This is a genomic window from Streptomyces sp. NPDC002232 (genome assembly GCF_042890295.1).
GTDB lineage: Bacteria > Actinomycetota > Actinomycetes > Streptomycetales > Streptomycetaceae > Streptomyces.
Genome location: NZ_JBIARV010000004.1, coordinates 224,918 through 282,588, shown reverse-complemented (window position 1 = coordinate 282,588; position 57,671 = coordinate 224,918). Strand labels below are relative to the sequence as shown.

45 protein-coding genes, 1 pseudogene and 1 riboswitch (1 of these 47 cut by a window edge) are annotated in these 57,671 nt (G+C 74.6%); of the genes and pseudogenes, 21 read left to right on the top strand and 25 right to left on the bottom strand.

Features of this window, described 5'->3' with window-relative positions; genetic code table 11:
• The first annotated feature begins 102 nt into the window (after positions 1–102).
• Positions 103–329, top strand: a riboswitch (cobalamin riboswitch).
• A gap of 163 nt (positions 330–492) precedes the next feature.
• The 3 genes from metE (at position 493) to ACFYXU_RS19265 (ending at position 3,526) form a co-directional block, all read left to right on the top strand.
• Positions 493–2,826, top strand: a complete 2,334-nt coding sequence (metE, locus tag ACFYXU_RS19275) for a 5-methyltetrahydropteroyltriglutamate--homocysteine S-methyltransferase (protein ID WP_389458783.1) — start codon at positions 493–495, stop codon at positions 2,824–2,826.
• Positions 2,827–3,054: 228 nt separating this feature from the next.
• A complete protein-coding gene (locus ACFYXU_RS19270) occupies positions 3,055–3,312 on the top strand; it encodes a DUF6400 family protein (protein WP_389458781.1) in 258 nt (85 codons plus the stop codon).
• Positions 3,296–3,526 (top strand): hypothetical protein, encoded by a 231-nt coding sequence (locus tag ACFYXU_RS19265; protein WP_361391320.1) that lies wholly within the window; start codon positions 3,296–3,298, stop codon positions 3,524–3,526. The genes ACFYXU_RS19270 and ACFYXU_RS19265 overlap by 17 nt, the downstream gene beginning before the upstream one ends.
• 2 nt (positions 3,527–3,528) lie before the next feature.
• On the opposite strand, the gene hypE is transcribed toward ACFYXU_RS19265, so the two are convergent.
• The 15 genes from hypE to ACFYXU_RS19190 form a co-directional block, all read right to left on the bottom strand.
• Entirely contained in the window at positions 3,529–4,569 is a 1,041-nt protein-coding gene (hypE, locus tag ACFYXU_RS19260) for a hydrogenase expression/formation protein HypE (RefSeq protein WP_361392498.1), read from the bottom strand.
• A gap of 43 nt (positions 4,570–4,612) precedes the next feature.
• Positions 4,613–5,797, bottom strand: coding sequence for a hydrogenase formation protein HypD (hypD, locus tag ACFYXU_RS19255; RefSeq protein ID WP_389458779.1), 1,185 nt, complete (start codon positions 5,795–5,797; stop codon positions 4,613–4,615).
• Entirely contained in the window at positions 5,794–6,111 is a 318-nt protein-coding gene (locus tag ACFYXU_RS19250; protein ID WP_361391314.1) for a HypC/HybG/HupF family hydrogenase formation chaperone, read from the bottom strand. The genes hypD and ACFYXU_RS19250 overlap by 4 nt, the downstream gene beginning before the upstream one ends.
• Positions 6,112–6,121: 10 nt before the next feature.
• Positions 6,122–8,545, bottom strand: coding sequence for a carbamoyltransferase HypF (gene hypF / locus ACFYXU_RS19245; protein ID WP_389458777.1), 2,424 nt, complete (start codon positions 8,543–8,545; stop codon positions 6,122–6,124).
• Positions 8,542–9,237 carry a hydrogenase nickel incorporation protein HypB gene (hypB, locus tag ACFYXU_RS19240; protein ID WP_389405997.1) on the bottom strand — a complete coding sequence of 232 codons (696 nt, stop codon included), beginning with the start codon at positions 9,235–9,237 and terminating at the stop codon, positions 8,542–8,544. The genes hypF and hypB overlap by 4 nt, the downstream gene beginning before the upstream one ends.
• Before the next feature lie 2 nt (positions 9,238–9,239).
• Positions 9,240–9,635 (bottom strand): hydrogenase maturation nickel metallochaperone HypA, encoded by a 396-nt coding sequence (locus ACFYXU_RS19235; RefSeq protein ID WP_376512513.1) that lies wholly within the window; start codon positions 9,633–9,635, stop codon positions 9,240–9,242.
• Positions 9,636–9,766: 131 nt separating this feature from the next.
• On the bottom strand, positions 9,767–9,907 hold the full coding sequence (locus ACFYXU_RS19230; RefSeq protein WP_376512511.1) for a DUF6893 family small protein: 141 nt from the start codon (positions 9,905–9,907) through the stop codon (positions 9,767–9,769).
• A complete protein-coding gene (locus tag ACFYXU_RS19225; protein ID WP_376512509.1) occupies positions 9,904–10,428 on the bottom strand; it encodes a hydrogenase maturation protease in 525 nt (174 codons plus the stop codon). The genes ACFYXU_RS19230 and ACFYXU_RS19225 overlap by 4 nt, the downstream gene beginning before the upstream one ends.
• Complete coding sequence (locus ACFYXU_RS19220; protein WP_389458775.1) at positions 10,425–11,822, bottom strand: hypothetical protein; 1,398 nt, start codon at positions 11,820–11,822, stop codon at positions 10,425–10,427. Before ACFYXU_RS19220 ends, ACFYXU_RS19225 begins: the two co-directional genes overlap by 4 nt.
• Entirely contained in the window at positions 11,819–12,457 is a 639-nt protein-coding gene (locus tag ACFYXU_RS19215; protein ID WP_376512506.1) for a DUF6084 family protein, read from the bottom strand. Before ACFYXU_RS19215 ends, ACFYXU_RS19220 begins: the two co-directional genes overlap by 4 nt.
• The gene (locus ACFYXU_RS19210; RefSeq protein WP_376512504.1) at positions 12,454–13,113 is read right to left on the bottom strand and encodes a DUF5947 family protein; all 660 of its coding nucleotides are present in this window, start codon (positions 13,111–13,113) and stop codon (positions 12,454–12,456) included. The genes ACFYXU_RS19215 and ACFYXU_RS19210 overlap by 4 nt, the downstream gene beginning before the upstream one ends.
• A complete protein-coding gene (locus ACFYXU_RS19205) occupies positions 13,110–13,640 on the bottom strand; it encodes a hypothetical protein (RefSeq protein ID WP_384567908.1) in 531 nt (176 codons plus the stop codon). Before ACFYXU_RS19205 ends, ACFYXU_RS19210 begins: the two co-directional genes overlap by 4 nt.
• Positions 13,637–15,421 (bottom strand): nickel-dependent hydrogenase large subunit, encoded by a 1,785-nt coding sequence (locus ACFYXU_RS19200; RefSeq protein WP_376512500.1) that lies wholly within the window; start codon positions 15,419–15,421, stop codon positions 13,637–13,639. Before ACFYXU_RS19200 ends, ACFYXU_RS19205 begins: the two co-directional genes overlap by 4 nt.
• A 91-nt stretch (positions 15,422–15,512) precedes the next feature.
• Positions 15,513–16,595: a hydrogenase expression protein HypE gene (locus ACFYXU_RS19195; RefSeq protein WP_376512498.1), complete on the bottom strand. Its 1,083-nt coding sequence runs from the start codon at positions 16,593–16,595 to the stop codon at positions 15,513–15,515.
• Between the two features lie 287 nt (positions 16,596–16,882).
• The gene (locus tag ACFYXU_RS19190) at positions 16,883–17,173 is read right to left on the bottom strand and encodes a hypothetical protein (RefSeq protein ID WP_389458771.1); all 291 of its coding nucleotides are present in this window, start codon (positions 17,171–17,173) and stop codon (positions 16,883–16,885) included.
• Between the two features lie 221 nt (positions 17,174–17,394).
• On the opposite strand from ACFYXU_RS19190, the gene ACFYXU_RS19185 reads away from it, so the two are divergent.
• The 9 genes from ACFYXU_RS19185 to ACFYXU_RS19145 all read left to right on the top strand — a co-directional run bounded on the left by ACFYXU_RS19185 (position 17,395) and on the right by ACFYXU_RS19145 (position 37,554).
• Entirely contained in the window at positions 17,395–18,903 is a 1,509-nt protein-coding gene (locus tag ACFYXU_RS19185; protein ID WP_361391281.1) for an APC family permease, read from the top strand.
• A 1-nt stretch (position 18,904) separates the two neighbouring features.
• Positions 18,905–19,327, top strand: coding sequence for a universal stress protein (locus ACFYXU_RS19180; protein ID WP_329852518.1), 423 nt, complete (start codon positions 18,905–18,907; stop codon positions 19,325–19,327).
• Between the two features lie 521 nt (positions 19,328–19,848).
• Positions 19,849–22,965 (top strand): amino acid adenylation domain-containing protein, encoded by a 3,117-nt coding sequence (locus ACFYXU_RS19175; protein WP_389458769.1) that lies wholly within the window; start codon positions 19,849–19,851, stop codon positions 22,963–22,965.
• Between the two features lie 170 nt (positions 22,966–23,135).
• Entirely contained in the window at positions 23,136–28,691 is a 5,556-nt protein-coding gene (locus tag ACFYXU_RS19170; RefSeq protein ID WP_389458767.1) for an amino acid adenylation domain-containing protein, read from the top strand.
• Positions 28,688–31,927 carry an amino acid adenylation domain-containing protein gene (locus ACFYXU_RS19165; protein ID WP_389458764.1) on the top strand — a complete coding sequence of 1,080 codons (3,240 nt, stop codon included), beginning with the start codon at positions 28,688–28,690 and terminating at the stop codon, positions 31,925–31,927. The genes ACFYXU_RS19170 and ACFYXU_RS19165 overlap by 4 nt, the downstream gene beginning before the upstream one ends.
• 165 nt (positions 31,928–32,092) lie before the next feature.
• Positions 32,093–35,164 carry an AMP-binding protein gene (locus ACFYXU_RS19160; RefSeq protein ID WP_389458762.1) on the top strand — a complete coding sequence of 1,024 codons (3,072 nt, stop codon included), beginning with the start codon at positions 32,093–32,095 and terminating at the stop codon, positions 35,162–35,164.
• An 87-nt stretch (positions 35,165–35,251) separates the two neighbouring features.
• Complete coding sequence (locus tag ACFYXU_RS19155) at positions 35,252–35,677, top strand: pentapeptide repeat-containing protein (RefSeq protein ID WP_376512484.1); 426 nt, start codon at positions 35,252–35,254, stop codon at positions 35,675–35,677.
• Between the two features lie 279 nt (positions 35,678–35,956).
• Complete coding sequence (htpX, locus tag ACFYXU_RS19150) at positions 35,957–36,874, top strand: zinc metalloprotease HtpX (RefSeq protein ID WP_376512483.1); 918 nt, start codon at positions 35,957–35,959, stop codon at positions 36,872–36,874.
• A 5-nt stretch (positions 36,875–36,879) separates the two neighbouring features.
• On the top strand, positions 36,880–37,554 hold the full coding sequence (locus ACFYXU_RS19145; RefSeq protein ID WP_389459644.1) for a hypothetical protein: 675 nt from the start codon (positions 36,880–36,882) through the stop codon (positions 37,552–37,554).
• A gap of 47 nt (positions 37,555–37,601) precedes the next feature.
• Here the strand turns inward: ACFYXU_RS19145 and ACFYXU_RS19140 are convergent, their stop codons facing one another.
• Together ACFYXU_RS19140 and ACFYXU_RS19135 are read right to left on the bottom strand one after the other, a co-directional pair.
• Positions 37,602–38,105: a GyrI-like domain-containing protein gene (locus ACFYXU_RS19140; RefSeq protein ID WP_389458760.1), complete on the bottom strand. Its 504-nt coding sequence runs from the start codon at positions 38,103–38,105 to the stop codon at positions 37,602–37,604.
• A gap of 190 nt (positions 38,106–38,295) precedes the next feature.
• A complete protein-coding gene (locus tag ACFYXU_RS19135; RefSeq protein ID WP_376512479.1) occupies positions 38,296–39,141 on the bottom strand; it encodes an SDR family NAD(P)-dependent oxidoreductase in 846 nt (281 codons plus the stop codon).
• A gap of 168 nt (positions 39,142–39,309) precedes the next feature.
• Here ACFYXU_RS19135 and ACFYXU_RS19130 point away from each other — a divergent pair, with 168 nt between their 5' ends.
• Both ACFYXU_RS19130 and ACFYXU_RS19125 read left to right on the top strand, forming a co-directional pair.
• Positions 39,310–39,909: a TetR/AcrR family transcriptional regulator gene (locus tag ACFYXU_RS19130; protein WP_376512478.1), complete on the top strand. Its 600-nt coding sequence runs from the start codon at positions 39,310–39,312 to the stop codon at positions 39,907–39,909.
• 303 nt (positions 39,910–40,212) lie between these two features.
• Positions 40,213–40,980 carry a dienelactone hydrolase family protein gene (locus ACFYXU_RS19125; RefSeq protein WP_389459642.1) on the top strand — a complete coding sequence of 256 codons (768 nt, stop codon included), beginning with the start codon at positions 40,213–40,215 and terminating at the stop codon, positions 40,978–40,980.
• Between the two features lie 101 nt (positions 40,981–41,081).
• Here ACFYXU_RS19125 and ACFYXU_RS19120 read toward each other — a convergent pair whose 3' ends face one another.
• Positions 41,082–41,684, bottom strand: coding sequence for a TIGR03086 family metal-binding protein (locus ACFYXU_RS19120; RefSeq protein ID WP_376512476.1), 603 nt, complete (start codon positions 41,682–41,684; stop codon positions 41,082–41,084).
• A 272-nt stretch (positions 41,685–41,956) separates the two neighbouring features.
• Between ACFYXU_RS19120 and ACFYXU_RS19115 the strand changes: the two genes are divergently transcribed.
• On the top strand, positions 41,957–43,843 hold the full coding sequence (locus tag ACFYXU_RS19115) for a transketolase (RefSeq protein WP_389406007.1): 1,887 nt from the start codon (positions 41,957–41,959) through the stop codon (positions 43,841–43,843).
• A 127-nt stretch (positions 43,844–43,970) separates the two neighbouring features.
• On the opposite strand, the gene ACFYXU_RS19110 is transcribed toward ACFYXU_RS19115, so the two are convergent.
• A complete protein-coding gene (locus tag ACFYXU_RS19110) occupies positions 43,971–45,074 on the bottom strand; it encodes a glutamate--cysteine ligase (protein WP_376512472.1) in 1,104 nt (367 codons plus the stop codon).
• 159 nt (positions 45,075–45,233) lie between these two features.
• Between ACFYXU_RS19110 and ACFYXU_RS19105 the strand changes: the two genes are divergently transcribed.
• The 3 genes and pseudogenes from ACFYXU_RS19105 to ACFYXU_RS19095 all read left to right on the top strand — a co-directional run bounded on the left by ACFYXU_RS19105 (position 45,234) and on the right by ACFYXU_RS19095 (position 47,641).
• Positions 45,234–46,742, top strand: a complete 1,509-nt coding sequence (locus ACFYXU_RS19105) for a DUF4246 domain-containing protein (protein WP_389458757.1) — start codon at positions 45,234–45,236, stop codon at positions 46,740–46,742.
• 110 nt (positions 46,743–46,852) lie between these two features.
• Positions 46,853–47,188: pseudogene (locus ACFYXU_RS19100) on the top strand (thioredoxin family protein); the annotation flags it as partial.
• Positions 47,189–47,341: 153 nt separating this feature from the next.
• Positions 47,342–47,641 (top strand): YkvA family protein, encoded by a 300-nt coding sequence (locus ACFYXU_RS19095; protein ID WP_389406010.1) that lies wholly within the window; start codon positions 47,342–47,344, stop codon positions 47,639–47,641.
• 14 nt (positions 47,642–47,655) lie between these two features.
• On the opposite strand, the gene ACFYXU_RS19090 is transcribed toward ACFYXU_RS19095, so the two are convergent.
• The 5 genes from ACFYXU_RS19090 to ACFYXU_RS19070 form a co-directional block, all read right to left on the bottom strand.
• Positions 47,656–49,458, bottom strand: a complete 1,803-nt coding sequence (locus ACFYXU_RS19090; protein ID WP_389458755.1) for a SpoIIE family protein phosphatase — start codon at positions 49,456–49,458, stop codon at positions 47,656–47,658.
• A 197-nt stretch (positions 49,459–49,655) separates the two neighbouring features.
• Positions 49,656–51,080 (bottom strand): tetratricopeptide repeat protein, encoded by a 1,425-nt coding sequence (locus ACFYXU_RS19085; RefSeq protein WP_389458753.1) that lies wholly within the window; start codon positions 51,078–51,080, stop codon positions 49,656–49,658.
• Positions 51,081–51,271: 191 nt separating this feature from the next.
• Positions 51,272–52,081 carry a thioesterase II family protein gene (locus ACFYXU_RS19080; protein ID WP_389458751.1) on the bottom strand — a complete coding sequence of 270 codons (810 nt, stop codon included), beginning with the start codon at positions 52,079–52,081 and terminating at the stop codon, positions 51,272–51,274.
• Between the two features lie 290 nt (positions 52,082–52,371).
• Entirely contained in the window at positions 52,372–53,463 is a 1,092-nt protein-coding gene (locus ACFYXU_RS19075; RefSeq protein ID WP_389458749.1) for a tyrosine-protein phosphatase, read from the bottom strand.
• A gap of 172 nt (positions 53,464–53,635) precedes the next feature.
• The gene (locus tag ACFYXU_RS19070; protein ID WP_376516287.1) at positions 53,636–54,784 is read right to left on the bottom strand and encodes a PP2C family protein-serine/threonine phosphatase; all 1,149 of its coding nucleotides are present in this window, start codon (positions 54,782–54,784) and stop codon (positions 53,636–53,638) included.
• A 178-nt stretch (positions 54,785–54,962) separates the two neighbouring features.
• Here ACFYXU_RS19070 and ACFYXU_RS19065 point away from each other — a divergent pair, with 178 nt between their 5' ends.
• The 3 genes from ACFYXU_RS19065 to ACFYXU_RS19055 all read left to right on the top strand — a co-directional run bounded on the left by ACFYXU_RS19065 (position 54,963) and on the right by ACFYXU_RS19055 (position 57,186).
• Positions 54,963–55,520: a SigE family RNA polymerase sigma factor gene (locus tag ACFYXU_RS19065; protein WP_376516285.1), complete on the top strand. Its 558-nt coding sequence runs from the start codon at positions 54,963–54,965 to the stop codon at positions 55,518–55,520.
• The gene (locus ACFYXU_RS19060) at positions 55,513–55,893 is read left to right on the top strand and encodes a hypothetical protein (RefSeq protein WP_376516282.1); all 381 of its coding nucleotides are present in this window, start codon (positions 55,513–55,515) and stop codon (positions 55,891–55,893) included. The genes ACFYXU_RS19065 and ACFYXU_RS19060 overlap by 8 nt, the downstream gene beginning before the upstream one ends.
• A gap of 90 nt (positions 55,894–55,983) precedes the next feature.
• Positions 55,984–57,186, top strand: coding sequence for a mannosyltransferase family protein (locus tag ACFYXU_RS19055; protein WP_389458746.1), 1,203 nt, complete (start codon positions 55,984–55,986; stop codon positions 57,184–57,186).
• A 14-nt stretch (positions 57,187–57,200) separates the two neighbouring features.
• On the opposite strand, the gene ACFYXU_RS19050 is transcribed toward ACFYXU_RS19055, so the two are convergent.
• Positions 57,201–57,671, bottom strand: the end of a protein-coding gene (locus ACFYXU_RS19050) for a GlxA family transcriptional regulator (protein ID WP_389458744.1). Its footprint extends 546 nt past the window's final position; the window shows 471 of its 1,017 coding nt (coding positions 547–1,017); its start codon lies beyond the right edge, outside the window; its stop codon occupies positions 57,201–57,203.

Here is a 57,671-nt window from a genome sequence, read left to right as displayed (position 1 = left end):
CGACGTGGAAAGAGCGCTGCGGCGTGGCCGGTCCACGCAGGCGCACGTCGCTTTCACGTCCGGATGCTGGAAGTCGCTCGCCGCTGGGCGATCACACCCCTTAGGGTGGCTTCCGCAGCTGGTTCGCCCCGTCCGCCAGGCGGGATGCGTCGCAAGAGGGAACCCGGTGGGAATCCGGGACTGCCCCGCAGCGGTGAGCGGGAACGACCGCCGTCATACGCACTGGGACCGACTCGGTCCTGGGAAGCGACGGCCATTAGGTGTCCTCCGGTCCTGTCCGGAGAGCGTGCCCGCGAGTCCGAAGACCTGCCCGCTGCCCGTGCGCGGACGTATTCCGCGTACGGACATCCCGGTGACCTCGTGGGCGGGTCGGCGTACACAGCGAGCGGCACGCACGGAGTTCTCCCGTGACGTGGTCCGTACGTTCTGGCGTTCCTTCGCGTCCATCCCCGTCTCCGGGTGCTCTGGACACGTCTCGCGAAGGAGAGTTCCGTGACAGCGAAGCCCGCGGCCGCACGAGCCACCGTGTACGGCTACCCCCGCCAGGGTCGGAACCGCGAACTGAAGAAGGCCGTCGAGGGCTACTGGAAGGGCCGGGTCACCGCCGAAGCCCTCCGCGCCACCGCCGCCGAACTGCGCCGTGCGAACTGGCGGCAGCTGGCCGACGCCGGCATCCACGAAGTGCCCACCGGCGACTTCTCGTTCTACGACCACGTCCTGGACACCAGCGTCATGGTCGGCGCCGTCCCCGCCCGCCACCGCGCCGCCGTCGACGCGGACGCCCTCGACGGGTACTTCGCGATGGCCCGCGGCACCCAGGACGTGGCGCCGCTGGAGATGACCAAGTGGTTCGACACCAACTACCACTACCTGGTCCCCGAGCTCGGCCCGGACACCGTCTTCAGCACCGACTCCACCCGACAGGTCGCCGAGCTGAAGGAAGCCCTCGCGCTCGGTCTGACCGCCCGCCCGGTCCTCGTCGGCCCCGTCACCTACCTGCTCCTCGCCAAGCCCGCGCCCGGCGTGGCCGCCGACTTCGACCCGATCACCCTCCTCGACCGGCTGCTCCCCGTCTACGCCGAGGTCCTCGCCGACCTGCGCGCGGCGGGAGCCGAGTGGGTCCAGCTGGACGAGCCCGCTCTCGTCCAGGACCGCACTCCGGCCGAGCTGAACGCCGCCGCCCGCGCGTACCGCGACCTCGGCGCGCTCGGGGACCGGCCGAAGCTGCTCGTCGCCTCCTACTTCGACCGCCTCGGCGACGCCCTCCAGGTGCTCGCCGCCGCCCCCGTGGACGGTCTCGCCCTCGACTTCACCGGCCCCGCCGCCGCCAACCTCGACGACCTCGCCGCCGTCGGCGGACTGCCCGGCAAGCGCCTGGTCGCGGGCGTCGTCAACGGCCGCAACATCTGGATCGACGACCACCAGAAGTCCCTGGCCACCCTCGCCACCCTGCTCGGTCTCGCCGACCGGGTCGACGTGGCCGCCTCCTGCTCCCTGCTGCACGTCCCGCTGGACGCGAGCGCCGAGGGCGACATCGACCCCGAGGTCCGGCGCTGGCTCGCCTTCGCCCGCCAGAAGACCACCGAGGTCGCCACCCTCGCCAAGGGCCTCGCCCACGGCACCGACGCGATCAGCGCCGAACTGGCCGCCAACCGGGCCGACCTGGCCTCCCGCGCCGGCTCCGCCCTCACCCGCGACCCCGCCGTCCGCGCCCGCACCGCCGCGATCACCGACGCGGACGTCCGCCGCTCCCAGCCGTACGCCGAGCGGACCGCGGCCCAGCGCGCCCACCTGGGCCTGCCGCTGCTGCCGACCACCACCATCGGCTCCTTCCCGCAGACCGACGAGCTCCGCGTGGCCCGCGCCGACCTGCGCGCCGGCCGCATCGACACGGCCGGATACGAGGAGCGGATCAAGGACGAGATCCGCGAGGTCCTCGCCTTCCAGGAGAAGACGGGCGTCGACGTGCTCGTGCACGGCGAGCCCGAGCGCAACGACATGGTGCAGTACTTCGCCGAGCAGCTGACCGGCTACGTCGCCACCCAGCACGGCTGGGTGCAGTCGTACGGCACCCGCTACGTCCGGCCCCCGGTCCTGGCCGGGGACATCTCGCGCCCCGAACCGATGACGGTGCGCTGGACCGCGTACGCCCAGGCGCAGACCTCGAAGCCGGTCAAGGGCATGCTGACCGGTCCGGTGACCATGCTCGCGTGGTCGTTCGTCCGCGACGACCAGCCGCTGGGCGACACCGCCCGGCAGGTGGCGCTCGCCCTGCGCGACGAGGTGGTCGACCTGGAGGCGGCCGGGACGTCGGTCATCCAGGTCGACGAACCGGCCCTCCGGGAGACCCTGCCGCTGCGCTCCGCCGACCACGCCGCCTACCTCGCCTGGGCGACGGAGTCCTTCCGGCTGACCACCGGCGGGGTGCGGCCGGACACCCAGATCCACACCCACATGTGCTACGCCGAGTTCGGCGACATCGTCCGGGCCATCGACGACCTCGACGCCGACGTCATCAGCCTGGAGGCGGCCCGCTCCCACATGCAGGTCGCCGGTGAACTCGCCGCGCACGGATACCCGCGCGAGGCCGGTCCGGGCGTCTGGGACATCCACTCCCCCCGCGTCCCGAGCACGGAGGAAGCCGCCGCGCTGCTGCGCAAGGGCCTGGAGGCCATCCCGGCCGACCGTCTGTGGGTCAACCCCGACTGCGGCCTGAAGACCCGGGGCTGGCCCGAGACCCGCACCTCCCTGGAGCACCTCGTCGCCGCCGCCCGCGAGGTCAGGACGGAACTGCGGGCCGACCGGGAGCCGCGCACCGACCGGTGACCACGGCCCGACGAGGGGTGACGCCCTGACGCCTTGCCGTCCGGGCCGGACGCGTCGTCGTCCGGCCCGGACGGCCACGGCGAACGGGTCACCGTCCGGCCCGGACGGCCACGGCGGCATGAGGTGTGCCACAGGGGCCGTCGTAGGCGGACCGAACCCTTCCGCGCGCGCTGTCCGCTCTGGTAGACGTGGTGGCGTACGTGTTCGAATCACCCCGAAAGTCCCCCCATGAGCGACGCCCCCGCCCCCCGGTCCGACCTGGTCGACTTCAGCATCGACCTCACCCTCGAGGAGACACGTCGGCGTGCCGAGGTCGTGGCGGCGCTGGGGCCCGACTGGGACCCCGTCGCCGTCCTGCGCGAGGAGCAGGCGGCGCACGCCCTGCTGTACGCGAACCTGGACGAAGAGCAGCTGCGGCTGCACGCCCAGCTGGTCGCGGCCGGTGTCCTGCCCGGGGAGGTGCGGGGCGATGCGTCTTCCGATTGATCCCCACGCCGACCCGGCCCGGCGGGCCTGGGTCGCGTGCCCCGGCTGCGACGACGCCCGGGACTGCGGGCCCTGCCGGGACCGCCGGAACTGCCGGAGCCACTGGCGCTACCTGATCGCGAACAAGGGGCCCCGGGTCCACCTTCAGTGCCCGAACTGCACCCACACGTGGACCCTCGACACCTCCCGCGGGCGGCCCGGCGCGCGCCGCTGAGCTCAGCAGATGCGCGGCAGCTGCTCGCCGAGCGGCAGGTCGACGACGCGGGTGCCGCCGAGTCCGGTGCGCGCCACCACCATGCCCGGGTGGGCCTCGACCGCCTCCCCGATCACCGCCGCTCCGGCGCCCAGGGGGTGCGCGCGCATCGCGGCCAGTACGGCGTCCGCGTGCTCGCGGGGGACGAAGGCCACGAGCTTGCCCTCGTTCGCCACGTACATCGGGTCGAGTCCGAGCACCGCGCAGGCGTTGCCGACCGCCTCGGGGACGGGGACGGCGCGTTCCTGGAGGACGACGCCCGTGCCCGACGCCGCCGCGATCTCGTTCAGTGCGGCGGCCAGGCCCCCGCGCGTGGGGTCGCGGAGCACGTGCAGGTCCCGGGTGACGGCGAGCATCGCGTCGACGAGGCCGCCGAGCGGTGCGCAGTCGCTGGTGATCTCCACACCGAACTCGAGGCCCTCCCGCACGCTCATGATCGCCACGCCGTGCAGACCGATGGGTCCGCTCACGATGACCACGTCGCCGGGCACGACCCGCTGCGGGCGCAGGTCGACTCCGTCGGGGATCAGCCCGACGCCCGAGGTGTTGATGTAGACGCCGTCGCCGTGACCGGCCTCCACGACCTTGGTGTCCCCGGTGACGACCTGGACGCCGGCCTCGCGCGCGGCCGCGCCGAGGGCCTGGGCGACGCGGGCGACGACGTCGGTCTCGACGCCCTCCTCCAGGATGAAGCCGCAGGAGAGGTGGCTCGCGCGGGCGCCGCTCATGGCGAGGTCGTTCACGGTGCCGTTGACGGCGAGGTCGCCGATGCTCCCGCCGGGGAAGAACAGCGGGCGCACGACGAAGGAGTCCGTCGAGAACGCCAGGCGGGCGCCGCCGATCCGGATCTCGGCCGCGTCGGCGGTGTGCGCGAGGGCCGGTCCGCCGTAGGCGGGGGCGAAGACGTGCTCGATCAGCTCGGCGGAGAGCGCTCCGCCGCCGCCGTGGCCCATGACGATGCGGGGCTGGTCGCGCAGGGGCGCCGGGCAGGTCCAGGCGAGCATGTCGGGCGCCGGGGCGGTGCCGACGGGGGTGTCGGGCACGGTGTCAGGCACGGGGGCTGCCCTCCAGGGAGGCGGTGACCGGGGACGGGGTGCCGGTGGCCGCGCGGGCCGGGGCGGGCTGCGGCCGTCCCGCGGTCCCGGCGTCGAGCCGGCGGTAGAGGTAGTAGGCGGCGCACGCGCCCTCGCTGGACACCATGGTGGCGCCGAGCGGGGTGCGGGGCGTGCAGGTGGTGCCGAAGGCCTCGCACTCGTTGGGCTTCAGCAGGCCCTGGAGGACCTCGCCGCTGCGGCACTCGGCGGGCTCGCGGGTGTCGATCCCGGCGACGGAGAAGCGGTGCTCGGCGTCGTGGTCCCGGTAGCGTGCGGACAGGCGCCAGCCGCTGTCCGGGATGACGCCGATGCCGCGCCAGGCGCGGTCGGTGATCTCGAAGACGTCGGCGAGCATCGCCTGTGCCGCCGGATTGCCCTCGGCGGTCACGGCGCGCTGGTAGGCGTTCTCGACGGTGTGCTCGCCACGCTCCAGCTGGAGCACGGTCCTGCGGACGCCCTCCAGGATGTCCAGGGGCTCGAAACCGGTGACCACGATCGGCACCCGGTGGCGCCGCGCGAGCTCCGGGTACTCGGCCGTGCCCATCACGCTGCAGACGTGTCCGGCGGCGAGGAAGCCCTGGACGCGGCAGTCGGGGGACTTCATGATCGCGTCGATCGCCGGGGGGACGCGCACGTGGGAGACGAGCAGGCTGAAGTTGCGGATGTCCCGCTTGCGCGCCTGGTGGACCGTCATGGCGTTGGGCGGCGCCGTGGTCTCGAATCCGATGCCGAAGAAGACCACTTCCCGGTCCGGGTTCTGCTCGGCGATGCGCAGCGCGTCGAGCGGCGAGTAGACGACCCGGACGTCGCCGCCCTGCCCGCGGACCTGGAACAGGTCGCGGCCGGTGCCGGGGACGCGGAGCATGTCGCCGAAGGAGCAGAAGATCACGCCCGGCCGGGAGGCGATCTCCAGGGCCTTGTCGATCATCTCCAGGGGGGTGACGCAGACCGGGCAGCCCGGGCCGTGGATCAGCTCGATCTCGGGGGGCAGGAGCTGGTCGATGCCGTGCCGGATGATGCTGTGGGTCTGGCCGCCGCAGACCTCCATGAGGGCCCAGGGCCGGGTCACCGTCGAGCGGATCTCGTCGAGCAGCCGGGCCGCCAGGTCCGGGTTCTGGAACTCGTCGATGTACTTCACGGCCGCGCCTCTCCGAGCTCGTCGTCCTGCGTCTTCCACTCGATCGCGGCGGCCTCGGCGGCCTCCCAGGGGTCCGCGAACTCCTCCTGGAGCAGGCCGAGGGTCTCGAAGAGCTCCAGCGTCCGCCGCGCCGACTCCTCGTCGAGCCGCTGGAGGGCGAAGCCCACGTGCACGATGGCGTACTCACCGGGCTTCAGGTCCGGCAGGTACTCCAGGCACACCTCCTTGACCACGCCTCCGAAGTCGACCGTGGCCATCCGGGTGCCGTCCCGGTCCTCGACGTCCAGCACTTTTCCGGGTACCGCCAGGCACATGCGTGTCTCCTCACTGTCGCTCTCGTCGCGGCGTGCCGGGGGCCGCCCCGTCGGTGGTCCGGGCGGCGACGACGAGCTGGCCGAGGGCCAGGCCGCCGTCGTTCGGCGGGACGAGACGGTGGCGCAGCACGGTGAAACCGTCCTCGCGCAGGCCGGCGGCGCAGGCCGAGGAGAGCACCGTGTTGGCGAACACTCCTCCGGTAAGAGCGACGGTCTCCAGGCCGCTCGCGCCGCGGGCGGCGGCGCAGACCGTGCGCACCAGCCGGGCCACGGCGTGGTGGAACCGGGCCGCGACGACGGCCGCGGGCGTGCCGTCCAGGACGTCGGCGACCACCGCCGCCAGCAGGGGCGCGGGGTCCGCGCCGAGCGGTGCGCCACCGGTCGGCGCGTCGAGGCGGAAGGCGTACCGCCCGTCCTCGGGCGTCCCGGGCGCGCGCAGCGCCGCGGCCTCCAGTTCGATCGCGGCCTGCGCCTCGTAGCCCGCGTGGTGGCGGATGCCGGCGAGGGAGGAGACGGCGTCGAAGAGGCGCCCCATGCTGGACGTGGGCACGCAGTTCAGTTCGCGCTCCAACTGTCGCTGCAAAAGGGTGAGTTCATCGGACGGGCAGGCGCGTGTGCAGGGCAGGGCGGGATCGGCGGCGAGTCCCGCGGCCCGCAGATGGGCCAGGGCCATGCGGTAGGGCCGTCGTACGGCGGCGTCGCCGCCCGGCAGGGGTACGTAGGCCAGGTGCGCGAACCGCGCGAAGCCGGCGTAGTCCGCGAGCAGGAACTCGCCGCCCCACACGGCGCCGTCGAGACCGTGGCCGGTGCCGTCGAAGGCGACGCCGATCACCCGGTCCGTGCCGTCGAGGCCGTTCTCGGCCATCGCCGCCGCGACGTGCGCGTGGTGGTGCTGCACGGGGACGACGGGCCGGCCCGCCGCGTGGTCGCGGGCCCAGCGGGTGGACCGGTAGCCGGGGTGGCGGTCGGCGGCGAGGAGTCCGGGCCGGACGCCCGTGACGGCTTCCAGCTGTCGCTCGGCGGCGGTGAGGGCGAGCTGGGTGGCGAGGTCGTCCATGTCGCCGATGTGGGCGGAGAGCCAGGCCTGCCGTCCCTCGCCGAGGCAGAAGGTGTTCTTGAGGTCTCCCCCGACGGCGAGGGCCGGGGCCACCTCGACGGGCAGGGTGACGGGGAGCGGCGCCCAGCCCCGGGACCGGCGCAGGGTCAGCTGGTCGCCGTCGCAGACGCGGACGACGGAGTCGTCGCAGGGCACGTGGATGGGCCGGTCGTGCAGCAGCCAGGCGTCCGCCAGGGGGGCGAGGCGGGTCAGTGCCTCCTCGTCGTCGGTGACGATGGGCTCGCCCGAGAGGTTGCCGCTGGTCATCACCAGGAGCCGGGGCCCGTCCCGGTCCTCGGCGCCGAGGCCGAGGAGGAGGTGGTGCACGGGGGTGTACGGGAGCATGAATCCGAGGTCGGGGCTGCCGGGTGCCACCTGCGGCGCCGGGGCCGCCCCGGGGCGGGGCCGGGCGTCGTCGCGGCGGCGCAGCAGGACGACGGGCCGGACGCCGCCGGTGAGGAGCTCGCGTTCGAGCGGACCGAGGTGCGCGAGCGGCTCGATGTCGGCGGGGTCGGCGGCCATCATCGCGAACGGTTTGTCACCGCGCGCCTTGCGGCGGCGCAGTTCCGTCACGGCACCGGGGTTCGTGGCGTCGCAGGCCAGGTGGTAGCCGCCGAGGCCCTTGACGGCGAGGATCGCGCCGGAGGCGAGGGTCCGGCGGGCGGCTGCGATCGGGTCCGCGCCGGGACCGGAGTCGGGCGTCCGGACGTCGCCCGGGGCCTCGGGGGCCGTGACCAGGCGCAGTCGGGGGCCGCAGGCGGGGCAGGCGACGGGCTGCGCGTGGAAGCGCCGGTCGGTGGGGTCCGCGTACTCCCGGGCGCAGTCCGGGCACATCGGGAAGCCGGCCATGGTGGTGTGGACCCGGTCGTACGGCAGGCCCGTGACGATCGTGAACCGGGGGCCGCAGTGGGTGCAGGTGAGGAACGGGTGCAGATACCGCCGGTCGGCCGGGTCCGCGAGCTCCGCGAGGCAGGCGTCGCAGGTGGCGGTGTCGGGCGGGACGAGGGTGCGGACGGCGCCGCCGGGGCGGGACGGGACGATCGTGAATCCGCAGCCGCCGCTCGCGGGGACTTCGGCCGTCTCGACCGACTCGACCCGGGCCAGGGGCGGGGCGTCGGGGGTGAGGCGGGCGCAGAAGGAGGCGACGTCCTCGGGGTCTCCCTCGACCTCGGCGACGACCCCGTCGGAGGTGTTGGTGACGTGGCCGGACAGCCGGAGCCCGGTGGCGAGGGCGTGGACGAACGGCCGGAAGCCCACGCCCTGCACGACGCCGCGCACGACCACGCGGCTGCGCCGCGGGGCCGTGGCGGGCGCCGGTCGCGGCCGCGCGGTGGTCACGCGCCGGCCCGCGCCATCACCGGGGTGTGGACGCGGTCGCCGTCGGCCGTCGCGAGGGCGCGGTCGAGGAGCGCGCCGGCGCCCCGGTCGTCGCGCACCGAGCTGAGGACGATCTCGACGCCGGGGTTGACCTGCTGGACGTTGGCGCGGAAGGCGGCCTCGTCGAACTCGGCGGCCGCCGCCATGTCGGTCTTGGTGACGACGACCAGCTGGGCGAGGCCGAAGGCGGTGGGGTACTTGAGCGGCTTGTCCTCGCCCTCGGTGACGGAGGCCAGGACGACGCGGAGCGACTCGCCGAGGTCGTAGCCGGCGGGGCAGACGAGGTTGCCGACGTTCTCGACGAAGAGCAGGCGGGTGGACTCGGGCAGCCAGTCGTGGAGGTGCCGGGCGACCATGTCGGCCTCCAGGTGGCACAGGCCGTCGGTGAGCACCTGCTTGACGGGGGCGCCCGAGCGGGCGAGGCGGCGGGCGTCGTTCTCGGTGGCGAGGTCCGCGGTGAGCGCGGCGGCGCTGACGCCCCGTGCGGCGGCGAGCCGCAGTTCACGCTCCAGCAGGGCGGTCTTCCCGCTGCCGGGGCTGGAGAGGAGGTTGACCACCGTGGTGCCGCGGGCGGTCAGTTCGGTGCGCAGGATCTGGGCCGCGGCCTCGTTCTTCGCGAGTACGGCGCGCTGGAGATCGACGGCTCGGCACATGCTCAGCTCTCCTCGGTGATCGGTGTGCGGGGGTCGTGGCGCGGTGTCCCCGGGTCGGTCCAGCGGACCTGCCGGATCTGGAGTTCGCGGCCGGAGACGAGTTCGCCGGCCGCGGCGCCGCAGGCGGGGCAGAGCAGGTTCGGCGGCATGCCGACCGCCCAGACCTCGGCGCACGGTGCGCAGCGCGCGGTGCCCGGGACGGTACGGGTGACCAGCTCGGCGCCCGCGACGAGGGTGCCGGCGCAGGCGAGTTCGAAGCAGAAGGCGAGGGCGTCGGCGACGACGCCGGCCAGTTCGCCCACGTCCAGTTCGACGGTGTCGACGCCGGTGTGCCCGCGCGCCCGTCCGGCGGTCTCGACCTGATCGACGACGGCGACCGCGAGGGACATCTCGTGCATCGGTCTCCGTCCTGGGCGCGGGAGGTCTCGGGCGCCATTAGAGAACGGGGGGTGGCGGGGGCCCGCCCGGCGCGCCGGGACCGGACGGGGGTGTCGTCCGTTCGGTGCAGCCGCCGCCACCGGCCCCCGAGTCACATCCGGCGCATGCGCAGATAGCGCCGGACGTCGGGGAGGACCGCGACGGCGACGGCCAGGGCGGCCAGGGCTGCGGTGGCGGCGAGTGCGGCGCCGAGGACGTTCCTGTGCATGCTGCTCTCCGTTTCGGTGTTCATACGGCGGCTTCCTGGCGGACCAGTTCGGTCACCATGCGCACCGCCTCGGGGACGGCGGCCGCGACCGGCGGGCTGAGCCCGATGCCCTCGTCCAGGCAGGCCGGTTCGCAGCCGACGAGGAGGATCCGCCGGGGCGGGGTGGCTCCGGTCCCGGCGCAGAGGGTGTCGAGCAGGGCGAGGACGGCGTCGGGGGTCATGCGGTGGCCGTCGAGCGGTGCGGGCCCGGTGCCGCGGTCCTCGGCGGCGGAGGCGTCGATCAGATAGAGCGTCCCGGGGTCGCCGCCGCGTGCGGTGACGTCGACGAGGACCAGGGTGTCCCAGCCGTCGAGGAGCTCGTAGGCGAGGTGGACGCCCCGGACCCCGACGTCGGACAGCTCGACGGAGGCGGGGAGCCGCTCGCGGGCGAGGAGCCGCAGGGTCTCGACGCCGAAGCCGTCGTCGCCGAGGAAGACGTTGCCCACCCCGGCCACGAGGGTGCGGGCCGTGCCCGGTGCCGGGGAGTCGGGCGCGGGGGTGTTCACTCGTCCTCCGCGGCTTCGACCTCGTCGGGCTGGAAGTAGAGGAAGCGGCCCTGCTCCCGGCGGATGTCGGCGCCCGGGTCGTCCTCGACCGTCACGGCGATGTGGACGCCGCCGTCGACGTCGTGGAGCACCGCCTCGACCAGCGCGCGGCGCCCGTCGAGGAAGAGGTCCTGGGCGTCCGTGCGGCGCAGCCTCGGGCGCAGGACGACCCTGCTGCCGGCGCGGACGGCGCGTCCGTCGACGAGGACGTGGTCGGTGTCCGGATCGACACCGGTGTCGCCGCCCGGGTCCCACCAGGGGGTCTCGGGTGCGAGGACGTTCCCGGTGGGCTTCGGCGGCCCGGTGACGCTCTGGAGGCTCCGCACGGCTCCGTGCAGGCGTTCGAGGACCTCGGGCGGCATGGTGTCCGCGAGCTCGATCACGGCCGCCGCGCGGGCGTCGGTCCCCCGGGCCTCGCGCTTCTCCTCGTCGGTGAGGGCCGCCGTGCGCAGGGCGAGGATCTCGTCGATCTCGGTCGCGTCGTAGAGGGCGCCGGGGCTCTCGGGCGCGATCGCCGGGTGGTCGTCCAGGATGATCGGCGAGGAGAGCACGAGGTCGCCGCGGCCGGGTTCGCCGGCCAGGACGGGCCAGGTGTGCAGGTTGCGGCAGGCGGCGACCGCGCCCTTCGCCCACTCCGGCGGGTCGGTCATCGACAGGAACGAGCCGCCGTCGAGGCGGAGCAGGGTGTGGGTGGCGACGAGCGAGTGGGGCAGGGCCGCGTGGCGGTCGGTGTCGCCGTCGGCGGTCCAGGTGCTGGTGTTCTCGACGGTGACGGAGAGCCGCTCGACGCGGTAGGGGCCGTCGAGTTCGGCCGCCGAGATCCGCAGGGCCCCGTTGATCTCCTCGCAGCGGCGCACGAGCCGGCCGAGGACGCGTCCGCCGGTGTCGGTGACCTCCTCGGTCTCCTCGGCGGCGGGCCGGGTGAAGGGCAGGACGGTGCCGTCGCCCCGCAGGTCGGCGACGGGCACGGTGAGGGTGACGCGTTCCTCGACGCCCTCGTCCCAGGGCACCAGGACCCGGTCGGGCAGGCGGAGTTCGCCGGCCGGGGCGAAGGTGCCGTCCTCGCGCCGTTCCTCGACGGTGCGCCGCTGGGCGCGCAGGAAGCGGACCTCCACGGCGAGTTCGGCGCCGGTCCTGGGCTCCATCAGGCATTCGGTGAGCTGGAAGTCGTGCTCCTCGGCGGCGGCGCTCCAGGCGGGCGGCACGAGGACCCCGAACTGCCAGCGGAGCCGGTTCTTCGCGGCGGACGCGCGGTACGGGTAGAGCACGTACCCCTCGAAGAGGACGGCGTCGGCGACGTGCCGGGCGACGGCGAACCGCGCCTCGGTGGCGGGGGTGAAGGCGACCGTGGTCATCGTGTCCTCTCCCCCGCCGCTTCGAGCAGGGACTCGACGGTGGCCTCCCACGAGGGGAGGGCCCGGCGGGAGCGGTAGGCGAGCAGGGCGTCCATCGTGTCGCCGGGGAGCCGGATCCATCCGCAGCCGGGGAAGTGCTGGTCGATCATCTCGCGCCAGGTCTTCACGGGCATGCGGTGGGAGACCTCCTTGTCCCAGGGCACCGGCTCGACGTGGAAGCCGCCGGCGCCGGTGAAGGCGGTGCCGGAGAAGAGCAGGAGCAGCGGGACGTCGCCGTCGGAGAGCGCGCGGAGGTAGCGCGACGCGGCGATGTCGGTGTCGTAGGTGCACGGCACGACGAGGTCGGTCTCGATCGCGTCGGTGAAGCCGGGCACCATGACGGAGGCGTGGGCGAACTGGACGGGGTTGAGGGTGCTGCCCCATCGGGAGCGTTCGCCGAAGAGGTCGCCCAGGGCGGCGGCCTCCTGGTCGTCGTAGCCGCGCCGGGCGGGTTCGACGCGGATCTGGCAGCGCAGGGCCATGGCGTGGACCCGGGTGCCGCCGGAGGCGGTGATCCGCAGCCGGAACACGAGGGTGGGGCCCGCGGCGTAGGCGTCGGCGCGGACGCCGGTGCAGCTGAAGGAGAACTCGGTCACGGCCGGCTCCCCCGCGGTGTGCGGGCGAGGCCGCGGACGTGGGCGAAGAGCGCGTCGAGGTCGGCCCGCGCCTCCGCGCCTCCGTCGAAGCCCTGCCAGTGCAGTCGCATGCGGCCCACCAGTTCGTAGCAGAGGTCGACCGGGACGAGGAAGCACTCGGTGCGGCCCTCATGGCGGCGCAGCAGGAGGGCCTCGACGTCGGGTTCGAGGAGGGCGGCGAGCGGGGTGGCGTCGAGGACGGACCGCCAGGCCTCCTCGTCCGGCTCGCTCTCGGTGGCCCCGGCGGGGCTCGGGTAGAGCGCCACCGGCCGGCCGAGGGAGGAGTTCTGGAAGAAGAACGCGACCGAGACGGGGATCCGCAGGGACTCCCAGGTGCGGTCGTCGATCCGGTGTTCCGGGTCGTCCAGGAAGCGGCCGGGGACCGCGCGGAAGCGGCCGGGGGAGGCCGCGGAGCGGTCCATGAGCTGGGCGCACGGGCCGCAGGCGCAGACCAGGGCCCGCCGGTCGGTGTCGACGAGGTGCGGGTGCCGGGCCTCGGCCGCCAGCGGGGCGCCGCACAGTTCGCAGCGCTCCTCGCGGGGCGGGCGGGGGGCGGTGAACCGGCGCAGGCCGCGCGGCCCGGGGGGCCGCACGGCGCTGTTCGGCGGCCCGCTCACCGGGCGGCCGCGGGACGGGTGCCGATCTGGAGGAGTGCCGGTTCGCGCGGGGCGCCGCTCTCCAGTTCCACGGCGGTCACCTCGGGGGCGAAGCAGGCGAGGGCGTCGACCGCCGCCTGCCGGACGGACTCCTGGGTGCCGGAGCAGCCGCAGCCGGACGAGGCGGTCGCGCGCAGCCGCAGCACGCCGGTCGCCGGGTCGAAGCCGGCGTTCTCCAGGGGCTGCGCGAGACCCGACAGGGCGCGTTCGATGCGGGTCGGCGCGTCCTCGGGGTGCAGCCCGTGCAGGTTGAGGAGGCTCGCGACGAGGTCGTCCGCGAGCAGCGGGCCCAGCGGGTCGGCGGGCGGACGGGCGGCGGGACGGCCCAGGAGCTCGACGACGCGGGCGATGCCGCTGCCGTAGAACTCCATGAGGACGCGTACGACCTCCTCTGCGGCCGCGCAGGCCTCGGCGTCGCCCGTCTCGGCCAGCCGGTCCAGGACCTCCTCGACCCGTCGGCCCGCCTGTTCGGCGGTGGTCGTGCTCATCCGGCCAGGCCGCTCAGGCCGGTGGGCACGTGCATCTGCTTCACGGTCCTGCCGCTGCCGGTGTACATGTGGACGCCGCACGGCAGGCAGGGGTCGAAGCTGCGCACGGCGCGCATGATGTCGATGCCCTTGAAGTTCTCGGGCGTGTTCTCCTCGAAGATCGGGGTGTTCTGCACCGCGTCCTCGTAGGGGCCGGGGGTCCCGAACGTGTCGCGCGTGGAGGCGTTCCACGGCGTCGGCGGGTAGGGGTGGTAGTTGGCGATCTTGCCGTCCCTGATGACCATGTGGTGCGACAGGACGCCGCGTACGGCCTCGGTGAAGCCGACGCCGATGGCCTGGTCCGGGACCTCGAACTTCTCCCAGGTCTGGGTGCGTCCGGCGCGGACCTCCTCCAGGCCCTTCTCGGCGCAGTGCAGGGCGACGGCGGCCGCGTACGCCTGGAAGTAGGTGCGCGCGCGGTTGCGCTCCAGGGCGTTGCTCCACTTCGGGATCCGCCACTCGAAGGTGGTCTCGGGCTTGGTCATCGTCCGGGGGAGGTTGATGACGACGCTGTGCCCGGTGGCCTTGATGTAGCCGATGTCGACGAGGCCGGAGAGCGCGGTGGACCACAGGCGCGCGAGGGGGCCGCCGCCGGTGTCCAGGGCGAGGTGGTCCTTGCCGTCGAACCAGCGCGGGGACATGACCCAGCTGTACTTGTCGTCGAAGTTCCGCTTCTGCGGGGCCGGGATGGTGTGCTGGTTCCACGGGTGGCGGGGGTCGACCGGGTTGCCCAGCGGGTCGTGGGTGACGAACTGCTCCTGGCCCTGCCAGTCCTCGTAGTACGAGCTGCCGAGCAGGATGCGCAGGCCGAGGTTGATCTCGGTGAGGTCGTTGGTGACCAGCTTGCCGTCGACGACGACTCCGGGCGTGACGAACATCCGCCGGCCCCAGTCGGTCATGTTCGCGTAGGTGAAGTCGCAGTGCTCGGGGTCGTTGAGGGCGCCCCAGCAGCCGAGGAGCACGCGGCGGCGGCCGACCTCCTCGTAGCCGGGCAGCGCCTCGTAGAAGAAGTCGAAGAGGTCGTCGTGGAGCGGGACGACGCGCTTCATGAACTCCACGTACCGCATCAGGCGGCTCATGTAGTCGGTGAACAGCTGCACGGACGCGACCGTGCCGACGCCGCCGGGGTAGAGCGTGGAGGGGTGGACGTGCCGCCCCTCCATGAGACAGAACATCTCCCGGGTGTAGCGGCTGACCTGGAGCGCCTCGCGGTAGAACTCGCCCTCGAGGGGGTTGAGGGAGCGCATGATGTCCGCGATCGTGCGGTAGCCGTGCTCGCCGGCGTGCGGGGCCTCGGTGCGCTCGGCGAGCTCCAGGACGCCGGGGTTGGTCTCGCGGACCATCTTCTCGCAGTAGTCGACCCCGACCAGGTTCTCCTGGAAGATGTTGTGGTCGAACATGTACTCCGCGGACTCGCCGAGGTTGATGATCCACTCGCCGAGGTGCGGCGGCTTCACGCCGTACGCCATGTTCTGCGCGTACACGGAGCAGGTGGCGTGGTTGTCACCGCAGATGCCGCAGATGCGGCTGGTGATGAAGTGCGCGTCGCGGGGGTCCTTGCCCCGCATGAAGACGCTGTAGCCGCGGAAGACGGAGGACGTGCTGTAGCACTCCGCGACGCGCTTCTGCTTGAAATCGATCTTCGTGTGGATGCCGAGGCTGCCCACGATCCGGGTGATGGGGTCCCACGCCATCTCCACAAGGCCGGAGCCGTCACCCGTCGTCTTCGCCGGAGATGCCATGGTCGCTGCGATGCCCTTCGTCATCTGTTCGCCGGTGCGAACAGTGGGATGGATGGGGGGTCCTGCGGGGGTGGTGCGGGGTGGCCGCCGGTCACCAGGGCGGGCGGTAGCCGGTGGTGATCCGCTCGCCGGTGTGCCGCCACTTCGGCTCCTTGTCCACGGTCTTGGCCGTGAGGGTCCGCAGGCGGCGGATGACGGAGCCGTACACGCCGCTGGCGGTGCTGGAGACCTTGCCGCCGGGGGGTTCGTCCATGAACGGCATGAACTTGTCCGGGAATCCGGGCATGGTGCACGCGATGCAGATGCCGCCGACGTTCGGACAGCCGCCGACGCCGTTGATCCAGCCGCGCTTGGGGACGTTGCACTTGACGACCGGCCCCCAGCAGCCGAGCTTGACGAGGCACTGGGGCGAGTCGTACGTCGACGCGAACTGGCCCTGCTCGTAGTAGCCGGCCCGGTCGCAGCCCTCGTGCACGGTCGCCCCGAAGAGCCAGGTGGGGCGGAGCTTGTCGTCGAGCGGGATCATGGGCGCGGAGCCGACCGCCTGGTAGAGCAGATAGGTCAGGGTCTCCGCGAAGTTGTCGGGCTGGATGGGGCAGCCGGGCACGCACACGATCGGGATGCCGGCGTGGGACTTCCAGTCCCAGCCGAGGTAGTCCGGGAGGCCCATCGCGCCGGTCGGGTTGCCCGCCATGGCGTGGATGCCGCCGTACGTGGCGCAGGTGCCGATCGCGACCACGGCGAGGGCCTTGGGCGCGAGCCGGTCGATCCACTCGCTGGTGGTGATGGGCTGACCGGTCTCCGGGTCGTCGCCGAAGCCGCTCCAGTAGCCCTCCTGCTTGATGGCCTCGTTGGGGATGGATCCCTCCACGACGAGCACGAAGGGGTCGATCTCGCCGCGCTCTCCCTTGAAGAACCATTCGATGAACGTGTCGGCGCCGCCCACCGGACCGCACTCGAAGTCGATCAGCGGCCAGTGGACCGCGATCCGGGGCAGCCCCGGCAGCCCGGCGAGGGCGATCTCCTCGATGCTGGGCTGCATGGCGGCCGTCAGGGCCACCGAGTCGCCGTCACAGCTGAGGCCCGCGTTGATCCAGAGGATGTGGATCGGCTTCTCTTCGCTGCCGGGTGCGGCACCCTGGTCCTCGACCGGGGCCGGTGTTGTTGCGCTCATGGGTCGCCTCCTGCGGAGGGGTGGGGCGAAGGCCTCATCTCGGGCCTCGGTCTTGCTTAACAGTCGGCCGATCCGCCCGCGCCCGCACCTGGGCCGTCCGGGTGCGGGGCGCGGGGCCCGCCTCCTTCCGTACGTGGGCCCGGCGCAGCGCGTGGGGGCGCGCGGCGGGATCGGCGAAGATCGCCCGCATCCGGGAGAGCTCGTGCTCCCGGTGGGCCGCAAGGGGTGCGAGGGCCCCCTTGCGCTCGTGCTCCGCCCTCTTGGCGGCGATCCGGGGCCGGAGCCGGTCACGGGATGCCGGCCGCAGGGCCGATCGGGTGATCTCGGCGTCGAACTCCCCGGGTCCGCGGTCGACGACCCGGTCGGCCGGCCCCAGGCCGAGCGCGGCCGCAGCCGAGACCGGTCGGGCCTCCTCGACGGGCCACGACCAGATCGGGCGCGTGGCGCGTCACCGCCTCGCGGACGGCGGAGCCGTCGGGGGCGACCTCGACCGCGACGGCGTGTCCCCGGTCGGACAGCTCGGCCAGGACGCGCTGGGTGAGGCCGTCGAAGCTGCCGGCGACGAGCAGGATGCGCATGGGCCGCCCTTCCGGGTCGCGGTGGCCGGTCGGCCGCCTGCGATCCTCGGGCAGCGGCGACCGGCCGGCGGGGCGGCGGAGCCCGTACCTCACCCGTTCGGGTCGGGCGTCCGACCGATTGGCGGGCGCGCCGCCCGCTGCGCATGCACGCCTGATCCGGCCTCCCTACGATGAAGGCGTAGGTCTCGCCGTTCTGTCCGGCTCGACGGGTGCGAGGGAACATGACCACAGAGGACGCCGCGCCCCCCGGGCGGTCCGTGGGTTTGAGGGCGAACGCCATCGGGTTCGTCGACGCCCTCGTCATCGGGCTGAACGCCACGTCTCCCGCCTACTCGCTGGCGGCCGTGATCGGCCCCGTGGTGGCCCTGGTGGGCATCTACGCGCCCGGCGTCATGGTCGCGTCCTTCGTCCCGATGCTGTTCATCGCGTCCGCGTTCTACTACCTGAACAAGGTCGACCAGGACTGCGGGACCACGTTCTCCTGGGTCACCCGGGCGATGGGGCCGTGGGCCGGCTGGCTCGGCGGATGGGCCATCACGATGACCGGCGTGCTGGTCGTCGGCTCGCTCGCCGACGTGGCCGTCAGCTTCGCGCTGCTCGCCTTCGGCCTGGACGGCTGGGTGGACAACACCTTCGTGCGCCAGCTGCTCACCGTCCTGCTCATCCTCGTCATGACGGCCGTGTGCGTCATCGGCACCGAGCTGTCGGCCCACGTGCAGAACGTCCTCATCCTCGCCCAGGTCGCCTGCCTGCTGATCTTCGTGGGTGTGGCGCTCTACAGCGTCTACGACGGCACCAGCAAGTACGACTCGGTGGAGCCGGCGCTGAGCTGGCTGAATCCGTTCGGTGCCGGTGGGGCCGCGCTCACGGGCGGGCTGCTGCTCGGCGTCTTCATCTACTGGGGCTGGGAGTCGGCGGTCAACCTCACCGAGGAGGTCGAGGACTCGGCTACCGCGCCTGGCAAGGCGGGACTCTGGTCGACCGTCATCCTCCTGGTGACCTACGTGTCCGTGGGCTTCGCCGTCGTGGCGTACGCCGGGCCGACGTTCCTGGCGGAGAACGCGGACGAGGCGGAGTTCGTCTTCGCGAAGCTGGCCACGGACGTGCTGGGCGGCTGGGACTGGGTCCTCCTCCTCGCCGTCTCCACCTCCGCGATCGCCTCCACCCAGACGACGATCATCCCGGCCTCGCGCACCGCGCTGTCCATGGCCCGGCGCCGGGCGCTGCCGTCCACGTACGGTCACATCAGCCCGCGCTTCCGCACGCCCGACGTGAGCACGTGGTGGGTCGCCGGGATCGCCATCGTCTGGTACCTCGTGGTGAGCCAGATCAGTTCGAACGCCCTCTTCGACTCGCTCACCGCGCTCTCCCTGCTCATCGCCTTCTACTACGCGCTGACGGGCGTCGCCTGCGCGGTGTACTACCGCCGCCACCTGTTCGCGAGCGTCCACAACTTCCTGTTCATCGGGCTCGGTCCGCTGGTCGGTGCGGGGCTGCTCGCGTGGCTGCTGGTGCGGTCGGTCGCCGACATGTCCGATCCCGCGAACTCGTACAGCGGCACCTCGTGGTTCGGGCTCGGCCCCCCGCTCGTGATCGGCATCGGCATCGCCCTCGTCGGGGTCGTCATCATGGTCGTCTGGAGGCTGCGGGCCCCCGCCTTCTGGCGGGAGCGGCCGGGCGTGGCCGATCCCGAGCTGGTCCGCTCCCACGGCCTGCACAAGGAGTCCTGAGATGTCGGTCGTCCTGGGCTACGACGAGTCCCCCGGCGCCGCCCGGGCGCTGCGCATCGCGGTGGAGGTGGCGGCGGCCTTCGGCGAGCGGCTCGTGCTCGTCTACGGGGCGGCGGCCCCGGGCCCGGTCGGCGAGGAGTACACCTCCCACCACGAGGCCATCCGCCAGGCCGGCCGGACCGGTCTGGAGCACGCGGTGGCCGAGGCCGACCGGGCGGGTGTGCCGACCGTGGTCGAGGTCATCGACGACAAGCCCGACCAGGCGCTCATCGAGGCGGCGGCCCGGCACGCGGCGCGCGTCATCGTGGTGGGCACCTGGGGCGAGAGCCCGATGCGCGGAGCGCTCCTCGGATCGACCCCGCACAAGCTCCTGCACCTGTCCACCGTCCCCGTGCTGTGCGTCCCTCCGGAGGAACGCCCCTGAGGCGCGGTCCCGCGCGCGCGTGACGCCCCGGGACCGGTCCCGGCGGCCCGCGCGGTGGCACGGCATCCGGAACGAATGCGTCCGATCCCCCTTTGTATGGCGGTGTGTTGACGCGTCGTCAGAGCGGATCATACACACGGATGTTCGGGCGCAAGTCAGGAAATCCCGTCGCGGACATGGAGGCTGATTCCGGGCGATGGACGGCTCTTGACGCCCCCTGGACGTTGTGCGAATCTCTCGACAGGTCTGGACCAATGGTCTTCATCGGGCGGGGCCGGAGATACCAGACGCCTCGGGGCATCCTGGAATGTCCGGCGGTCCTGACCGCTCACGGCCGTCGGCCGGCCCACGGGGGGGTGGGCCCGCGCCGCACGGCGGCCGATGGCGTCGCCGAACCCGGGCCCCCGCAACGCCGCAGGCGCCGGGGGACCCCGGCGTGCGGCAAGCCCGAGCCCCCGCTCCTCCGTGTCCTCACCCGCACAGCTCCTCGACCACGCTCCCACGTCCTAAGCGAGCCGCCGATGTCCGAAGTCCTCTCCCTGACCGACCGCATACCGGCCTCCCCGGCACAGCAGGGCATCTGGCTGACCGATCGGCTGGGACTGGCCCGTGAGGCGTTCCACATGCCGCTGCGGATCTCCTTCGACCGGGTCGACACCGCGGCACTGGCCCGCGCGGTGGACGCCGTGACCGGGCGTCATCCGGCCCTCGCCGCCCGCCTGGTGGAACGTGACGGCCAGGTCTGGCAGGAGGCCGCGGCACAGCGGCCCGAACTGGTGGTGCTCGAAGCGCCGCGGGACGAGGCGGCGTTGGAGCGAAGGCTCGCGGACGAGGCCGCCCGGCCTTTCGCGCTGGAGACCGGCCCGCTCAGCCGCTTCACCCTCCACCGGCGCGCCGACCGCAGCGCGGTCCTGCTGGTCACGGCCCACCACGCGGTCTTCGACGGCAACTCCAAGGACGTCCTGACCCGGGACCTCGCGGCCGCGTACGGCGCCGCGCCCCTGTCCGCGCCCGCGCCGCAGGCCGCGCCGGTGCCCGATCCGGACACCGTACGGCGGGCCGCCGCGTGGTACGGGCCGCGCTGGGCCGCCGCCACCGACCCGGTCCTCCCCGGCGCGCCGCGCGCCTCGACCGCCGCCGGGCCCGGCGGTGCGGTCGAGTGGCGCCTCGACCGCGCGGAGGCCACCGCGCTGGCCGCCTCCGCCGCCCTCGCCGGCACCACGGTCTTCGAGTTCCTGCTCGCCGCACTGCACGCGCTGCTGCGCCGCTACGGCGGGGAAGCGGTTCCGGTGTCCGTCCCGCTCTCCACCCGGACCCCCGAACTGGCCGACGAGATAGGCATGTTCGTCAACGAGATGCCCGTCCACGCACCCGCGCCCGACGCGACCGAGACCTTCGCCGCGTTCGCGTCCGGCGTGCGGGCCGAGCTGCGGGCCGGATATCCCTTCCGCGCGGTGCCCTTCGGCGCCGCCGTCCCCGGGCTTGAGCCCCGCGTCGGCCTGGCCCCGGTCTCGCTCGGCTACCGCCGTCGCGGCCCCGACCCGGACTTCCCCGGCACCGGCGCCCGCGTCGCCTGGGCCGTGCCCCACCGCACCGCCCGCAACACCCTGCACCTCCAGGCCGTCGAGGCCCCCGGGACGCCCGGCGCGTCCGGCGGCGGCATCGACTTCAGCCTCCAGTACGACGCGGCCGTCATCCCCCCGGACACGGCCCGCCGGATCGCCCGCCACTACCGCACCCTGCTCGCCGGCGCGGTCGCCGCGCCCGACGCCCGGCCGGCGGACCTGCCGCTCCTGGACGCCGACGAGCTCCGGGCCGTCACCACCGGGCCCAACGCGACGGACCGGCCCTACCCGGCCGACCGGACCGTGCTCGACCTGGTCCGCGCCCAAGCCGCCGCGACCCCCGAGGCGATCGCGGTCACCGCCTCGGGAACGCACCTGAGCTACCGCGAACTGCTGCTCCGCGCCGATCGGTTGGCCGCTGTGCTGCGCGCCCGGGGCGTCCGCCCCGGCGATCTGGTCGCCCTGCACCTCGACCGCACCGCCGACCTCCCCGCCGCGCTGCTCGCCACCCTCGCCACCGGCGCGGCGTACCTCCCGCTCGACCCCGGATATCCCGCCGAGCGCCTCGCCCTCGTCCTGCGCGACTCGGGGGCGGTCCTGGTGGTCGCCGACCGCGAGCCCGCCCCCGCCGTCGCGGACGCCGCTCCCGCCGTCCTGCGCCTCCCGGCGTCCGCGCCGGACCCGGCCGAGGCGGCCCCCGGCCCCGGCCGGGACACCTCCCCCGGTCCCGAGGACGTGGCGTACGTCCTCTACACCTCCGGTTCGACCGGCCGCCCCAAGGGCGTCGCGGTCGGGCACCAGGCCCTCGTCAACCTGCTCGCCTCCTTCGCCGACCGGCTCGGCTCGGGCCCGGAGCACGCCTGGCTCGGACTGACCTCGCTCTCCTTCGACATCTCCGCCCTGGAGCTGTACCTGCCGCTGATCACCGGCGGCCGGCTGGTGCTCGCCCCGGACGGACTCGCCGTCGACGGCCCCGGACTGCTCGCCCTGATCGGCGGCGAGGGGGTCACCCACGTCCAGGCCACGCCCTCCGGATGGCGGGTCATGCTCACCGGCGGGAACGGCGTCGACGCCCTGACCGGCGTCACGGGCCTGACCGGCGGCGAGGCGCTCCCGCTGCCGCTCGCCCGCGCCCTGCGCGCCCGCACCGCCCGGCTGTTCAACGTCTACGGCCCCACGGAGACCACCGTCTGGTCCACCTGCGCCGAGATCCCCGCCGACCCCGTACGGGTCCCCATCGGCGGGCCGATCGCGAACACCCAGGTCTACGTGGTCGACGAGCGGCTGCGTCCCACCCCGCTGGGCATCCCGGGCGAGCTGCTGATCGGCGGGGACGGCGTCGCCCACGGCTACCTCGGGCGGCCCGGACTCACCGAGGAGCGCTTCGTACCGAACCCCTTCGGCCCGCCCGACTCCCGGCTCTACCGCACCGGGGACCAGGCCGTGCGCACGGCCGACGGCGCGCTCGACTTCCTCGGCCGGATCGACGACCAGGTCAAGGTCCGGGGCCACCGGATCGAACTCGGCGAGATCGAGTCCGCGCTGCTGGAGCACCCGGCCCTCGCCCAGGCCGCCGTCGCCGTCCGCGCCGAGGACGACGGCGAGCCGTTCCTCGCGGGCTACCTGGTCCCGACGGCGGGCGCCCGTCCGCCCGCCCCCGCAGACCTGCGCGACCACCTGCTGCGCACCCTGCCGGCCGCGATGGTCCCGCAGCGCTGGCTCGCGATGGAGCGCCTGCCGCTGACCCCGAACGGCAAGCTGGACCGGCGGGCCCTGCCGGTGCCGCCCCGCGAGGCACCGGCGCCGCGCGGCGAGACGTCCGGGGTGTCCGGCGCCGACGGTTCGCCCGCCGACGGGATCACCGAGACGGTCCGCCAGATCTGGGCCGAGGTCCTCGACCTGCCCGACGTCGGACCCGAGGACGACCTCTTCGACCTCGGCGGGCACTCCCTGACGGTGGTGCAGATCGCCGCCCGGATCCGCGACGCCCTGGGCGTGGAGGTCGACTTCGACGTCTTCTTCGACGTCCCGACCCCCGCCGGCATCGCCGCCGCCGTCCGCGCCGGACAGTAGGCCCCCTCCCCTCCCCCGGCCCCCCGGGCACGGCCGCCCCCCGCCGTGCCCGGACCCCGGTGTGCGCGCCGCCCGACGGCGGTGAGCGCCCTCCGCCGCGCCCGTGCGCCCGGCTCCCCCGCACCGACGAGTCCGATGAGTCCCTCACCGCACGCCCGAACAGGAACCCGATGACGGATACCCAGGACCTGCCCGCCGGCTGGTCCACAGCCAAGCGCGACCTGCTCAGCCGGCGGCTGCGCGGCGCCACCGCCCCCGCCCGGGTGGTGGAGCCCCGCCCGGCGGGGACGGCACCACCCCTCTCCAGCGGTCAGGAACGGCTCTGGTTCATGGACCAGTTCGCTCCCGGCTCCACGGCCTACACCCTGGCACCGGCCCGCCGCCTCCGGGGCCCCCTGGACCGCGCCGCCCTCGACGCGGCGCTGACCGACCTGGTCGCCCGGCACGAGAGCCTGCGGATGACCTTCCGCACCACCGAGGCGGGCACCGCCGAGGTGACGATCGCGGAACCCGCGCCGTTCACCGCGCAGCACCTGGACGCCACCGCCGACCCCGACCCCCGGGCGCGGGCCACCGCCGAACTCGGCGCGCTGATCGCGCGGCCCTTCGACCTCCAGGCCGGGCCGCTGCTGCGCGCCCTGGTCGTCCGCATCGCCGAGGACGACCACGTCCTCGCGCTGGTGATGCACCACATCATCTGCGACGGGTGGTCCATCGACCTCCTGCACCGCGAGATCGACACCCGGTACGCCCACCACGCCCATGGCACCCCCGGCGAACTCCCGCCCGTCGAAGTACAGTTCGGCGACTACGCGGCCTGGCAGCGGGACCGCCTGGAGAGCGGGCGGCTCGCCGCCTCACGGGCCTACTGGCGCGGCGAACTCGACGGGGTCCCGGCCCTGGAGCTGCCCTCCGACCGTCCCCGGCCGGCGCTGCTGACCTTCGACGGCGCCGCCACCGAGTTCCGCTGGAGCCCCGCGCTCTTCCGGCGGATCGGCGAGGTGGCGCGGGCCCACGGCGCCTCCCCGTACATGGTGCTGATGGCCGCCTACCAGGCCCTGCTCGGCCGGCACGCCGGGCAGCGCGACTTCGCCGTCGGCACGGCCGTCGCCGGCCGTCTCCACCGTGAACTGGAAAACGTGGTCGGGGCGTTCGTCACCATGCTGCCGATCCGCGCCCGGCTCGCCCCCGACCTCGGCTTCGGACAGCTCGTCGACCGGGTCCGGGAGACCACGCTCGACGCGTACGCGCACCAGGAGGTCCCGTTCGAGCAGATGGTCGGCGATCTCGCGGTGGAACGCGACGTCAGTCGCGCCGCCGTCTTCCAGACCACCTTCGCCTTCCAGAACTACGGCGACCCCGCGGCCGGCCCCACGCCGGGCCGCGCGGACTCCGAGGGCTTCGGCTACGAGGCCACCACCACCCACGCCGACCTCGCGCTCTATATGCGCGAGGAGGCGGACGGCGGCCTCTACGGGCTGTTCACCTACCGCACCGACCTCTTCGACGCCGACACCGTCGAGCGCCTCGCCGAGCGGTTCGAGCTGCTGACCGAGGCCGGCGTCGCCGACCCGGACCTGCCGGTCGACCGGCTCCCGCTGCTCGGCGCGGCCGAGCGGACGGCCGTCCTCGACACGTGGGCCGCCGGTCCCGCGCTCCCGGACGGCGGCCCCGCCACGCTCACCGAGGCGCTGACCCGGACGGCCGCCCGGACGCCCGGGGCGACGGCGCTCGTCCACGGGGACCGGACCCTCAGCTACGGCGAGCTGGACCGCCGCGCGAACGCCATGGCCCGGCGCCTGCGGGCCCTGGGCGTGGGTGCGGACGACCGCGTCGCCGTCTGCCTGGAGCAGTCCGCCGAGCTGGCGGTCGCCCTGGTCGCCGTCCTCAAGGCCGGCGGCGGCTACCTGCCGCTCGACCCCGAGCAGCCGCCCGCCCGGCTGGCCCGCCTGGTCGCCGACGCGGGCGCCAAGGTCCTCGTCACCGACACCGTGCTGAGACCGCGCTTCGGCGACCACGCGGCGGCCGACCTGCTGACCGACGACGGCGCGGACGCGACGCCGGGCGACGGGTCGCCCCTGGAGGAGGTCTCCGGCCCGGACCACCTCGCGTACGTGATCTACACCTCGGGTTCCACCGGCGCCCCCAAGGGCGTCGCGGTCCAGCACCGCCAGATCCTCCACTACCTGGCCGGCGCGGGCGAGCGGCTGCGGATCGAGCCCGGGTCCTCCTTCGGGCTGCTTCAGTCGCTCTCCTTTGACTTCAGCATCACCATGCTCTATCTGGCCCTGACGACCGGCGGGCGGGTGCACCTGCTGCCGCGCCGGATCGCGGGCGTGGAACTGGCCGCCGAGATCGGGCGGGCGGGCATCGACTACCTGAAGATGACGCCCTCCCACCTGGCGGCGCTGACCGCCGACGCGCCCCTCGCGGAGCTGCTGCCCCGGCGTGCGCTGGTCCTCGGCGGCGAGGCCAGCAACGGGGCCTGGGCCGCGGGCATCGCCGCGCTCGGCCGGTGCGCGGTGTTCAACCACTACGGGCCGACCGAGGCGACCGTGGGGATCACCGTCCACGAGGTCACCGCCGCCGACCTGGACGCGCCGGGCAGCACCCCCATCGGCCGACCGCTGGCCGGCGGGCGCTGCTATGTGCTGGACGAGGCGCGCGACCCCGTTCCCCCGGGGGTCGCCGGGGAGTTGTACCTGGGCGGGGACCGGCTGGCCCGTGGCTACCTCGGACGGCCCGACCTGACGGCGGAGCGGTTCCTGCCCGATCCGTACGCCGACCCGGCGGACGGTCCGAGGATGTACCGCACCGGCGACCTGGCGCGCTGGCGGCCGGACGGCACGCTGGAGTACCTCGGCCGGAGCGACGACCAGATCAAGGTGCGCGGCTACCGGGTGGAGCCCGGCGAGATCGAGGCCGCGCTGACCGTCCTGCCCGGTGTCACCCAGGCGGTGGTCATGGCCCGCGGCGAGGGTGTCCGGCAGAACCTGGTCGCCTACCTGGAACGTCCCTCCGGCGGAGTCGCGCCGACCGCCGCCGCACTGCGGGCCGCCCTGGGCGAGGTCCTGCCCGACTACATGGTCCCGGCGCGGTACGTGGTGCTGGAGCGGCTGCCGCTGCTCGCCCACGGCAAGGTCGACCGGAAGGCGCTGCCGGAGCCCTCGGACGGCCCGTCCGACGGCGCCGGGCACGTCGAACCCGAGGGCGAGACCGAGCGGGTGATCGCCGCCCTGTGGGAGGAGCTGCTGGACCTCCCCCGGGTCGGCGCGCTGGACGACTTCTTCGACCTCGGCGGTCACTCCCTGCTCGCCACCCAGGTGGTCGCGCGGATGCGCCGGGCCTTCCCCGACCTGGCCACCCCGGTCGGGGTCATGGACCTCTTCCGGTATCCGACGGTCCGACGGCTCGCCGGGCTCGTGGCGACGCCCGAGGGCGACCGCGGCCCGCGCGGCCTGCTGCATCTGCTGACCCCCGAGCGCCGCACCGTGGCCGCCAGTGTGGTCTGCGCGCCCTACGGGGGCGGCAGCGCGCTGATCTACAAGCCGCTGGCCGACGCGCTGCCCGCGGACTGGGCCCTGCACTCCATCGCCGTCCCCGGCCACGAGCTGGGCGAGGAGGCGATGGACATCGACGAGGTCGCCCGGCGCTGCGCCGAGGAGATCGTCGCGAACGTCACCGGCCCGCTGGTGCTCTACGGGCACTGCGGGGTCGGCGTCCGGCTGACCGTGGAGATCGCCCGGCGGGTGGAGGCCGCCGGCCGGGAGATCGACGCCGTCCACCTGGGGGGCATCTTCCCGTTCGCCCGGCCGAAGGGCCGCGGCGCCGCGCTGGCCGAGCGCTTCGCCGAACTGTCCGCCCGTCTGCGCAGCGACCAGGACATGATCAACGCCCTCGCGGCGGCGGGCCTGGACGTGGACGAGGTCGACGAGGAACAGCTGCGGCTGATCGTGCGGAACCGCCGGGTCGGCACCCAGGGCGCCGAGCGGTACTTCGGCGAGCTGTACGAGAGCGAGGGCGGCACCCTCACGGCTCCGGTGATCGCGGTCTGCGGCGACCGCGACCCGGCGACCGAGTTCTACGAGGAGCGGTTCCGCGAGTGGCACCGGATCACCGGCACCGCGGCCGTGGTGGTCCTGGACGAGGCCGGTCACTTCTACCTGAAGTACCGGGCCGAGGAGCTGGCCGACATCCTCACGGGGGTGCACCGTTCGCTGGCGGCCGGCGAGGAGGCCCGCCACGCGCGCACCGCCGACGCGACCTGGTGGCTGGCGGGCGTGTCCCGCGCCGAGGCCGGGACGGATCCGGCTCCCGCACAGGGACGGCCGGAGCGGTCCGGGACGCCGGGGACCGCGCGCGGGAGGCGCGGGGGCGGTCCCGTCCGCCCGACCATGGGACGCTTCCTGACCATCGCGACCGGTCAGCAGCTCTCGATGATCGGCTCGGCCCTCACCGAGTTCGCCCTGCCGATCTGGCTGTACCTTCAGACCGGTTCGCTGTTCCAGCTCGGCCTGCTCGCCGCCTTCGGCCTGGTGCCCAGCGTCGTCGTCGCACCGCTGGCCGGCGCGATCGTCGACCGGGGCGACCGCCGCCGGGTGATGCTGTGGGGCGATGTCGCGGCCGGTCTGACCCAGGCGGTCCTGCTGGCCCTCTACCTCGGCGGCGGGCTGCGGATCTGGCACACCTACGTGCTGATCTCGGTGCTCTCCGCGGCGCTCGCCTTCCAGCGCGTCGCCTGGGGCTCGGCGGTGCCGCAGCTGGTGCCGAAGCGCTTCCTGGGCCGTGCCAACGGCGTCGTCCAGATGGCCCTCGGTCTGGCCCAGTTCCTGGTCCCGCTGATCGCGGTCGGCATCCTGCACCTGATCGGCCTCGGCGGCATCCTCGTCTTCGACGTCGTGAGCTACGTCCTCGCCACCGGCGTGACCCTGGCGGTGCGCTTCCCGGACGCGATGGCCGCCGGCCGCCGCGAGTCCGTCGGCGCCGAGATCCGGGCGGGCTTCCGACGGGCCCTCGGGAGCCGTCACTTCAGGGCCATGCTCTTCTGGTTCGCCGCGCTGAACGTGTTCCTGTCGCCGCTCTTCCTGCTCGTCACCCCGCTGGTGCTGTCCTTCTCCTCGACGGCGTCGGCCGGCTGGGTCTCCACCGCCGCGGGCCTGGGCGCCGTCCTGGGCGGCCTCACCCTGCTGATCTGGGGAGGCCCGCGCCGGATGCGGCTGCGCGGGGTGCTGATCGCCACGCTGGGCCTGGCCGCCGCCTGCGTCGTCACGGGTCTGCGGCCCTCGGTCACCGTGGTCGCCGTCGGCGCGTTCGGCATGACGTACGGGCTCGCGCTGCTCAACGGCATCTACGCGACGGTCGTCCAGACCAAGGTCCCGATGCGCTTCCACGGCCGGGTGATCGCGGTCAACACCATGGTCGCCTGGTCCACCCTGCCGGTCGGCTTCGCCCTGGTCGCCCCGATGGGACCCGAGCTGCTCCAGCCGCTGATGGACGAGGGCGGCGCGCTCGCCCCGACCGTCGGCGCGCTGATCGGCACCGGTGAGGGCCGCGGCATCGGCCTGCTCTACCTGGTGTTCGGCCTCGCCATGGCCGCACTGGTCCTGATCAGCTTCTGCATCCCCGTCCTGGCCCGCTTCGACCGCGAGGTGCCGGACGCCGAATCCGACGACCTGATCGGCCTGGAAACCCTGAAGGCCCGCGCGAGAAGCGAGAGACACGCATGACCTCCCCGACCCCGATCGCCCGCCATCCGCTGACCGACGAGCAGCGCCGGCTCTGGTTCCTCCAGCAACTGCACCCCGGGGACGCCGGGTTCAACATGTACCTGAACCGGCGCTGGAGCGGTCCGGTCGACGCGCGGGCGCTGGGCGCGGCGCTCACCCGGCTCACCGCCCGGCACGAGGTGCTGCGCACCCGATTCGCCCTGGACGGCGAGCACCCGGTCCAGCTCGTCGAGCCCGTACGGGACGTCGTCCTCGCCCGGGTCACGATTCCGGACGCCGCGGAGGAGGCCTTCACCGCGGCCTGCGCCCCCCACGTCAACGCCCCCTTCGACCTGGGTGAGCGCCCGCCGCTCCGGGCGGTGCTGGTCAGTGCCGGTGAGGACGAGCACGCCCTCTGCGTGGTCGTCCACCACATCGTCTCCGACGGCTGGTCGTTCACCGTGCTCTGGCGCGAACTGCTGGCCCTCTACCGCGAGGAGACCGGCGAGGGACCGGCCGGACTGCCCGAACTCAAGCTCCGGTTCGGCGACTTCGCGCGCGCCGAGCGGAGCAGGCTGGACGGCGGGGCGGCCGAGGAGGCGTTCCGGTACTGGACCGGGCGACTGGACGGGATCGGCACCCTGCGGATGCCGCTGGACCACGCGCGGCCCGCCGAGCCCGCCCACCCGGCCGGATTCGCCGACCTCGCCCTCGGCCCCGACCTCGTCGCCGGGCTCGACGCGCTCGCCCGCGAGCAGCGCTGCACGCCGTTCATGGTGCTGCTCGCCGCCTACCAGTGCGTGCTGGCCCGCTGGACCGGCAGCCTCGACTTCGCCGTCGGCACCCCGCTGGCCGGACGCAACGAGACCGCCCACGAGGCCCTGCTCGGCTACTTCTCCCGCACCGGGGTGATCCGCGCGGACCTCACCGGCGAGCCCGGTTTCCGCACCGTGCTGCGCCGGGTGCGCTCCGCCACGATGGCCGCGCTGTCCCATCAGGACGTCCCGGTCGAGCGGGTGGCCGCCGCACTGGACCTGCCCGCGCCGCCCGGCGCCGGTCCGCTCTACCAGGCGGTGTTCGTCCACCAGAGCCAGTACGAACTGGCCGGGGGCGACGAGCGGGAGGGGCTGCCCGCGGGCGTCCGCACGGCGAGCATGGACTCCGGTTTCGACCGGGCCAAGACCGATCTGCTGCTGGACAGCTGGCGCACCCCGGACGGCGGGATGACACTCTCCTTCTGCTTCGACCGGGAGCTCTTCGAGCGGGCCACCGTCGAGGCGCTGGCGCGCCGGGTCCACGCCCTCCTCACCCGGGCAGTGGCAGACGTGGAGGTCCCGCTGCACGGCGACTGGATGCTGTCCGGCGAGGAGCGCGGCGCGCTCCTCGCCCTCGGCGCCGGACCCGCCGTCGCCGGGGACGCCCGTCCGGTGCTGCGCGGTTTCGCCGAGCAGGTCGCCGCCCGCCCCGACGCTCCCGCTCTGGAGTGCGCGGGCCGCGTCCTCTCGTACGCCGAACTCGACCGGGCCTCGGACGACCTGGCGGTCCGGCTCGGTCCGGTGGCCGGCCGTGCGGTGGGCGTCCGGATCGATCCCTCCTTCGCCCTGGTCATCGCCCTGCTCGCGATCTGGAAGGCGGGCGCCGGATATCTGCCCCTCGACCCCGCGCATCCGGCCGAGCGGCGGCGCCTGATGCTCGCCGAGGCGGACGCCGCGCTGCTGCTCACCGACGGGGAGCAGCCGGAGCTCGGGGTTCCGGTGCTGTCCGTCGGCGGCCCGGACACCGGGGCCGAGGAGGTAGGGACCGAGGGGGCCGTACGCGAGGGGGCCGCCGTGGCCGCGCTGCCCGGGACCGCGCCGGAGGGGCCGGCGTACGTCCTCTACACCTCGGGGTCCACCGGCACCCCCAAGGGCGTCGTCGTCGAGCACGCCGCTCTCGCCGAGCGCGTCCGGTGGATGGCCGGTCCCGAGGGCTACCGGCTCGGGCCGGGCGACCGGATCGTGCAGTTCGCCTCCCTCGGCTTCGACACCCACGCCGAGGAGATCTGGCCCGCCCTCACCGCCGGGGCCTGCGTCGTACTCCTGCCCGGTGGCGGCCGGACCCTGCCCGACCTGCTGCGCGACGCGGCGGGAAGGACCGTCACCGTGCTCGACCTGCCCACCGCCTACTGGGAGGAGCTCGTCTCGCTCGGGGACGGGACCCCGTGGCCGCCCGCGCTGCGCCTGGTCGTCCTCGGCGGGTCCGAGGCCCGCGCCGACACCGTCGCGCGGTGGCGGGAGCGGCACGGCGACGCGGTCCGGCTGGTCAACACGTACGGCCCGACCGAGGCCACGGTCATCGTCACCGCGGGCGCGCTCGGCGGGGACCCCGGCGCCGGGCGGCGCCCGCCCCTGGGCCGTCCGCTGCCGGGAGTACGGCTCTACGTCCTGGACGAGCGCGGCGGCCTGCTGCCCGCCGGGTCCGAGGGCGAGCTGTACATCGGCGGCAGGGGGCTCGCGCGCGGCTATCTGGCCCGGCCCGAGCTGACCTCGGCGGCCTTCTCGCCGGACCCGTTCGCCGACGGCCCGGACGGCCGGATGTACCGCACCGGCGACCGCGTCCGGTGGTGCTCCGACGGGCAGCTGGAGTTCCTGGGCCGCGCCGACGGCCAGGTGAAGATCCGCGGCTACCGGATCGAGCCCGCCGAGATCGAGGCCGCCCTCACGGCCCATCCGGCGGTCGGCCGCGCGGCGGTGCTGGTCCGCGAGGGCCGCCGGCTGATCGCCTACGCCGTCCCGGGGCCGCACGGCGGCGAGGGGTCCCCGGCGGCTCCGCCCGGGGCGGACGCGCTGCGGGAGCACCTGGCGCTGCGCCTCCCGGCCTTCATGGTGCCGGAGGCCGTGGTGCTGCTCGACACCCTCCCGCTCACCGCCAACGGCAAGCTCGACGCCGCCGCCCTGCCCGACCCGGACCCGCTGGGCGCGTCGGGCGGGTACGTGGCGCCCCGCACGGAGGCCGAGGCCCTGGTGGTCCAGATCTGGCAGGAGCTGCTCGGGGTGGCGAAGGTCGGGGTGGCGGACGAGTTCCTCGCACTGGGCGGGGACTCGCTCCTGGTCACCCGGGTCGTCGCCCGCGTCCGGGCCGACGTCGGCATCGACCTGTCGATCCGCGACGCCTTCGAGAGCCCCACCCCGGCGGCCCTCGCGGCCCGGATCGAGGCACTGCTGATCGCCGAGATCGACGCGCTCAGCGACGAGGAGGCCGCCGCCCGACTGGGCTGACGCGCGCCCCTTCCCGGCCGCCCCGGGGCGGCCGGGCGGCCGGGCCCGTTCCGCCCGGCCTGCCCGCCCCTCCCGTCCCCCGGGCTCTTCCGTCACACCGACGCCGACGCACGTACTCGACATCCGTCCCCCCGCACCGCATCGGAGAACGCCATCGCCACCACCGTGCCGCCCGCAGCGACGACCGTCCCGGAGCTCCTGGACGCGCGGGCCACCGAACACCCGGACCGCACGGCGCTGCACGTCGTCGGCGGCGGGGAACTCACCTACCGGCAGTGGCGCGAGGAGGCGCTGCGCGCCTCCGTCGGTCTGGCGGCGGCCGGGGTCGGGCCGCGCGACCGGGTGGTGCTGCGGTTCTCCAACTCCCGCTGGGAGCGGTACGCCGTGGGGTTCCTCGCCGTGCAGTACGCGGGCGGGGTGCCCGTCCCCGTCCGCGAGGACCTGTCCGAGGGCGACGCCGCCGCCCTGGCCGCGCTCGCCGAGGCGGGCACGGTCCTGACGGACGGCGGCCTGCCCTCCGTGACGGGGCTCCAGGAGCTGCGTCTGGACGCGCTGCTCGCCGCGTGCCCGGAGACGCCGGCCGGCCCGCCGCACCGGGTCGGTCCGGACGACCCGGCCCAGGTGATCGGCACGTCGGGCACCACCGGCGCCCCCAAAGGCGTGGTCGCCGCGCACGGGAGCCTGACCGCCGGTCTTGCCACGCACCCGCGCCGCCGCGCGTACGCGCACTCGCGGCATGCGCTGCACGCCTTCCCCCTGGGGACCAACGCCGGTCAGGTGATGCTCCTGAACGCGCTCACCGCCACGCCCACCACCCTCAGCCTGCCGCGCTTCGACGCGGACCGGTTCGGCGCCGCCGTCGAGGAGTTCGGGGTCGGCACCGCCTTCCTGGTGCCCTCGATGGTGATCGAACTGGTCAACGCGGGCACCGCCGGGCGGTACGACCTCGGGAGTCTGCGCCTGGTCAACTCCTCGGCCGCGGCCCTGCCCGTGCCGGTCGCCGCCGCGCTGGCCGGAGCGCTGCCGGGCGCCACGCTGGTCAACACGTACACCTCGGCCGAGGCCTCCCCCGCGCAGATCTCCACCGTGGTCGACGCGCGCCGCCCCGGCTCGGTGGGCCGCCCGGCGGACCCCCGACACCTCCGGATCCTCGACGCGGACGGACAGCCACTGCCGGCCGGGCAGGTCGGCGAGGTCTGGCTGCGTCAGCCCGGGCCGCCCCGCGGCTACCTCGGCGCCGGGCCCGGCGGCGCCGGAGTGTTCCGGGACGGCTGGGTGCGGATGGGCGACGTCGGACGGCTCGACCCGGACGGGTACCTGTACCTGGTCGACCGGGAGAGCGACGTCATCAAGAGCGGCGCGCTGAAGGTGTCCACGCTGCGGATCGAGGAGGTGCTGCACGCGCACCCCTCGGTCGCGGACGCCGCCGCGCTCGGCCTGCCGCATCCCGTGATGGGCGCCGTCCCGGTGGCGGTCGTGGTGGCCGCGCCCGGCGGTCTGGACCCGGACGAGCTGCGGCTGTTCCTGAGCGCCCGGCTGAGCCGCCCCGAGCTGCCGGTGCGGATCCTGCTCGCGGACGACCTGCCCAGGAATCCGAGCGGCAAGGTGGTGAAGCACCGGCTCCGTCCGCTGTTCGACACCGCCCCCGAGGCGCCCGCCGCCCCGGTCGCCCCTGCCACCCCGACGGAACGGCGCCTGGCGGGGCTCTGGCGGCGGCTGCTCGGCCGGCCGGTCACCGATGTCGCCGCCGAGTTCTTCGCGCTGGGCGGCGACTCGTTCCGGGCGGTCCAGCTCGCCCGCGGGATCGGCGAGGAGTTCGGGATCCGGGTGGGCACGGGGGTCGTCTTCGAGCGGCCTTCGCTGCGCTCGCAGGCCGCCTGGGTGGACCACCCCGACCGACGGCCGGCGGCGGACGGCGGGGCGACGGCCGGTACGGACACGGTGACGCCCTACCTGGCGGCGCTGCGCGCGCAGCCGCACGCCGTCGCCCTCACCTCGCAGCAGGAGAACTTCTTCCGCTGGATGGCCGAGGCGCCGGGGAGGGACGCCGGTGCGGTCACGGCGCTGTTCCGGGTGGTGGACCGGCTCGAACCGGAGACCCTGGGCCGGGCGCTGACCGAGGCCGTGCGGCGCCATCCGGCGCTGCGCACCCGGTTCGAGACGGTGGCGGACGGGGTCGTGCGGGCCGTCCTGGACGAGGAGCCCCGGGTGCGGATCACCCTGACCCGGGCCCCGGGGGCCTCGGACGCGGAGGTGGACGCGCTGCTGCTGGCCGAGCGCGACCGCCTCACCGATCTGTCCCGCGACCCGATGACGCGACTCCTGGTGGTCAGCCGGTCGGAGACGGACCACGTGGTGCTCGTCGCGACGCACCACATGGTGTCCGACGGCTGGTCGGTCGGTGTGCTCCTCGCCGACCTCGGCGTCCTCTACTCCGCGCTGCGGCGGGGCCGGTCGGCACCGCCCGTCCGCACGGGGCCGGACTACCGGGAGCTGGTGGAGTGGGCGAACGGGCACTGGCCGGTCTCCCGGGCGCACTTCGGGGCCGCGCTGGCCGGGGCTCCGGAGGCCGTCGAGCGGTTCTCCGGGCGCCGGTCCGTGGACGAGGTCCTGACCCAGGGGCACGAGTTCACGGTCCCGTCGTCGCTGGCCGAGGCGGTGCGGGCGCGGGCGGCCGAGCTGGGCGCCACCCCGTTCCTGGCCGTGGCCTCGGTCTGGACGGCGCTCCTCGCGGACCGCAGCGGGCGTCCGGACCTGGTGGTGATGACCCCGGTCCCCGGACGTCCCCGGCAGGACGCCGAGCGGACGGTGGGCTGCTTCGTCCAGTCGCTGCTGCTGCGGGTCGACGTGAGCGGGGGACCCGGTTTCGCCGAGCTGGTGGACCGGCTGCGGGTGGTCCACGGCGAGGCACTGGACCACCAGCTCTACCCGTTCGCCGAGTTCAGCCCGTCGGTGCCGTTCGCCGCCTGGCTGCGGTACGAGGCGTGGGCCGCGCCCGCGCAGCTGCCCGGCCTGGCCTGCGAGCCGTGGGAGCTGCCGCGCGGGAGCACCGTGCCCTGGCCGCTCCCGGGCGGGGACCGCGGCGTGCCCGAGCTGACCGTGGTCGAGCAGCCGGACGGCGGGCTGCGGTGCTGGCTCCAGTACAACGCGCTGGCCTTCGACCTCCCCGTCGTCACGGGACTGGCGGAGGAGTTCACCACCGCGCTCGCCACCGCCTGCGGGTGGTCGGCCGACTGAGCGGCGGGGGCCGGACGCCGGCACCCGGCGAGGTCGAGCCCGGAAATCCGGGCGACGTCCACGCCGCCGACCGGCATGCTGGCCCCCATGGAGACACCACCGAACGCGAGACGACGGCTCGTCGCGCTGCCCCGCTACGCGGCGGTGGACCGCGAGGACTTCGCCGGTCTTGACCTCGTGTCCACGCGCACGTCGTGGCTGCGGTTCACCCGCTGCTCGTTCGTGGGCGCGGACCTCCGCCACGCCACCCTGGACGGGTCCCGGTTCAAGCTCTGTGATCTCCGGGGCGCGGACCTGCGCGGGGCCTCGCTGCGCGAGGTCCACCTCGCCGGGTGCGATCTACGGGGTGCCGACCTGCGAGGGACGGACCTGACCGGCGCCGTCCTCGGGAGCGTGAACACCGGCGTGCCCCGGCTCGGCCGGACCGATGTGACCGGTGTCCGCTGGGAGGGAGCGATCCTGCGCGATCTCCGGGCGGAGGACGTCATCGGCCTGCCGCCCCGGGAGGCGTGACGCCCGGGCCCCGCGTGACCGCCCCGGGCCCCGCGTGATCGCCCCGGGGCACCGCGTCACCGCCCACCCCGCTCATCGCCGGCGCTCCCGGCGGGGCCGACGCGCCCGTCCGGATGCGGGGTCCGGCGGGGCCTGAGGCACCCCCCGGGGCGCGCTCTCGAAGGGGGCGGCCGCGTGCCCGTTCCGGCGCGCGGGGGAGCACACTGGCAGGAGGGGGCGGAAGGCTTGCCCCGACCGGGGTCCGGCCGGTCCCGCCCGCACGTGGAAGAGGGTGCGCGGATGCCCAGAACCGGTTCCTCGTCGCGCTCGCGCTACGCCCCCGACCGGGGTCTCGCGACGCGCATGGCGACGACGATGTTCCTGATCGGTCTGCTGTACGTGGTCTTCGTCGGCGTCCTGCTGGTGCTGCTGCGGGGGTCCTGGCCGATCATCCTGCTGATCACGGGCGTTCTGTTCGTCGGGCAGTTCTGGTTCAGCGACCGGATCGCCGCGCTGGGGATGGGGGCACGCGAGGTCACCCGGGAGCAGGCGCCCGAGCTGCACGGGACGGTGGACCGGATCTGCGCGCTGGCCGACATGCCGAAGCCGAAGGTGGCGATCGCCCAGAGCGACGTGCCGAACGCCTTCGCCACCGGGCGCGGCGAGAAGACCGCGTTGGTCTGCGTCACGACGGGCCTGCTGCGGCGTCTGGAGCCGGAGGAGCTGGAGGGCGTCCTCGCGCACGAGATGTCGCACGTGGCGCACCGGGACGTCGCGGTGATGACCATCGCGTCCTTCCTCGGCGTCCTCGCCGGGATGATGACGCGGGTCGCGCTCTACAGCGGTCTCGGGCGCAGCCGGGACAGCACCATGGGCCTCGCCGTGATCCTCGTCCCCGTCGTCAGCGCGGCCGTCTACGTGGTCAGCTTCCTGCTGACCCGCGTGCTGTCCCGCTACCGCGAACTGGCCGCCGACCGGGCCGCCGCGCTCCTGACGGGCCGCCCGTCGGCCCTGGCCTCCGCGCTCACCAAGGTGAGCGGCGAGATGGCGCGCATCCCGACGAACGACCTGCGCAAGGCGGAGCCGTACAACGCCTTCTGGTTCGCGCCGGCCTTCTCGTCCAAGGAGAGCCTGAGCCGGCTGCTCTCCACCCACCCCACTCTGGAGCAGCGGCTCGAGCAGCTCACCCGGATCTCGGCGCAGCTGGGCGGGGCGTGACGGCGGTGGGGCTCCTCGACAGCATTCTCGGGCGCAGCCGGCCGGTCCGGCCCGATCTGGACCGCCTCTTCGGGCTGCCGGCCGCGGCGCTCACCCTTGAGGCGGGCACGGGCTTCGTCCCGGCCGGTTCCGGGGCGGTGTGCTTCGCCGCGGTCGAGGGCGGTGCCTTCGCGCGGCTCAAGGGAGACGTGCGGGACCTCCTCGACGTCGAGGTGGTCGCCGGGAGCGGTCGGGGCGGCGGCGACGGCGAGGACCGGGGCGCGGCCTCGGAGGCGTACCCCGTGACGTACGCCTCGGACGCGTACGGCTACACCTGGTTCACCGTACGGCGGCCCGCCGAGGATCTGATCACGCTGGTCAACGACCTGCACGCGGTCAACACGCTCCTGGAGGAGGCGGGCTTCGGGCCGCATCTGCTCTGCTCCCTGACCGCCTTCCGCGGCCCGGACGCCGACGGGCACCTGACGCGTGACCTCGCGCTCGTGTACCTCTACAAGCGCGGTACGTTCTACCCCTTCGCGCCGCGCGCCGATCGCGCCGAGAGCCGCGACAACACACTTGAGGTGCAGGTCAGGGGCCTGCTGGCGGGTGACCTGGCGATGGAGAGCGACCTGGAGCGGTGGTTCCCGGTGTGGGGGGCGCCGGGGCTCGGCGGGGCCGGACGGCTCCCGGGGAGCTGAGCTCCGCGCGGACGCGGCCGGCCCGCCGTGCGCGCGGGGCGGCCGGGTCAGTCGGAGATCGGCCAGTTGAGCTCGGTCCGCAGGTCCCGCGGGTCCATGTCCGGCGTCGGCTGCGTCACGTACACCTCCCAGCGGTCCTCGCCGCCGCGCAGCCCCTGCTCCCGGATCCAGGACCCGAGGCGCTCCCAGGACTCCCCGAGGCCCTCGAAGCCGCCGTGATGCGTCAGCCGCGCGACCCGCCCGCCGGGCAGCTCACCGGGGACGACCCCGGCCTCGGCCCGCACCTCGCTTCCCGTGACGAACCCGACCTCCAGGTCCCACTTCTCCCCCGGCGCGCCGTGGTGCAGGCCGAAGGCGGCGCTCCTCGGCGGGATCCGCTGCTCGCGCAGCACCCGCCCGAGCGCCCCGAAGGCCTCGTCGAAGAAGGCGCGCACCTCCGCGGGGGACACGACGCCGTGCACGACGGCGGTGGTCTCGGGTTCGCGTTCCACGAGCCGGGGCTGCCGCTCGGGGTCCTGGGTGCTGCTGTCGTGGTCGCTGTGCGTGCTCATGTCGTTCCGGCGCTCCGATTCCGATTCGTGGGGACGGGCTCTTCGGAACGTACCGACCGGACGCGCGCCGGAAAGTCATCGCCGCGCCCGGAGCGGGGAACCTCGCCCGGGCCGAGGCCGCCCGGGCCCGGGCCGTCGGGCGTCCGGAGGTGTCCGCGCGCGGCGGTGCGCGGTCCCGCTCCCGGGCCGGTCAGCGGAGCCAGCCGTCGGTGAGCGTCCGGACGGACGAACCGTCCAGGTCGGCGAGGGTGGTGCCGACGAACTCGCGGGCCCACGCGGAGGTCTGGACCCGGAACGGGGGCCTGTCCCCGGACAGGGCCTCGATGATGGGGGCCGCCGCCTCCCTCGGCGTCTGGGCGTTGCCGAAGGACCGCTGGGTGCGGGCGAGGTACGCCTGGAGGGCCGGGGCGTACGGTCCGGCGTCGGCGATCAGGGCGGGGACGTCGAGGCCGATGTTGGCGACGAACTCGCTGGCGACCGCTCCCGGTTCGACCACGACGACGTCGACGCCGACGGTGGCGGCGACCGGGTCGAGCGACTGCATGAAGCCCTCGACGGCGAACTTGGCGGCGCAGTAGGCCTCGTTGAAGGGCTGCCCGACCGCGCCGCCGACGCTGGTGACGGTGATCACCCGGCCCCGGGACTCCCGGAGGTGGGGCAGGGCGGCGCGGGTGACGGCGACGACGCCGAAGAAGTTGACCTCCATGGCGGCCCGGACGTCGTCGAGGCTCATCCGCTCGATGGTGCCGACCTGCGCGGCGCCCGCGTTGTTCACCAGCGCGTCGAGGCGGCCGTGTTCGGCGATCACCGCGTCCAGGCATGCGGTGATGCCGGCGGGGTCGACGACGTCGAGGCGCTCGACCTGGATCAGGTCGGTGACCTCGTGCTCCGCCGCGGCCTTCAGCAGGGCGTCGGCCTTTCCGGTGTCGCGCATGGTGGCGACGACCCGCCACCCCTCCCGGGCGGCGGCGACGGCTGCGGCCAGGCCGATCCCGGAGGACGTGCCGGTGATCAGGACGGTCTTCTCGCTGGTCATCAAGGGGTCTCCTTGCGTGGCGGCTTCGCGACGCCTGACGAGGCCTTGTGAAGCCTTTCCGAGGGGGCCCGGCGGATAACCGGGGAACTCCCCACTTACTGCCCGGGAGGCTAACCGGGGAACTCCCCGGTTGTCCAGATAGACTGGTCCGCGACGAGAGGAGCAGCCGTGACCACCCAGCCGAGCGTCTTGCGCGCCGACGCCCGCCGCAACCGGGAGCGCATCCTCGAAGCGGCCGTACGGGCCTTCGCCGAGCAGGGCGCGGACGTCCCGATCGACACGATCGCCAAGGCCGCGGGCGTCGGGTCCGCCACGCTCTACCGCCACTTCCCCACCCGCGAGGCGCTGGTCGAGGCCGCCTACCGCAACGAGCTGGCCCGCGTCTGCGACAGCGCCGCCGAGCTGCTGGCCGACCTCCCGCCGGACCGGGCCCTGCGCGCGTGGATGGACCGGTTCATCGCGTACCTGGCCGCCAAGCAGGGCATGGCGGACGCCCTCAGGGCCGCGGTCGCCTCGGGCGCCGACCCCTTCGCGGAGACCCTCGACCGGCTCGGCGCGGCGATCGACGCCCTGCTCCGCGCGGGAGCCGAGGCCGGTCTCCTGCGCCCGGACGTCGACCCCTTCGACGTGGGCCTCAGCCTCGCGGGGGTCGGGCTGATCACCAGCTCTCCGGCCCAGCGGGACCGGTCCGGCCGCCTCCTCGACCTGCTGCTCGACGGCCTCCGCCACGGGGCGAGCGCACCCCGCCGGGAGCCTACGGGCGGGTGACGCGCCCCGGGCCGTCGACGCGGGGGTCGCGCCCGCCGCTGCCGGTGAGGACGGCCGCCGCCTCCCGGTCCGCCCTACGAACCGGTCCCGGGCGCGCGCCGCCGGGGGAGAGCGAGGCTCGTCAGCGTGACCCGCCGGTCGGACGCGTCACCCCGCCGCTCCACCAGACCCGACTCCTCCCTCACCTTCACCACTCAGAGCCTGTCCTCGTTCCGCCGGCGGCGGAACACCGGCCGGACCGGCCCGCCGGTCCCTACTGTCCGTCCCATGACGACCACGACGACCCTCACGACCAAGACGACCGTGACGACCACGACGACGCGTACGGTCGAGTACCAGGCCGACGGTCTGACGATGTTCGGGCACCTCGCGCTCCCGGCCGGGGGCGGCCCTCGGCCCGCGGTGCTGCTCGGACCCGAGGGCACGGGGCTCAGCGACGTCGAGCGCCGCCGGGCCGACGCCCTCGCCGAGCTGGGATACACGGCGCTCGCCTTCGACCTGCACGGCGGTCGCTATCTGGCCGACCCCGAGGAGATGCGGGCCCGCTGCCTGCCCCTGCTCGCCGATCCCGAGCGGCTGCGCGGCATCGGCCGCGCGGCGCTCGACGTGCTGCGCGCCGAGCCGCGGACGGACCCCGACCGGATCGCCGCCGTCGGCTACGGCACGGGCGGCGCGATCGCGCTGGAACTCGGGCGCGACGGCGTCGACCTGCGCGCGATCGGGACGGTCAACGCGCTGACCACGGGCCGACCGGGCGAGGCGGCGCACATCCGCTGCCCGGTGTGGGCCGGGGTCGGCTCGGAGGACCCGATCATGTCGCCGGACCAGCGGGACGCGTTCATCGCCGAGATGCGGGACGCGGGGATCGACTGGCGCCTCACGGTCTACGGCGGCGCCCTGCACGCCTTCCACCACCCGCCGGTCGACCATCCCACGGTCCCCGGCGTCGGCCATCACCCCCGGCACGCGCGGCGGGCCTGGCGGGACGTGGTCGACCTGCTCGCCGAGTGCCTGCCCGTGACGGAGGATCCGGAGCGCGACGCGGACGAGCCGGGCGGCCGAGGACGCTGACGGTCCCCTCCCCCGGGCCGTACGGCCGGGGGGAGGGGCACGGTCCTCGTCACCAAGGGCGTGGCACGGCCCGCGTCACCGGGGGCCGGGCACGGCCTTCGTCACAGGATGCCCGGCGCGCTCCAGTGCGGGTCGCGTCCGCTCAGGCCCACCGTACGGTCCAGCAGCGGAGCCCCGTCCGGGACGGGCACCGCGGCGCCGAAGAGGCCGCCGCCGTCTCCCTGCTCCTCGGCCGCGGCCAGCAGGAACGCGTGCGAAGCGCGAAGCGCGGCCGGGTCGGGGACGTACTCCTGGCCGGTGGCCCGGGCCAGGTCCCAGCCGTGGACGACCAGCTCGTCGGCGGCCACGATCCCGGCGACCTCACCGGGCAGGTCCACCCCGCCCGCGCGGGTGAACCCGGTCCAGGCCTCCGGGCTCTTCCAGGCCTCGGCCAGCTCCGCGAGCAGCCGGGGCAGTTCCGTGCGCCAGTCGGCCGGCAGGACCGGCCTGGTGCTGCCGGGCGGGACCGCGGTGCTGGGGCCCAGGTCCTTGCGGGCGGCGTCGCGGAAGGCCAAGGACAGGCCGGCCAGGTGTCCCAGCAGGTCGGTCACGGCGTACTCCGGGCAGGGCGTCCGGTCGGCGAGCCGGTCCTCCGGAACGCCCGCCGCGAGACGCGCCACGACGAGCGTCTGGGGGCCGAGGTCGAGATCGGTGGTGGATGTCATCTGCTGCTCCTCCGGGACGACGGGTCTGAAGGGTGGACCGGTGGCGGGCCCGGAACTCATCGCGGTGCGGCGAGGAAGCACGGGACGAGGGTGAGGGCAACGGGGGAGGCATACCCGGCGGGGCCCCGAGCAGACGCCCGGGGGAAGGACGTCGCACCCGAGCGGCCCAAGCCGCGCGCCGGGCGTGATCGACCGCGCCCGGCCGGGAACCCCTGACCCCGGTGGCGGGACCGTTCCCGCGCCCGGCCGCTCCGCAGGAAAGGACCCTCCCCATGACCACGGCTCCCCCGACCGCCCCGCTCGGCCCCGACAGCGACCTCTCCGAGGTCTTCGAGCTCGCGCAGCAGCTCCGGGTCGACTCGGTGCGCGCCAGCACGTCCGCGGGCTCCGGCCATCCCACCTCCAGCCTGTCCGCGGCCGATCTGATGGCGGTCCTGATGACCCGGCACCTCCGCTACGACTGGGCGGCTCCGGACAACCCGGCCGGTGACCACCTGATCTTCTCGAAGGGCCACGCGTCGCCCCTGCTGTACGCGATGTTCAAGGCCGCCGGCGCGATCGGCGACGACGAGCTGATGACCACGTACCGCCGCTCGGGCCACCGTCTTCAGGGGCATCCGACCCCGGTCCTGCCCTGGGTGGACCTGGCGACCGGCTCCCTCGGCCAGGGCATCGCGTACGGGGTCGGCATCGCGCTCGCCGGCCGCGACCTGGAGCGGCTGCCGTACCGCGTGTGGGTGCTGTGCGGCGACAGCGAGATGGCCGAGGGCTCCGTGTGGGAGGCCCTGGACAAGGCCGGGCAGCACCGGCTGGCCAACTTCGTCGCCCTCGTCGACGTCAACCGCCTCGGCCAGAGCGGCCCCACCGAGCTGGAGTGGGACACCGCCGCGTACGCCCGCCGCGTCGAGGCCTTCGGCTGCCGGGCGCTCGTGGTCGACGGGCACGACCTGGCCCAGATCGACCGGGCCCTGACCGTGGCCGCGGACGGAACGGGACCCACGGTGATCGTCGCCCGGACGGTCAAGGGCCAAGGCGTCTCCGAGGTCGCCGACAAGAACGGCTGGCACGGCAAGCCCCTGCCGGAGGACATGGCCGAGCGGGCCGTCGCCGAGCTCGGCGGTGTCCGCCGCCTCGCCGTGCGCGGTCCGGTGCCGCCGGCGGCCGACGGCACGGGCGCCCGCCCCGGCGACGGCGCGGCGGGCCCGGTGGAGCTGCCGCGCTACGAGGTCGGGGACGAGGTCGCGACCCGCGTCGCGTTCGGTGCCGCCCTCACCGCGCTCGGCGCCCGCCCCGAGGTGGTCGCGCTGGACGCCGAGGTCGGGAACTCCACGCACAGCGAGGACTTCCGGAAGGCCCACCCGGAACGGTTCTTCCAGACGTACATCGCCGAACAGCAGATGGTCGCCGAGGCCGTCGGCATGGCCGTACGCGGCTTCCGCCCGTACGCCACGACCTTCGCCGCGTTCCTCACGCGCGCGCACGACTTCATCCGGATGGCCGCCGTCTCGCAGGTCACGCTCTCCCTGTGCGGCACGCACGCCGGCGTCGAGATCGGTGCCGACGGGCCCTCTCAGATGGGCGTCGAGGACCTGGCCATGATGCGCGCCGTCCTCGGCTCCACCGTGCTCTACCCCTCCGACGCCACCTCCGCGGCGGCCCTGACGGCCGCCATGGCCGACCTCGACGGCATCTCGTACCTGCGCACCACGCGCGGCGCGTATCCGGTGCTGTACGCGTCCGGCGAGACCTTCCCGGTGGGCGGTTCCAAGACCCCGCGCCGGAGCGAGGACGACGCGGTGACCCTCGTGGGCGCGGGCGTGACGCTCCACGAGTGCCTCGCCGCGGCCGAGGAGCTGGCCGCCGACGGCGTCCGGGCCCGCGTCGTCGACCTCTACTCCGTCAAGCCGGTCGACACCGACACCCTCGTCCGGGCCGCGCGGGAGACGGGCGCCCTCGTCGTCGTGGAGGACCACCACCCCGAGGGCGGCATCGGAGAGGCCGTGCTGTCCGCGCTCGCCCCGGGCGGTCACCGTCCGGCCTTCGCCCACCTCGCGGTCACCGGACTGCCGGGGTCCGGCACGACGGAGGAGCTGCTCGACGAGGCGGGCATCTCCCGCGCCCACATCGCCCGCGCGGCCCGGGAGCTGCTGGACCGGTAGGGGAGGCGTGGGCGGTGGCGTACGACCGGTAGCTCAGCCTGAGCGGTGGCGGCGCACGACCGGTGGCGGCACGGGCCCGTGGAGGAAGATCCCACGGGGCGGCCCGCCCACCCGCCGCCCCGTGCCGTCACGCGTCGTCGCCGACCGTGATCCGTACGCACTCCCGCACGACCTCGGCCAGATCGCGGCCCTCGCGGTACAGGTCCCGCTGACGCGCCGCGCCGCCGCCCCGCGCGGTGAGCGCGGACAGGGTGCGACGGGCCCGGTCGCGGTCGCCGGTGGCGTCGAGCGCCGCGTCCGTGTGCTCCAGGAGGGCGTCCAGGGCGGCCTCGGCGGGTGTCTCGCACATCGAGCGGGGGTCGAGGAGCGGCCCCTGGAGCCCGGAGCGCGCGGCGCGCCAGGAGGCGAGCCGCAGCAGCCCCGCAGGGATCCGGGCGGGCGGCTCACCGGCGCGCCAGGCGCGGGCCGCGGTCTCCACGAGGCCCCGGGCCAGCGTCGCCACCAGCACGGTGGTGTCCGGCTCCAGGCACACGTCGGCGACGCGGATCTCCACGGTGGGATAGCTGTGGGAGAGCCGGGCGTCGAAGTAGATCATGCCCGGGTCCCGCAGCACCCCCGTCGTCAGCATGTCGCGCACCCGCGCGTGGTAGGCCTCGGCACTGCCGAAGGGCTCGTACGGCCCGGCCGAGGGCAGCCGGTTCCAGACCCGGCTGCGGTAGCTGCTGTACCCGCTGTCCTGACCGTCCCAGAACGGCGAGTTGCCGCTGATCGCGTTCAGGAGCGGGAGCCAGGGCCGGATCCGGTCCAGGACCGCGACCCCTTCGTCGTCGGACTCCACGGAGACGTGCACGTGGCACCCGCAGGTGAGCTGCTCCTGCGTGGTGAGGGCGAACTGCTCCGCCATCCAGCGGTAGCGGCGGCCGAAGTTGCGCGAAGGCTCCACCGGCAGCGGCGAGGTCGCCAGGGCCGCGACCCGGGCGCCCGCGTCCTTGGCGTGCCGGGCGGCCTCGCCGCGCCAGCGGACGATCTCCTCGCGCAGTTCGCCCATGTCGCTGAGGGGCCGGGTCGCGAATTCCACCTGTTCCTGGTGCAGCTCCTTCTCGAAGACGCCGTCCGCGTCCTCTCCACCGGCCGCCGCCGCGGCGGCGAGCACCGCGGACGACACCGCGAGCGGCTCGCCCGTCGTGGCGCTGACCAGCAGCAGTTCCTCTTCGACTCCTACGGTGCGCATCGCCGCTCCTGTACGACCCCGGGCAAGTTCCGTGCCGCGGGCTCCGTGGAGTCCGCGGGTCCTGCGTATGCCCCGGACGGCCCGGGTGATGCTCCTTCCGTGTCAGTGCGCTGACGTATCGTTCCCGCCACCGCACACCGACTCGGAGGACCAAGAGAATTGACCGGCCTGTCTGCCTTTCCGCTGCCCTTCCAAGCTTCCCGTTCCCTCCCCTACGCGGCACCCCGGACGCTGCGCGAACTCGAGATGATCGCGTGCAGCGCGCGCGTGCGGGAGAAGTCCGGGTGGTCCGACAAGATGCACGACGCCGACATCGTCGCCCGGTGGACGGAGGAGGCCGTCGCCCAGGGGCTCACCGAGGCGCAGGTGCGGTACGTGCTCGCCGAGCTGGCGCACTACGCGGCGCTGCGGGACGGGCGGACCGGCGCGGAGGTGTCCGCCGTCGACGGGGTGTGGCAGTCGGACACCCTCGTGGACGAGGGGCTCAGGTCGCGGCTGCGCGAGGCGGTCCGGGTCCTGGAGGAGGTCCCCGAAGCGGAGCGGGACTGGCACCCGGGCTCCGGCGGCCAGGTGCTGGACCTGGTGCACCCCTCGCTGTTCTGCCTGGTGAGGGAGGTGAGCGGCGGGCCCGAGCGGGCCTGGGAGAACCCGACGAACTTCTACTCGAAGCACGAGTTCTCGGAGCGGTTCCAGTGGCTGCCCACCGATGTCGACATCAGTGACGAGGGCGCTGTCGCGTTCCGTTCGTACGTCAACAACGTCCACCCCGAGCGGCATCGCGAGCTGGACGCCGTGCTGCCGGAGCTGTTCGCGCGGCTCCTTCCGCTGTTCGAGAACGTGCTCACGGACCTGCGGCATCCCCGGCCGTCCCGGATCGAGGCGGATCCGTTCGGGTGGTACGACTCGAAGCCGCGGTACCCCGCCCGGTCCGACTACGCCGACGCGGGCGCCTTCTCGGATGCCGTCGACGCGTGGGGCGACGCGCACGAGCAGTGGTGGGAGACCCGCACCCCGGTCGTCCCGGACGCCCCGGCGTACATCCCGCACCCGAGGCCCGCCGATGCCGAACGGGTCGACCTGAGCGGCCGGGGCGTCCAGGTCGTCGTCAAGCTCGCCACGATCCATCTGACTCCGGAGAACCCCGAGTACGCGGGCGGTTCCTGGCACGTCGAGGGCATGCTGAACGAGCGGATCGTCTCGACCGGCATCTACTACTGGGACAGCGAGAACATCACCGAGAGCCGGCTGAGCTTCCGGGCGGCACTCGACGACCCGCACTACGAGCAGAACGACGACGAGGGTCTGCGGGAGGTCTACGGTCTGGAGGACCAGGACGCGCTGAACCAGGTGCTCGGATCGGCGTCGACGCCGGCGGGCCGCTGCCTGGCCTTCCCGAACGTGCTCCAGCACCGCGTCGGCCCGTTCCGGCTGGCGGACCCCGGCCGCCCGGGGCACCGCAAGATCCTCGCGTTCTTCCTCGTCGATCCGTCGGAGCGCATCGTCTCCACGTCCGACGTGCCCCCGCAGCAGCCGTGGGCCACGACCTCGACCATGACGCTGGAACAGGCCGGTCACTTCCGCGAGGAACTCATGCGGGAGCGCAAGTTCTTCGTCGACGAGCACAATGAGCAGCTCTACGAGCGCGAGTTCTCCCTCTGCGAGCACTGACCCCCGGGCGGCCCGGGCCGTGCCGGGCCCGGGCCGCCCGACGCCTCCGGCAGCGGTCCGCGCGGGGGATGATGGGGCCGCAACGACGGAACGCGAGGTCAGGAGCCTGCATGGCGAAGCGGATGCACCAGCCCCGCGAGGACGCGGAGTTCGATTTCATCCTCGGGATGAGCACGGTCCCGGTCCTCGCGTACTTCACCGGCACGTGGCCCAAGGCGATCGAGGCCTGCCGGGCGATGGACCTCGTGATCGGCGAGGTCGCCGACGCCTACGCGGGCCGTCTGACGGCCGTCCGCACCGACATCACGCGCTGCCCCTCGGCCACCGGGCGGTACGAGGTCACCGGCGCGCCGACCTGCGTCCTGCTGGTGGACGGCGAGGCGGTGGCGCGCGCGGCGGGGCCCCTGACGGGCTCCGAGGTCCGGCATCTCCTGGACGCCCATCTCCGAGCGCGCCCGGACTCCCCCGCTGCTCCGCCCAGGCCCGGGGGCCCGTCGGAGCGCGGGTGACGCCCTGCGCGCGTGCGGAGCCGTAGCCTGGTGGGCGCCGCGGTCGCACGACCGCTGCGTGGAATCGGCGACAGCGGGCAGGAGAGCGGCATGGACGGATCCGTCTGGCTCATCGTGGCCGTGGTTCTCGCACTCGTGGCGGCGGGATACGCGGCCGTGCTGCTCGTCCGCGTCTTCCGGGCCCGGCGGCTGCTGCTCGACGCCGGTGTCCCCCTGCAGTCCAAGGCGCTCTTCTGGGCGGCCGTGGTCTACACGATCTCGCCGGTCGACCTCATCCCGGACCCGGTCTACCTGGACGACATCGGCGTGCTCCTGGTCGCCCTGCGGGTGCTGCACTCGGCGGCCGCCGGGGCCAAGACCACCCCCGGACGCCTGCCCCGGGACCCGTAGGCGCGGGACCGCCCTCAGGAAGGCAGGTCCTGCTCCGCCCACACCACCTTGCCGGTCACGGTGCGGCAGAAGCCCCACCGGCGGCACAGCATGTTGATGAGCTGGAGGCCCCGGCCGCCCTCGTCGCTGAGGTCCGCGTGCTGGATCTGGGGCAGGTCGGGGCCCGTGTCCGAGACCTCCACGACCAGGCGGTCGCCGCGCAGCAGCCGGATGGTCCCCGGGCCGTTGCCGTAGCGCAGGGCGTTGCCGACGAGCTCCGAGACGACGAGTTCGAAGACGTCGGCGAGCTCCGTGAGCTCCCAGGCGGCGAGCTGCTCCGTGACCAGGTGCCGGGCGACGGAGGCCGCCCTGCCCTCCCTCGGCAGCTCCCACTCCCGCAGGTCGCCGGTGTCCTCCGAGCCCGTCGTCGCGACGAGGAGCACGGCCTCGTCGAACCGGGCCGCGCCGGCGGGCGCGCAGTCGATCAGGCCACTGCCTTCGAGCGCACCGGGCGCGAGACCGCGCGCGGCGGAGCACAGACGGTCCAGCTGGTGCTCGACGTCCTCCTGCCGGGACTTGATGAGCCCGTCCGTGTACATGACCAGGCTGCCGTCCTGCGGCACCTTCAGCCGGACCGGGTCGTACGGGATCACGCCCGCGCCGAGCGGCGCGCCGACGGGCACGTCCACGAACTCGGCGGAGCCCCGGCCGTCCAGGAGCAGCGGCGGCAGGTGCCCGGCGCTGGCCAGCGTGTACGTGGCGTCGGCGGGGTCGTACACGGCGCACAGGAACGTGGCGACCTGCTCGTCCTCCAGGTCGCGGGTGGCGAGGTCGAGCCGGGCCAGGACGCGCTCCGGGGCCATGTCGAGGGTCATCAGGGTGCGGGCCACCGCCCGGAGCCGCCCCATGGTGGCGGCGGCGGGCAGCCCGTGGCCCATGACGTCGCCGACCATGAGGGCCGTGCGTCCGCCGGGCAGCGCCATGACGTCGTACCAGTCCCCGCCCACGCCGTGGTGGGCCGCGGAGGGAGCGTACTCGGCCCGCACGCGCAGGCCCGGCGTCACGGGGGTGGCGCGCGGCAGCAGGGCCCGCTGGAGGGAGACGACGTGCTCGCGCTCGCGCCCGTACAGCCGGGCGTTGTCGATGTAGACGGCGGCCCGGGACGCCAGCTGCTCGGCGAGGGCGAGGTCGGTGGAGGAGAACGGCGGTGAGCCCCGGCCGCGGACGAAGTCCGCGCTGCCGAGGAGCAGTCCCCGGGCGATGAGGGGCACGGCGAGGTAGCTGTGGACTCCGGCGGCGCGCATCTTCGCCGCCGCCCGCTCGGTCGGCGCGACCTTGAGGAAGTCCTCGTGGCGCATGCGGCTCACCAGGACCGGCTTGCCCTGGCGCAGGCAGTAGCGGTGGAGCAGCGTCTCGTGGGCCTCCTCGGCGCGGGCCGAGGTCGTCTCGCCGACGGGGGTGGGCTCCAGGGAGGCGAGGGACTCGACGGCGCACAGGGCGGTGGCCCGCATCAGCGGGGCGCCCGCGCCGGTCCAGCGTGAGCCCTCGTCGCCCCTCAGGACGCTCTCCAGGATGTCGACGGCGGCGCCGTCGGCGAAGCGGGGCACGGTGAACTCGGCCAGTTCCCGCGCGGTGCGCTCCAGGTCGAGGGTGGTGCCGATGCCGGCTCCCGCCGCGTTCAGCCAGGCGAGCCGGCCCCGGGTGGTGAGCCGGTCGAGGGGGACCTCGCCGCCGTTCCGGGCGCGGCGTCCGCGGGCACCGGGCGAGCGGCGCACCGCGGCGCCCTTTCCGGTCGAAGCGCGGACGGTCAGGCGCCGCTTCCCCTCGCCGCCGTTCACTCTTTCGACCTCCCGGAAGGAACTCGACCGTTGTCGGTGCCCAGCATGCACCCTTTTCCGGCCGCTTGGCTGCTCCCTGCCGGTACGGCGTGGAAAGCGTTCGGGCGGCGGGGCCGAACGGCCACGCTCCGGTGCACGGGGGTCGACGTACGGTGATCATTGGGGCCCCCGCGGGCCTGTGCGTGCCGGGGGAGGCTTCAGAACCGGTCGGAGGTGAGGTCCCCGCTCCGGCCCAGACGCCCCGCCCGGTCGCGGGCGGCGGCGGCCCGCGCGGCGTCCCCCAGGGAGTCCGCGAGGCGGGCCCGGCTCAGCCAGTTGTACGGACTGTCCGGGCGCAGCGCGGTCCGCTCGCTGATCAGGACCCGCGCCTCGTCGTGCCGTCCGGACCGCAGGGCCGCGTCCAGGAGGGTCTTCTGGAGCGCGTCGCGCTGGGCGTGGCTGCCGCCGAACTCGTGCAGCCGTCGCCGCAGCGGCCACAGGAGCTCCATGACGGTGGTGTGGTCTCCCCCGGCGTGGGCGACGAGCGCCTCGCACACGGGCAGGCCCACGTCCGCGGTCATCGCGTGGTTGGTGACCGCGCCCGTGCCCGGTTCCGCCAGCCAGCGCCGTCGGTCGGCGATCAGCCGGAGGGCCTGACCGGTCCGGCCGGCACCGACGTACGCCATGACCGCGTGCACGTCGTTGAAGGCGTAGAACGGGGGGTCCTCGCGTGCCGCCCAGGCGTCCGCGAGCGCCTCCCAGCGGCGGGTCTGCTCGGAGCGCGCGAGATGGAACCGCCACAGCATGGCCGCCGCGTCGAGGAGTTCCATGGCCACGCCCCTGGAGTCCTCGTGGTGCAGGGCCGCGTCGTAGATGCCGAGCGCCGTGTCGGTGCGGCCCGCCTCCAGCGCGTAGAGGGCGTAGTGCCACCAGGTGTGGACGGTCAGGAAGGTGCCGTCCGACCAGTCGTCGGCGCGCGCGTCGAGATAGGCGATGCCGTCGGCGAAGCGGCCCTGCATCTCGTAGGTGTGGGCGACGGCGTGGATCGCCCACACGTCGTGGCGGTTGCGCTCGACCGCGGCCGCTCCGGTGTCCCGGGCGTGGGCGTAGTGCCCGGACTCCTCCAGGCCGAAGGCGTACATGCCGAGGATCGGACCGAGGTGGGGGTCGTCCTCGTCCCAGGCGGACAGGGCGCCGCCGACCCTGTCCCGCAGCCGGAGCGCGTCGCCGGTGAGGAAGTCGAGCTGGTGTCCGACGAAGAGTGCGAGCGGGTCCCTCGGGCGGGCCACGATCAGCTCCTCCAGGAGGGCGCTCCCGCGCCGCAGGTCGCCCGCGAGCAGGCTTCCGGCGGCGGCCGTGTGCAGGCGCTCCCGCAGGGGCAGAGCGGTGGGGTCGAGACCGGAGACGAAGGCGTCGAAGCGGCCGCGCGCCTCGGCGGCGGCCGTCGGCTCCGTGCCGAGGACGCCCAGGTAGGCGGCGAAGGCGTGGGCGAGCGGGGCGGTGGGAGCGGCCGCGATCAGGTCGTCGACGGCTTCGGTCACCTCGGGACGGAAGAAGAGGAGTGCCTCCACCGCGCGGTCCAGGTGCGCGGCCGCCTCCGCCGTGCCGTCGTACACGTCATGGCCGTACCGGTCGGTCGCCAACGCTGATCACCTCGTCATCGGAGCCACCCTGGGGGTGCGCCCCGGAGGGACGCCCCTCCCATGGAGCCAGCTACGGGCGCCCCGGCACAGTCCCTGAACAGGTGAACCGCGCCCTTCGGGGCCCCTGGCGACGGGTCGTCACCTTCCCGTCGGCCCCCGGGGACGAGGTCGGGCGGCGGGCGGGCGTGCCGTCAGGGGCGGGGCTCCGGCGCGGGCAGGCGGGCCGCGGCCACCGCGGCGGTGATGCGCCCGGCGAGCCGGGTCCGGTGCCGTACGAGGTAGAAGTGGCCGCCGTCGAGCATGTCGACGCCCAGGAAGCGTTCCGTGCGACCCTCCCAGGCCGCCAGGCGCTCCCACCCGACCACGGGGTCGTCGGCGCCGCCGAAGGCCGAGACGGGGACGCGCAGCGGTGCGGCGTCCGCCCTCGGCCGCCAGGTGTCGACGAGCGCGAAGTCGTTGCGGAAGGTGGGGCCGAAGTGGCTCCAGGCGTCCTCGTCGTCCAGCACGGCGGCGGGTGTGCCGCCCACCGACCGGAGCCAGTCCCGCAGCTTCTCGTCGGTGAGCAGGTGGCGGGCCCGGGGCGCCGTCGTGTCCGGGGCGGACCGCGGCGCGGCCCCGCACGCGGAGACGCCCAGCCAGACGGGCGGGGTGCGTCCCTCGGCCGTCAGACGCCGGGTCAGTTCGTACGCGACGAGGGAGCCCATGCTGTGCCCGAAGAAGGCGAAGGGGCGGTCCGTCCAGGGCAGGAGCTCCCGGGCGAAGTACGTGACCAGGTCCTCGACGTTGTCGATCAGGGGGACGCCGCTCAGGCGGCCCCGTCCGGGGGCGTCGAGCACACACACCTCCCAGTCGGCCGGGAACAACTGCTCCCAGCCCCGGTAGAGGAGGTGCGAGCCGCCGGCGTGGTGGAAGAGGAACAGGCGCAGCGTGGCCCCCGGCACGGGCCGGAGGCAGGTCACGGCGCCGTGCGCCGGCGGGTGCGGGGGCGTACGGGTCACCATGCGCGCGCTCGCTCTCCCGCCGGGGCGGGCGCCCCGGCTCCCGGGGTGTCCGGTGTCCGCCCCGCGAGGGGGGTGTCCGGTGTCCGCCCCGCGAGGGGGGTGGGCCGGGGCGAACCCCCGCTTCCGACGGGCTTCACGGTCTGCTGCACGGTGATGCGCCCCTTCTTCCCTCTGCGGCTCCCGGGCCGCACGAAGACTATCGCCGCGCCCCCGGCGGCCAGCCACGTGGGAGGCCGCTCCCCCGCCGCGGGCGAGCGGCCCGGTCGGGCGGCGCCGCCGGTGCCGGGCCCTCAGCCGACGAGGAGGTCCTCCCGGAGGCGCTTCAGCTCGCGGTGGTCGATGCCGAGGGCGTCCTTCAGGTACCGGTCGAAGGAGCCGTACGCCGTCCCGACCTCGTCGTAGCCGGAGTTGAGGTACTCGGGGCGGACGTCGAGGAGCGGCTTGTAGACGGCGGCCTGTGCGGGCGGGAGCTGGCCGAGCACGGCGTCGTTGGCGGCCTTGCGGTAGGTGTTGCTGGCGAGGTAGTCGGCCATGACGGTCTCGCGCGGCACGCCGAGCGCCGTCAGCAGGGCGGCGCCGGCCCAGCCGGTGCGGTCCTTGCCGGCGGTGCAGTGGAAGAGCACGGAGCGGGCGTCGTCCGCGGCGATGCCGTCGAGGACCTGGCGGTAGGCCTTCTTGCCGCCCTCGCCGCTGACCATGGACTTCTCGGCGTCGACCATCATCCGTTCGGCCTCGGCGGGGGTCCGCGGGAGCTGCTGGAAGGCGCCGGATCCGGCGAAGACGTCGGCGACGACGTAGTCGGCTCCGGCGGGGACCCGGTCGGGCGCCTTGGTGCGCTCGTCCTCCATGCGCAGGTCGAAGACGGTCCGCACGCCCAGGCGCCGGAGCTTCGCCCGGTCCTCGGGGGTCAGGCGGTCGAGGGCGTCGGAGCGGTAGACCTCGCCCATCCTCACCCACCGGCCGTCCTCGGTGCGGTAGCCGCCGGCGTCGCGGAGGTTGACGGTCCCGGAGAGCCGGACGAGCCGGTCGGCGAGCTCCAGGCCCCGGCCGCGGTCGGCGTCGAAGCGGAACCACTGGCGGTCGGCGGCGGGCAGGCCGGTGACCACGGCCCGGCCGGTGGCGCCGCCCCGGGCGACGACCTTGCCGTGGGCGCGGATCTCGACGCGGCGCACGCCCTCCGCCTTCCAGCTGAGGGTGTACGAACCGTCGGATCCGGCGGTCACGGTGGCTTCGGTGAACGGGATGGAGTGGCCGGATCGGTGCGGCTCGTGGGCCCGCGACAGACCCCGCTCGGAGGGGCTCGCGAGGGCGGTCGGCGCCAGGGGAAGGCCGAGGGTGAGGGCGGAGACGAGGGCGGTCGCGGAGAGGGTTGCCTTGTTCATGGCCGTGAGACTGGGCGGCCGGGGCGAACGTCGTGTGAACGCGGCATGGCCGGATACCGCCCCACCGGAGACAGATGGCACAACATGCCATCTGTGCAATCCATGCAGGGCTTTCCGGGCCGTCAGGGGCCTCCGGACCGGCGGCTCCGCGGGCCGTCGACGACCTCCGGCCCTACGGCTCCGCGGGCAGCCTCTCGACCGCGACGAGTGCCGCGTCGTCGCCGAGACGGCCGCCCGCGTACGCCTCCAGATCGGCGCGCAGCCGGCCGAGCAGGGTGGGCGGATCGTCCCCGGCCCAGGCCGCGAGCCGCTCCGCCAGCGGGTAGAAGGCGCGCGTCCGGTCCCGCGCCTCCACCACCCCGTCCGTGTAGAGGAGCAGGACGTCCCCGACCCCGAAGGGGAAGGTCTCCACGGTGGCCTCCGGGGAGACGATGTCCGCGAGCCCCAGCGGAGGGCTCGACTCCGCCGTGTCGAGCGGGATGACCTTCCCGTCCCGGAGGAGCAGCGGGGGCGGGTGCCCCCGGTTCACGAGCCGCACCACCGGTTCGCGGTCGGGGATGTCCAGCACGAGCGCGGTGACGAAGGCCTCGTCCGTGTCGTCGGCCGCCCCCGGGGCGCCGGAGTCCACCCCGCCGGGGTCGCCGGCCTCCTCCTCCGTGCCCGTGCCGACCCCGGCCTCCAGGTGTCCGACGAGCTCCGGCAGCTCCCGCTCGCGCCGGGCCGTCACCCGGAAGGCGCCGAGGACGAGGGAGGCCTCGCTGATGGCGTCGAGCCCCTTGCCCCGGGCGTCGCCGATCAGCAGCCGGGTCCCGGACGCCGTGCGGGCCGCCGCGTACAGGTCGCCGCCCATCTGCATCTCCTCCTCGGCCGCGAGGTAGACCGAGGCGATGCGCAGCGGGCCCGCCCGGTGGGGCAGGGGGCGCAGCACGACGCTCTGGGCGGCGTGCGCGATCGACCGCAGCCGCGCCACCCTGCTCTCGTCCCGCTCGCGGAGATGGGCGAAGAAGGTCGCGATGACGGAGATCAGGACCAGTGCGACGATCTGGTAGGTGTGGTTGAGGTCCGTGAACGACGTCCGTACGGCCGCCACCACCGACTGGGCGGCGACGGCGACCGCCCCCACGAAGGCCGTCATCCGCGCGCCCGCGAAGGACGCCGTCACGGCGGGCGCGGCGATCAGGAACGGCCCCAGGTGCACCTCGGGGGGTACGAGCACGTCCACGACCGTGACCAGGGCGATCAGCGCGAAGGGCACGGCGAGCAGCAGCCGGCCGCCGCGCCGGGACAGGCGCGGGGCGAAGGCTCGGCGGCGGGACCCCATGGAAAAAGGCATACCTCAGGTGCCGGGGTGTGTCCTGTTGCCCGGCGGCTCCGTGCCGAGGCGTGTCCCGCGGGTCCGACCGTGTGATCACGATCACTCTGGTCCGTGGGGTTCCGTGTCAACCGGAGGACCCACGGCAGGCGTATGCGGGGTGTAGTCGGAGATCCGGGAGTGTTCGTTGACCGTCGAGGAGTTCGAAGAGTTCTACGCCCATACGGTGGCGCGGCTCACGGGCCAGCTGTACGTGATGCTGGGCGACCTGCACGAGGCGCAGGACGTCGTGCAGGAGGCCTTCGTGAAGGGCTGGGACCGGCGTCGGCAGCTCGACCGGGACGGCCGTCCCGAGGCGTGGATCCGCACGGTCGCGTGGCGGCTCGCGGTGAGCCGCTGGCGGTTCCGCCGGCGGTCGTCCGAGGCGTGGCGGCGGGGGGCGCCGCCGCCGACGGTCGAGGGCCCCGGGCCCGACCATCTGGTGCTCGTCGAGGCGCTGCGCGGCCTCCCCCAGCAGCAGCGGCGGACGCTGGCCCTGCACTACCTGTGCGACCTGAGCGTCGACCAGGTCGCCGAGGAGACCGGTCTGTCGGCCGGCACCGTCAAGACCCATCTGTCCCGCGGCCGGGCGGCGCTCGCCCACCGGATCGAGGACCCGAGGGGAACGCGCCCCGGCACCGGGGCCGAGCCGGACGCGCGTCCCCGTACCGACCGTTCGTCCAGCGAGGAGGCATCCGGTGAATGAGTCCCACGACCCGCTGAAGTCGCTCTTCGAGGAGGCCGCCGCGGCGGGCCGGGCCCGCGCCTCCTACGCTCCGGCCACCGAGATCACCGCCCGGGGCCGGCGGGCCCACCGGCGCCGCCTGGCGGTGCTGGCCGCGAGCGCGTGCCTCGTCGTGGGCGGGGCGGGCGCCGGGCTCGCCGCCCTGGTGAACGGCCCGTCCCAGCCGGTCCTGCCCGCGACGACCCCGTCGGTCGGCGGCCCGACCCCGGCCCGTACGAGCACGACCACCGAGGCCCCGTACCCCCGGCGCACCACCGCCCCGCCGCTGAGCACCTCCACCAGCGCTCCCCCGCTCGGGACCACGACCACGTCACCCCCGGGCGGCGCCGGCTAGCGCCCCACTCCACCGCGACCACGGGACCGCCCCGCGACATCGGGCCGTCCCGCGCCCCGCCACGCCCTCAGAGAGATGCGGACGACCCCGATGACCCTGCTGGACCGAGATGTCCGAGCGATACGCCCCACCGCGGCCCCGCCATCGCCGCGCCGGATCCGACCGCGTCTCGACGCGGGTGACCGTGACGTCCTCACGCTCTACCTGTTCACGCGCGTCGCCGTGCTCCTCACCGCGTACTGCACCGCCTGGCTCTTCCCGCGCGATCCCGAGGCGCACCGGCCGGGGACGTTCGCCGCCGTGGTGGGGCAGTGGGACTGGAGCCACTACCTGCACATCGCCCGCGACGGCTACTTCCCCGACGATCCCGCCGCGCGGCCGGCGGAGTGGGACAACAGGGAGGCCTTCTTCCCCGGCTTCCCCCTGGTCCTCAGGGCCTTTCAGCCGCTCGTGCGCGACTGGACCGCCACCGGGCTCCTCGTCTCCCTCGTCGCCGGGGCCGTCGCCTGCGTCGCCCTGGGCCGCGTCGCGCGGCTCGATCTCCCCGGGCTCGCGGAGGGCCGCCGGACCGTCCTGCTGCTGCTGGTGTCACCGTGCGCGGTGTTCCTCGCCGTCGGCTACACCGAGTCCCTCTTCCTCGCCTTCGCCCTGCCGGCCTGGCTCGCCGCGCGGCGCCACGACTGGCGGCTCGCCGCGCTCCTGGCGGCCGGTGCCACCACCGTGCGCGTCAGCGGGCTGTTCCTGGCCGCCGCGCTGGTCGTGCACTTCGCCCTGACGGCCCGCGCCCGGGGCGAGCTGCGGAGACTGCCGTGGCTGACGCTGCCCGCGCTGCCGCCGGTCCTCTACTCCTGGTACCTGTACGCGCACACCGGGGACGTGATGGCCTGGAAGCACGCCCAGGAGCGCGGCTGGTACCGCGCGTTCCACACCCCCTGGGAGGCGTGGGGCACCACCTGGGACGCCGCCTTCGGGCACGGCTACACCACCCCGTACGCCCTGATGTGGCAGGCCGAACTGGTCGCGATGGCGGTCGGGCTGGTGACGGTGGCCCTGCTGGTCCGCGCCCGCCGCTGGCCCGAGGCCGTGTACGTCGCGCTCAGCCTCTGGGCGCTGGGCACCTCGTACTGGTACATGTCCGTCCCGCGCGCCACCCTCCTGTGGTGGCCGCTCTGGACCGGCCTCGCCGCGTGGACGGCGCGCGGGCCCCGGCGCTCGGCCGCCTGGCTCTGCCTGTCGGTCCCGCTCTCCGTCGTCCTCGCGGTGACCTTCTTCTCGGGGCGCTGGGCGGGCTGACCCGCCGGGCCCCGCTACGACGCCCCGACGAGGGGGTCGGAGGCGCCGAACGCCCGGCGGTAGGCGGCGGGCGAGACGCCGAAGGCCGTCCGCATGTGGGCGCGCAGCGAGTTCCCCGAGCCGATGCCCGCCCGGTGCGCCACGAGGTCGATGGGGAGGTCGGTGGTCTCCAGGAGCTGCTTGGCCAGTTCCAGGCGCTGCGCCGTGAGCCACTGCACGGGGGTCATCCCGACCTCGTCCCGGAACCGCCGGGTGAAGGAGCGCAGGCTCATCCGGGCGTGGTCGGCGAGCCGGGCGAGGGTGAGCGGCTCACCGAGGTGTTCGAGGGCCCAGGCGCGCGTCGCGGTCGTACTGGCGAGGGTCGGCTCGGGCACCGGCCGGTCGATGAACTGGGCCTGTCCGCCGTCCCGCCACGGCGGTACGACGCACATGCGGGCGGCCCGGTTGGCCGCCGCGGCGCCGTGGTCGCGGCGGATCATGTGCAG

Excerpts from the sequence above, each read along its gene's own strand:
- ACFYXU_RS19270 (WP_389458781.1), top strand. The coding sequence starts at position 3,055 with ATGAGCGACGCCCCCGCCCCCCGGTCCGACCTGGTCGACTTCAGCATC.
- ACFYXU_RS19265 (WP_361391320.1), top strand. The coding sequence starts at position 3,296 with ATGCGTCTTCCGATTGATCCCCACGCCGACCCGGCCCGGCGGGCCTGG.
- hypE (WP_361392498.1), bottom strand. The coding sequence starts at position 4,569 with ATGCTCGCCTGGACCTGCCCGGCGCCCCTGCGCGACCAGCCCCGCATC.
- ACFYXU_RS19250 (WP_361391314.1), bottom strand. The coding sequence starts at position 6,111 with ATGTGCCTGGCGGTACCCGGAAAAGTGCTGGACGTCGAGGACCGGGAC.
- hypB (WP_389405997.1), bottom strand. The coding sequence starts at position 9,237 with ATGTGCCGAGCCGTCGATCTCCAGCGCGCCGTACTCGCGAAGAACGAG.
- ACFYXU_RS19235 (WP_376512513.1), bottom strand. The coding sequence starts at position 9,635 with ATGCACGAGATGTCCCTCGCGGTCGCCGTCGTCGATCAGGTCGAGACC.
- ACFYXU_RS19230 (WP_376512511.1), bottom strand. The coding sequence starts at position 9,907 with ATGAACACCGAAACGGAGAGCAGCATGCACAGGAACGTCCTCGGCGCC.
- ACFYXU_RS19220 (WP_389458775.1), bottom strand. The coding sequence starts at position 11,822 with ATGACCACGGTCGCCTTCACCCCCGCCACCGAGGCGCGGTTCGCCGTC.
- ACFYXU_RS19205 (WP_384567908.1), bottom strand. The coding sequence starts at position 13,640 with ATGAGCACGACCACCGCCGAACAGGCGGGCCGACGGGTCGAGGAGGTC.
- ACFYXU_RS19200 (WP_376512500.1), bottom strand. The coding sequence starts at position 15,421 with ATGGCATCTCCGGCGAAGACGACGGGTGACGGCTCCGGCCTTGTGGAG.
- ACFYXU_RS19195 (WP_376512498.1), bottom strand. The coding sequence starts at position 16,595 with ATGAGCGCAACAACACCGGCCCCGGTCGAGGACCAGGGTGCCGCACCC.
- ACFYXU_RS19190 (WP_389458771.1), bottom strand. The coding sequence starts at position 17,173 with ATGCGCATCCTGCTCGTCGCCGGCAGCTTCGACGGCCTCACCCAGCGC.
- ACFYXU_RS19185 (WP_361391281.1), top strand. The coding sequence starts at position 17,395 with ATGACCACAGAGGACGCCGCGCCCCCCGGGCGGTCCGTGGGTTTGAGG.
- ACFYXU_RS19180 (WP_329852518.1), top strand. The coding sequence starts at position 18,905 with ATGTCGGTCGTCCTGGGCTACGACGAGTCCCCCGGCGCCGCCCGGGCG.
- ACFYXU_RS19175 (WP_389458769.1), top strand. The coding sequence starts at position 19,849 with ATGTCCGAAGTCCTCTCCCTGACCGACCGCATACCGGCCTCCCCGGCA.
- ACFYXU_RS19170 (WP_389458767.1), top strand. The coding sequence starts at position 23,136 with ATGACGGATACCCAGGACCTGCCCGCCGGCTGGTCCACAGCCAAGCGC.
- ACFYXU_RS19165 (WP_389458764.1), top strand. The coding sequence starts at position 28,688 with ATGACCTCCCCGACCCCGATCGCCCGCCATCCGCTGACCGACGAGCAG.
- ACFYXU_RS19155 (WP_376512484.1), top strand. The coding sequence starts at position 35,252 with ATGGAGACACCACCGAACGCGAGACGACGGCTCGTCGCGCTGCCCCGC.
- htpX (WP_376512483.1), top strand. The coding sequence starts at position 35,957 with ATGCCCAGAACCGGTTCCTCGTCGCGCTCGCGCTACGCCCCCGACCGG.
- ACFYXU_RS19140 (WP_389458760.1), bottom strand. The coding sequence starts at position 38,105 with ATGAGCACGCACAGCGACCACGACAGCAGCACCCAGGACCCCGAGCGG.
- ACFYXU_RS19135 (WP_376512479.1), bottom strand. The coding sequence starts at position 39,141 with ATGACCAGCGAGAAGACCGTCCTGATCACCGGCACGTCCTCCGGGATC.
- ACFYXU_RS19120 (WP_376512476.1), bottom strand. The coding sequence starts at position 41,684 with ATGACATCCACCACCGATCTCGACCTCGGCCCCCAGACGCTCGTCGTG.
- ACFYXU_RS19115 (WP_389406007.1), top strand. The coding sequence starts at position 41,957 with ATGACCACGGCTCCCCCGACCGCCCCGCTCGGCCCCGACAGCGACCTC.
- ACFYXU_RS19110 (WP_376512472.1), bottom strand. The coding sequence starts at position 45,074 with ATGCGCACCGTAGGAGTCGAAGAGGAACTGCTGCTGGTCAGCGCCACG.
- ACFYXU_RS19095 (WP_389406010.1), top strand. The coding sequence starts at position 47,342 with ATGGACGGATCCGTCTGGCTCATCGTGGCCGTGGTTCTCGCACTCGTG.
- ACFYXU_RS19080 (WP_389458751.1), bottom strand. The coding sequence starts at position 52,081 with ATGGTGACCCGTACGCCCCCGCACCCGCCGGCGCACGGCGCCGTGACC.
- ACFYXU_RS19075 (WP_389458749.1), bottom strand. The coding sequence starts at position 53,463 with ATGAACAAGGCAACCCTCTCCGCGACCGCCCTCGTCTCCGCCCTCACC.
- ACFYXU_RS19070 (WP_376516287.1), bottom strand. The coding sequence starts at position 54,784 with ATGGGGTCCCGCCGCCGAGCCTTCGCCCCGCGCCTGTCCCGGCGCGGC.
- ACFYXU_RS19055 (WP_389458746.1), top strand. The coding sequence starts at position 55,984 with ATGACCCTGCTGGACCGAGATGTCCGAGCGATACGCCCCACCGCGGCC.